Origin of the sequence: Kamptonema formosum PCC 10802 (assembly GCF_000332335.1) — a bacterium.
In the GTDB taxonomy this organism is placed as follows: Bacteria; Cyanobacteriota; Cyanobacteriia; order Cyanobacteriales; family Oscillatoriaceae; genus Oscillatoria.
In genome coordinates, this window is the sequence record NZ_KB235948.1 from 464,033 (window position 1) to 521,703 (window position 57,671).

45 protein-coding genes and 1 pseudogene (1 of these 46 cut by a window edge) are annotated in these 57,671 nt (G+C 54.7%); 24 read left to right on the top strand and 22 right to left on the bottom strand.

The window, feature by feature from the left end; genetic code table 11:
• Positions 1 to 278, top strand: a pseudogene (locus OSC10802_RS0102015) (thioredoxin domain-containing protein); the annotation flags it as partial.
• A 328-nt stretch (positions 279 to 606) separates the two neighbouring features.
• Here the strand turns inward: OSC10802_RS0102015 and OSC10802_RS0102020 are convergent.
• Both OSC10802_RS0102020 and OSC10802_RS38305 read right to left on the bottom strand, forming a co-directional pair.
• Complete coding sequence (locus OSC10802_RS0102020) at positions 607 to 2,604, bottom strand: peptidoglycan D,D-transpeptidase FtsI family protein (protein ID WP_232731601.1); 1,998 nt, start codon at positions 2,602 to 2,604, stop codon at positions 607 to 609.
• Between the two features lie 274 nt (positions 2,605 to 2,878).
• Positions 2,879 to 3,406: a hypothetical protein gene (locus OSC10802_RS38305; RefSeq protein WP_017715120.1), complete on the bottom strand. Its 528-nt coding sequence runs from the start codon at positions 3,404 to 3,406 to the stop codon at positions 2,879 to 2,881.
• 428 nt (positions 3,407 to 3,834) lie between these two features.
• On the opposite strand from OSC10802_RS38305, the gene OSC10802_RS0102030 reads away from it, so the two are divergent.
• The 3 genes from OSC10802_RS0102030 to OSC10802_RS0102040 all read left to right on the top strand — a co-directional run bounded on the left by OSC10802_RS0102030 (position 3,835) and on the right by OSC10802_RS0102040 (position 5,487).
• Positions 3,835 to 4,137 (top strand): hypothetical protein, encoded by a 303-nt coding sequence (locus tag OSC10802_RS0102030; protein ID WP_155967314.1) that lies wholly within the window; start codon positions 3,835 to 3,837, stop codon positions 4,135 to 4,137.
• A gap of 323 nt (positions 4,138 to 4,460) precedes the next feature.
• Entirely contained in the window at positions 4,461 to 5,132 is a 672-nt protein-coding gene (locus OSC10802_RS0102035; protein WP_017715122.1) for a glutathione S-transferase family protein, read from the top strand.
• 46 nt (positions 5,133 to 5,178) lie between these two features.
• Positions 5,179 to 5,487, top strand: coding sequence for a hypothetical protein (locus OSC10802_RS0102040; RefSeq protein WP_026098090.1), 309 nt, complete (start codon positions 5,179 to 5,181; stop codon positions 5,485 to 5,487).
• 2,390 nt (positions 5,488 to 7,877) lie between these two features.
• Here the strand turns inward: OSC10802_RS0102040 and ribBA are convergent.
• A complete protein-coding gene (gene ribBA, locus OSC10802_RS0102065; protein ID WP_017715127.1) occupies positions 7,878 to 9,575 on the bottom strand; it encodes a bifunctional 3,4-dihydroxy-2-butanone-4-phosphate synthase/GTP cyclohydrolase II in 1,698 nt (565 codons plus the stop codon).
• A 293-nt stretch (positions 9,576 to 9,868) separates the two neighbouring features.
• On the opposite strand from ribBA, the gene OSC10802_RS0102070 reads away from it, so the two are divergent.
• Both OSC10802_RS0102070 and argC read left to right on the top strand, forming a co-directional pair.
• Positions 9,869 to 10,714, top strand: coding sequence for a DNA-methyltransferase (locus tag OSC10802_RS0102070; protein ID WP_017715128.1), 846 nt, complete (start codon positions 9,869 to 9,871; stop codon positions 10,712 to 10,714).
• A gap of 288 nt (positions 10,715 to 11,002) precedes the next feature.
• Positions 11,003 to 12,061, top strand: coding sequence for an N-acetyl-gamma-glutamyl-phosphate reductase (argC, locus tag OSC10802_RS0102075; RefSeq protein WP_017715129.1), 1,059 nt, complete (start codon positions 11,003 to 11,005; stop codon positions 12,059 to 12,061).
• Positions 12,062 to 12,633: 572 nt separating this feature from the next.
• On the opposite strand, the gene OSC10802_RS0102080 is transcribed toward argC, so the two are convergent.
• Both OSC10802_RS0102080 and OSC10802_RS47310 read right to left on the bottom strand, forming a co-directional pair.
• A complete protein-coding gene (locus OSC10802_RS0102080; RefSeq protein WP_198525042.1) occupies positions 12,634 to 13,113 on the bottom strand; it encodes a hypothetical protein in 480 nt (159 codons plus the stop codon).
• Positions 13,114 to 13,163: 50 nt separating this feature from the next.
• Entirely contained in the window at positions 13,164 to 13,439 is a 276-nt protein-coding gene (locus tag OSC10802_RS47310) for a hypothetical protein (protein ID WP_017715131.1), read from the bottom strand.
• Between the two features lie 208 nt (positions 13,440 to 13,647).
• Between OSC10802_RS47310 and OSC10802_RS0102090 the strand changes: the two genes are divergently transcribed.
• The gene (locus OSC10802_RS0102090) at positions 13,648 to 13,827 is read left to right on the top strand and encodes a ribbon-helix-helix domain-containing protein (protein ID WP_017715132.1); all 180 of its coding nucleotides are present in this window, start codon (positions 13,648 to 13,650) and stop codon (positions 13,825 to 13,827) included.
• Between the two features lie 7 nt (positions 13,828 to 13,834).
• On the opposite strand, the gene OSC10802_RS48595 is transcribed toward OSC10802_RS0102090, so the two are convergent.
• The gene (locus OSC10802_RS48595; RefSeq protein WP_155967316.1) at positions 13,835 to 14,077 is read right to left on the bottom strand and encodes a hypothetical protein; all 243 of its coding nucleotides are present in this window, start codon (positions 14,075 to 14,077) and stop codon (positions 13,835 to 13,837) included.
• Between the two features lie 582 nt (positions 14,078 to 14,659).
• On the opposite strand from OSC10802_RS48595, the gene OSC10802_RS0102105 reads away from it, so the two are divergent.
• On the top strand, positions 14,660 to 14,881 hold the full coding sequence (locus OSC10802_RS0102105; protein ID WP_017715134.1) for a hypothetical protein: 222 nt from the start codon (positions 14,660 to 14,662) through the stop codon (positions 14,879 to 14,881).
• 199 nt (positions 14,882 to 15,080) lie between these two features.
• Here OSC10802_RS0102105 and eno read toward each other — a convergent pair whose 3' ends face one another.
• Positions 15,081 to 16,370 (bottom strand): phosphopyruvate hydratase, encoded by a 1,290-nt coding sequence (gene eno / locus OSC10802_RS0102110; protein WP_017715135.1) that lies wholly within the window; start codon positions 16,368 to 16,370, stop codon positions 15,081 to 15,083.
• Positions 16,371 to 16,797: 427 nt separating this feature from the next.
• Between eno and gloA the strand changes: the two genes are divergently transcribed.
• The 7 genes from gloA to OSC10802_RS43840 all read left to right on the top strand — a co-directional run bounded on the left by gloA (position 16,798) and on the right by OSC10802_RS43840 (position 29,523).
• Entirely contained in the window at positions 16,798 to 17,232 is a 435-nt protein-coding gene (gene gloA, locus OSC10802_RS0102115; RefSeq protein WP_017715136.1) for a lactoylglutathione lyase, read from the top strand.
• Positions 17,233 to 17,400: 168 nt separating this feature from the next.
• Positions 17,401 to 19,104 carry an iron uptake porin gene (locus tag OSC10802_RS0102120; protein WP_017715137.1) on the top strand — a complete coding sequence of 568 codons (1,704 nt, stop codon included), beginning with the start codon at positions 17,401 to 17,403 and terminating at the stop codon, positions 19,102 to 19,104.
• Positions 19,105 to 19,296: 192 nt separating this feature from the next.
• Entirely contained in the window at positions 19,297 to 22,011 is a 2,715-nt protein-coding gene (clpB, locus tag OSC10802_RS0102125; protein WP_017715138.1) for an ATP-dependent chaperone ClpB, read from the top strand.
• A 433-nt stretch (positions 22,012 to 22,444) separates the two neighbouring features.
• A complete protein-coding gene (gene htpG / locus OSC10802_RS0102130) occupies positions 22,445 to 24,424 on the top strand; it encodes a molecular chaperone HtpG (RefSeq protein WP_017715139.1) in 1,980 nt (659 codons plus the stop codon).
• 606 nt (positions 24,425 to 25,030) lie between these two features.
• A complete protein-coding gene (locus tag OSC10802_RS48600; protein ID WP_017715140.1) occupies positions 25,031 to 25,903 on the top strand; it encodes a hypothetical protein in 873 nt (290 codons plus the stop codon).
• Between the two features lie 5 nt (positions 25,904 to 25,908).
• The gene (locus tag OSC10802_RS0102140) at positions 25,909 to 26,925 is read left to right on the top strand and encodes a DUF1822 family protein (protein WP_017715141.1); all 1,017 of its coding nucleotides are present in this window, start codon (positions 25,909 to 25,911) and stop codon (positions 26,923 to 26,925) included.
• A gap of 30 nt (positions 26,926 to 26,955) precedes the next feature.
• A complete protein-coding gene (locus OSC10802_RS43840) occupies positions 26,956 to 29,523 on the top strand; it encodes a protein kinase domain-containing protein (protein ID WP_017715142.1) in 2,568 nt (855 codons plus the stop codon).
• Positions 29,524 to 29,626: 103 nt separating this feature from the next.
• On the opposite strand, the gene OSC10802_RS48605 is transcribed toward OSC10802_RS43840, so the two are convergent.
• The gene (locus tag OSC10802_RS48605; RefSeq protein ID WP_155967317.1) at positions 29,627 to 29,857 is read right to left on the bottom strand and encodes a hypothetical protein; all 231 of its coding nucleotides are present in this window, start codon (positions 29,855 to 29,857) and stop codon (positions 29,627 to 29,629) included.
• 57 nt (positions 29,858 to 29,914) lie between these two features.
• On the opposite strand from OSC10802_RS48605, the gene OSC10802_RS0102150 reads away from it, so the two are divergent.
• Complete coding sequence (locus OSC10802_RS0102150) at positions 29,915 to 30,475, top strand: Uma2 family endonuclease (protein ID WP_017715143.1); 561 nt, start codon at positions 29,915 to 29,917, stop codon at positions 30,473 to 30,475.
• On the opposite strand, the gene OSC10802_RS53950 is transcribed toward OSC10802_RS0102150, so the two are convergent.
• The 3 genes from OSC10802_RS53950 to OSC10802_RS0102165 form a co-directional block, all read right to left on the bottom strand.
• The gene (locus OSC10802_RS53950; RefSeq protein ID WP_017715144.1) at positions 30,472 to 30,900 is read right to left on the bottom strand and encodes a hypothetical protein; all 429 of its coding nucleotides are present in this window, start codon (positions 30,898 to 30,900) and stop codon (positions 30,472 to 30,474) included. The two genes, OSC10802_RS0102150 and OSC10802_RS53950, sit on opposite strands and share 4 nt — an antisense overlap.
• A gap of 109 nt (positions 30,901 to 31,009) precedes the next feature.
• Entirely contained in the window at positions 31,010 to 31,252 is a 243-nt protein-coding gene (locus tag OSC10802_RS0102160; protein ID WP_232731796.1) for a YgiT-type zinc finger protein, read from the bottom strand.
• Between the two features lie 5 nt (positions 31,253 to 31,257).
• Positions 31,258 to 31,572: a DUF4258 domain-containing protein gene (locus tag OSC10802_RS0102165; protein WP_017715146.1), complete on the bottom strand. Its 315-nt coding sequence runs from the start codon at positions 31,570 to 31,572 to the stop codon at positions 31,258 to 31,260.
• Between the two features lie 432 nt (positions 31,573 to 32,004).
• Between OSC10802_RS0102165 and rpmB the strand changes: the two genes are divergently transcribed.
• Positions 32,005 to 32,241, top strand: coding sequence for a 50S ribosomal protein L28 (rpmB, locus tag OSC10802_RS0102170; RefSeq protein ID WP_017715147.1), 237 nt, complete (start codon positions 32,005 to 32,007; stop codon positions 32,239 to 32,241).
• 82 nt (positions 32,242 to 32,323) lie between these two features.
• Here rpmB and OSC10802_RS0102175 read toward each other — a convergent pair whose 3' ends face one another.
• From OSC10802_RS0102175 to miaA, 3 genes are all read right to left on the bottom strand, one after another.
• Positions 32,324 to 36,619: a response regulator gene (locus OSC10802_RS0102175; RefSeq protein ID WP_017715148.1), complete on the bottom strand. Its 4,296-nt coding sequence runs from the start codon at positions 36,617 to 36,619 to the stop codon at positions 32,324 to 32,326.
• A 315-nt stretch (positions 36,620 to 36,934) separates the two neighbouring features.
• The gene (locus tag OSC10802_RS48615; protein ID WP_155967319.1) at positions 36,935 to 37,216 is read right to left on the bottom strand and encodes a hypothetical protein; all 282 of its coding nucleotides are present in this window, start codon (positions 37,214 to 37,216) and stop codon (positions 36,935 to 36,937) included.
• Positions 37,217 to 37,398: 182 nt separating this feature from the next.
• Positions 37,399 to 38,355 carry a tRNA (adenosine(37)-N6)-dimethylallyltransferase MiaA gene (gene miaA / locus OSC10802_RS0102185; protein WP_017715150.1) on the bottom strand — a complete coding sequence of 319 codons (957 nt, stop codon included), beginning with the start codon at positions 38,353 to 38,355 and terminating at the stop codon, positions 37,399 to 37,401.
• A gap of 127 nt (positions 38,356 to 38,482) precedes the next feature.
• Between miaA and gyrB the strand changes: the two genes are divergently transcribed.
• From gyrB to OSC10802_RS47315, 4 genes are all read left to right on the top strand, one after another.
• Positions 38,483 to 41,725: a DNA topoisomerase (ATP-hydrolyzing) subunit B gene (gene gyrB / locus OSC10802_RS0102190; RefSeq protein WP_017715151.1), complete on the top strand. Its 3,243-nt coding sequence runs from the start codon at positions 38,483 to 38,485 to the stop codon at positions 41,723 to 41,725.
• A gap of 261 nt (positions 41,726 to 41,986) precedes the next feature.
• Positions 41,987 to 42,703 (top strand): biliverdin-producing heme oxygenase, encoded by a 717-nt coding sequence (locus OSC10802_RS0102195; protein WP_017715152.1) that lies wholly within the window; start codon positions 41,987 to 41,989, stop codon positions 42,701 to 42,703.
• A 905-nt stretch (positions 42,704 to 43,608) separates the two neighbouring features.
• Positions 43,609 to 43,965, top strand: coding sequence for a two-partner secretion domain-containing protein (locus OSC10802_RS0102205; protein WP_017715154.1), 357 nt, complete (start codon positions 43,609 to 43,611; stop codon positions 43,963 to 43,965).
• A 5-nt stretch (positions 43,966 to 43,970) separates the two neighbouring features.
• Positions 43,971 to 46,619: a two-partner secretion domain-containing protein gene (locus tag OSC10802_RS47315; protein WP_017715155.1), complete on the top strand. Its 2,649-nt coding sequence runs from the start codon at positions 43,971 to 43,973 to the stop codon at positions 46,617 to 46,619.
• A gap of 60 nt (positions 46,620 to 46,679) precedes the next feature.
• On the opposite strand, the gene OSC10802_RS48620 is transcribed toward OSC10802_RS47315, so the two are convergent.
• Positions 46,680 to 47,525 carry a methyl-accepting chemotaxis protein gene (locus OSC10802_RS48620; protein WP_017715156.1) on the bottom strand — a complete coding sequence of 282 codons (846 nt, stop codon included), beginning with the start codon at positions 47,523 to 47,525 and terminating at the stop codon, positions 46,680 to 46,682.
• Positions 47,526 to 47,527: 2 nt separating this feature from the next.
• On the opposite strand from OSC10802_RS48620, the gene OSC10802_RS0102220 reads away from it, so the two are divergent.
• From OSC10802_RS0102220 to OSC10802_RS0102230, 3 genes are all read left to right on the top strand, one after another.
• Positions 47,528 to 47,917: a hypothetical protein gene (locus OSC10802_RS0102220; protein ID WP_026098095.1), complete on the top strand. Its 390-nt coding sequence runs from the start codon at positions 47,528 to 47,530 to the stop codon at positions 47,915 to 47,917.
• Positions 47,918 to 48,088: 171 nt separating this feature from the next.
• Positions 48,089 to 49,015 carry a DUF928 domain-containing protein gene (locus tag OSC10802_RS45325; protein ID WP_052334288.1) on the top strand — a complete coding sequence of 309 codons (927 nt, stop codon included), beginning with the start codon at positions 48,089 to 48,091 and terminating at the stop codon, positions 49,013 to 49,015.
• Between the two features lie 25 nt (positions 49,016 to 49,040).
• On the top strand, positions 49,041 to 50,945 hold the full coding sequence (locus OSC10802_RS0102230) for a CHASE2 domain-containing protein (protein ID WP_017715158.1): 1,905 nt from the start codon (positions 49,041 to 49,043) through the stop codon (positions 50,943 to 50,945).
• Between the two features lie 97 nt (positions 50,946 to 51,042).
• On the opposite strand, the gene OSC10802_RS0102235 is transcribed toward OSC10802_RS0102230, so the two are convergent.
• The 7 genes from OSC10802_RS0102235 to mfd all read right to left on the bottom strand — a co-directional run.
• On the bottom strand, positions 51,043 to 51,291 hold the full coding sequence (locus OSC10802_RS0102235; protein WP_017715159.1) for a hypothetical protein: 249 nt from the start codon (positions 51,289 to 51,291) through the stop codon (positions 51,043 to 51,045).
• 31 nt (positions 51,292 to 51,322) lie between these two features.
• The gene (locus OSC10802_RS0102240) at positions 51,323 to 51,613 is read right to left on the bottom strand and encodes a cupin domain-containing protein (protein ID WP_017715160.1); all 291 of its coding nucleotides are present in this window, start codon (positions 51,611 to 51,613) and stop codon (positions 51,323 to 51,325) included.
• Between the two features lie 103 nt (positions 51,614 to 51,716).
• The gene (locus tag OSC10802_RS0102245; RefSeq protein ID WP_017715161.1) at positions 51,717 to 52,358 is read right to left on the bottom strand and encodes an S-layer homology domain-containing protein; all 642 of its coding nucleotides are present in this window, start codon (positions 52,356 to 52,358) and stop codon (positions 51,717 to 51,719) included.
• 93 nt (positions 52,359 to 52,451) lie between these two features.
• Positions 52,452 to 52,616 (bottom strand): hypothetical protein, encoded by a 165-nt coding sequence (locus OSC10802_RS48625; RefSeq protein WP_155967321.1) that lies wholly within the window; start codon positions 52,614 to 52,616, stop codon positions 52,452 to 52,454.
• Positions 52,617 to 52,758: 142 nt separating this feature from the next.
• A complete protein-coding gene (locus OSC10802_RS48630) occupies positions 52,759 to 52,950 on the bottom strand; it encodes a hypothetical protein (protein ID WP_155967323.1) in 192 nt (63 codons plus the stop codon).
• Positions 52,951 to 53,029: 79 nt separating this feature from the next.
• Entirely contained in the window at positions 53,030 to 53,383 is a 354-nt protein-coding gene (locus OSC10802_RS55385; protein WP_017715163.1) for a Mo-dependent nitrogenase C-terminal domain-containing protein, read from the bottom strand.
• Positions 53,384 to 54,408: 1,025 nt separating this feature from the next.
• Positions 54,409 to 57,671 carry the 3' portion of a transcription-repair coupling factor gene (gene mfd, locus OSC10802_RS0102265; RefSeq protein ID WP_017715164.1) on the bottom strand. Its footprint extends 202 nt past the window's final position, so the window shows 3,263 of its 3,465 coding nt (coding positions 203-3,465); the start codon falls outside the window, past its right edge; the stop codon is at positions 54,409 to 54,411.

The window sequence follows — 57,671 nt, forward strand, 5'->3', positions numbered from 1 at the left end:
TGCAAGCCTTCAGCAGTATAATGAGCCGGGCACCGCAAGCGTGTCCAAGCCTGTTTGCCGGTTTAGACTGGTATCGCAACTGCACCCTGATTCGCACTGGAAGGGAGCAGGTAGCTGCGCTTATTCCGCAATACCTGCCGGCGGCTGTTTTGGCGGTGGAGCCAAATTTGCCTGCCGGTGCGGTGGGATTAGTCTGTCAGGGGCTGAGCTGCAACGAGCCGGCTGTTAGTATGGCCCAGTTGGGCGAGCAAGTGCGGCTGAGCCAGACGAGGGGGTGACAGCGATTTTGGTTTGTAGTTGGGCTTCAGCCCAAAAGTTCGTAGTTGGGCTTCAGCCCAAAAGTTCGTAGTTGGGCTTTAGCCCAAAAGTTCGCAGTTGGGCTTTAGCCCAAAAGTTCGCAGTTGGGCTTCAGCCCAAAAGTTCGCAGTTGGGCTTCAGCCCAAAAGTTCGCAGTTGGGCTTCAGCCCAAAAGTTCGTAGTTGGGCTTCAGCCCAAAAGTTCGTAGTTGGGCTTCAGCCCAAAGTTCGCAGTTGGGCTTTAGCCCAAAGTTCGTAGTTGGGCTTTAGCCCAAAGTTCGCAGTTGGGCTTTAGCCCAACTGACCCGATTTATCGCGTCTCTACATCACTCTCCTGTTCCAAATCCGCTGTTTCTTGACTGGGTGGGATGCCGGCAATCGGGATCAGGGCTTCAATGATAGATTTGACAACGGGTGCGGCGACGGCACCGCCACTGCCTCCGAGGGGTTCATCAACGACGACTAAAATTGCGTAGCGGGGAGCATCAGCGGGGACAATTCCGACAAAACTGACAATTTTGGCGTTTTCGTAATAGCCGCTGCCATTAGGGTTAGCTTTCTGAGCGGTTCCTGTTTTGCCGGCAATGCGATATCCTGGAATAGCAGCCGCCTTGCCGGTGCCATCGGTGACTACCGCTTCCATCATCGACAGCACCGCCTTAGTGGTTGTCGGGGAGAAAAGTGGCGTCGGTGGTGGCAATTCCGGCGTCCAGGAGGGTTCGCCGGCACTATTGTACAGCCCGCGCACCACATGGGGCGTAACCAGTTTACCGCCATTAGCCAGGGCGGCGTGCATCTGGATCAGCTGCAGGGGGGTGAGGGAAAACCCCTGACCGAAAGCGGTGGTGGCTGCATTAACCGGAGATGCCAGAAAATCCTGTTGGCTGGCGAGCTGGCTGGCACCCGCTCCCGGCATGTCAATGCTGAGCTGTTTGCCCAACCCCAGGCGTTCCAGCCAGCTGTAGAAAACCTTAGGCCGGATTTTTTGCTCAACTTGTACCATACCGATATTGCTGGAGTATTGCAGGATCTGGCTCAAAGTCAGAGCGCCTCTCCCACCGGCATACTCGTAGTCAGCGTTAGCAATTTGCCAGCCATCGATGTAAATCTCCCCCGAGTCATTAAAGACGCTATCTGGAGTTATAGATTGGGATTCCAAGGCAATGGCGACGACAATCGGTTTGAAGGTGGAACCGGGCTCGTAAGTAACCGTCACTGCCCAGTTATTAAAATGCTCTGAAGTAAAATTATAATATTTGTTGGGGTCGTAGGAAGGCTCTGAAACTAGGGAGAGCAAGGAACCATCCCTGACATCCATGACAATAGCAGTTCCTCGCTTGGCGCTGTACTCCTTCATCTTTTGCTGCAGGGCTGAGCGAGCCGCCTGTTGCAGCCGAGTGTCTACAGTCAGCTGCAAGCGCAGGTCATCGATGGGTAAAAACCCCATTGATTCTTGCTGGACTGTTGCTGCGATCGGGTTGCTTGGATCTGGTGTTATGGAGGGTTCCAGCAAATCCTGCTGGCTGTATTCTACGCCGGCTTGCGGTTTCTTCTCGTTGAGAAAATCAAAGTAGCCGACAATTTCTGCAGCCAGTTCTTGGTGGGGGTAGAAGCGGGAGAATTGCTCCCTCAAGTCTAAGCCATTCAGATTCAGTTGAGCGATGCGAACGCCTACTTCTTGGGGCAGTAATTCGTCAATCAAAATGCCGCTGGGAGCTGTACTGAACTTATCGATTAATTTGCCGGCAGTGAGGTTGAGATTCGCAGGCAGAATCGCCGCCAGCTCAGCCGCAATCTCTGCTGCCGGCTTTTCAAACATTTTGGGGTGGGCGTACAGGGTGTACACTGGCCGGTCAATGGCTAGGATATTCCCTTGCCGGTCAACAATCGGGCGTCGGGGAACAAGCTGCTGCTGGACATCGTGTTGCTGATCCCGGGCTTTATCTGTGAGTTCCTTGCCCTGAATGACTTGTAGCTTGTAAACATTGGCACCCAGCATAAGGGAGCCAGCCATTAAGATTAACCAAACCACTACCAGTCTCATCCTTTGCGCCAGCCCGACTGCATGGACTAGAGCGGTAGATGGCGGCTGCTTTTGGCTGCGGGCGCTTCCCTTGCGCCTTTGACTGGCTCGCCCGGCAGCGCTCCGGCTCGCTTTTCGCTCCAGTTCTGCTTTCCGCTGCGACAGGAAAACGACTCGCGACGGCTGTCGCGAGTTGACCGGCTCTGAATTGGTGCCGGTGTGGGGGCGTTTTGCTCTTCTGCGCCCGCGCCGGTTAAATGATGAGGGCGGCATTGTCGAGGCCATAGTTTTATTGCTCACTCAGGATTTTTAATTTTGGCGTTACCCCTTGACAGAAACGAGCGTCTAGGGTATAATAATCTTTCAGTAAATTGAAAGAAAATCTAAAATTTTTGTGGCTGGGGCTGCGCAGTGAAACCCGTTGTGTTTGTCCCATATGCCCCTAGCCCAAAGCCCCCGACCTGCATCAGGGGCGAAAAGCCCGCCACTCCTTCAGCCCATGCCCTGTTCCAGCACTGCGCCACCCAACCCGCAGATGCCAAAGTTCAGGCGGCGGGCACTAATACCCCAGAGGTTTGGAGGCAGCCTTCTGAGAATTGCCGGCGGGACCGCTCTGGTCGGCTGGGGCGGCCCGATGGCGGGGCGGGGCGGGGTTGAGAAAAATCATCCGGTCTGGGGTGGGGGACACCAGTCCCGACCCTGGATGTTCGGCTTGTTTGGCCAGTTGATTTTTCAGGGTTTCATTGGCAACAGCCAGTTGCCCCTCTTGGCGTCGCAGAGTTTCTAGCTTGCGCGACTGCTGGCGCATCATCTGCTGGGAACAGACCGTCCACCCGTAAACGCTCAAGCAGGCGACCACTAGCAGGAGGGTCAAGACCGAGGAAGCTCGCTGCACGCCAAGGAGCGCTCGCAACCACAGCGGTAGGGTTGCCGGTGCCGGCAGGACTTTAACCGTTTGGCTGGCGGTCCTTGGCGGCACGGCGGTCAGCGTCCTGTTGACAGGAGTCACTTGGGGGGTGCCGGCGGCTGGATCGGGAGTTTGAGACCTTTGGCGGCGCGAACCCGTGGCTCTAAGAGCAGCAGACATAGACTTCACCTATATCGAGTATGGAATTGCCCACCGGGCTGTTGTGGAGTTGATGGCAACTGTCGTATATTGAGGCGCTCGGGGGATTTGTCAGCTAGTTTTCCCCACAAGAGCGAAAAAATCAATCACATCCATAATACCACTGGGCTGTTTTTGCACCGGCCCGCCGGGTTGGGCCCAACCCAGATCCTAGATCCTACCCGGGCGAGATGAATTTCTGTGATATTTTCTGGTAACTGCAGTATCTTATTCATCTAGTGAGCGGATGCCAATTGCCGGCCCCGCGCACTGGACAATCCCACAAATACCGGTTTGGCCCAGTTCCTGGCCACTTGGCCTATAAAAACTGGGCGCAGTAAACACTTTTATTGGAGGATGCCCCTCCTCTATCCCTTACCCGGATGGGGTGTGCGGCGCATAACACTTACATGAACACAAAAATCCTTGGTTTAGCTCTAGCCCTCAGCATGAGTGCCGCTCTCGGAGCCTGCGGCGGCGGCGAAACAGCTCCCCCACAGCCACCGGAGACGAAGACAACCGCACCGACACCGGTGGAGACAGCGAAGCCGCCAGTAACCACCACTCCGACGGCACCTAAAACGGATACAAAAACGGAAGCCAAACCCGGTGAGGGCAAACCGGAAGCCAAACCCGGTGAGGGCAAACCGGAAGCCAAACCCGGTGAGGGCAAAACGGAAGCCAAACCCGGGGAAGGCACCAAGAAACCTTAATAAGTTGGCTGTCGCTCCTCACACATCCCTCGGCACAAGAAAGCCCTCCAGTTTGGCCAGGCGGGTCAAAAGCAGGCCGGTGTGGCAATGGCTGCTGGTCACTTCCCTTGGCCTGTCTCCCAAGAGGGCTAGCAGTGTTAGATCGCCGGTGCGCACGCTGCCAAATTGTTAAATAACAGTCTGTTAACTCAGCAGCTGAAACAGGCTAGTCTTGCCTTCTCCTGAAGCAGGTCTAGCTGTCCTGCCTGAGTTTTTGTGTCTTGCGCCCCATCTTTGACGTGTTGGCTTTCCTTGCTAGTAAGGCTTACTCCTTAATTTATTAAATGCTGCTGTTGCAGTTCAGTACGTCTCATTATTGCCGCAAGGCTCGACTGGCGCTCGGCTACAAGAAAATCCCTTACCGCGTTAAGAATCTAACGCCGGGAGCGCACGCGCTGAAGGTCAAACCGCTGACGGGGCTGACGGCTGTGCCGGTTCTCCTCCCGGAACTCGAAGGGCAGCCGGCAGCGATTGGGGACTCGACGCGAATTTTGCAATTTCTAGAAACGTTCCAGCCAGAACCGGCTTTGTCGCTGCCGGCACTAAGGCTGCAGGCACAAGCTTTGATGCTCGAAGACTGGCTGGATGAAAGTATCGGCACCGCCACCCGATTTGTCTACTACGATTTTCGCGCCGGGGAGGGGAAGCAGATTGACCCTTCTCTATTCAGCCTGCTGCTGATCCAAGTGGTGCGCCGGCAGTACAAGATTAATCAAGCCTCGGCACAGCTGGCGTCTGAGCGTCTCGCCACTGCGCTTGAGTTTTTGTCGTGCCGGTGGATTGACAGCCCCTACTTGGTGGGCGAGCATTTGAGCGTTGCTGATATAGCGGCGGCTGCCCTGCTCAGCCCCCTGGCGCTGATTCCGCAGTACCGGCAGGACTATCCCTGGCTGTTCGAGCGCATCGCCCAAGTCCACCACCTCTGCGGCGAGCCGGTGCCGCCAGGATTGGCGTGAGCGGCATTATACCATAGGGTAAACTTTTTGTCAAGGGAGAAAATCCGTGGGTCGAAAATGTCCCCGCAGGTTTGCAGTCGCGCCCGCCCTGATGTTGGCCTTGGTGGGTTCTGAACCGGCACTCTCGCTACCACCGGCATCTGACGTTCCGGAAGAGGTATTGCGCACAGAGATTTTCACGGCGGCGAGATCGCCGGTGGACGGCAAACCCCTCACTGCCGCCGAGTATGCCGAACTGCAAGCCGAACTCTTAAGCGCGCCAACACCGAGGCTGAACGCGGACGTGCAGCAGCTGATTTTCCTGCTGCGGGTGCGCAAGCTGATTCGCACGATTGTGCCGTTTTCCCCGATTTGAAACCCCCCCCGCTTTGTGACAGGAGTAATCTCGTATGTGAGATGGCCGGTGAGATCCATCCCCTTTATATGATATACTATACTTAAGCGCGCTACAATCTAGTATATCATACAAGCGCTGTATCCCAGCAAATCCGTTTTGTATGATATACTATACTTAAGCGCGCTACAATCTAGTATATCATACAAGCGCTGTATCCCAGCAAATCCGTTCCGTATGATATACTTGGACACAAGCAACTCCGGTTCAAATTAACATGGCTGAAGTGCTTGCCTCGCAAAAGGTTTGTGTCGAAAATCCCTCAATTTCCGCTTAAACAGTTTCGACGCACCCCCGGGCTCGGGGAAAAACGAACTCTTCTCTTTTCAAGCTGCCGGCGGGGCGAACTGAAAATCTTCACGTGGATTTATTAAATTTAACATGGCTGAAGTGCTTATAAGATAAGGGATGCAATATCAAAAATTACTCTATTTACGCTTAAACAGTTTGTATGCACCCCCGGGCTCGGGGAGAAACGGATAATTCTCTTTTCAAGCTGCCGGCGGGCCTCACTGAAAGTCTTCACGCGGATTTATTAAACTTAACACGGCTAAAGTACCTATGGGCAAAGGGTTACATAGTCAAAAATTACTCAATTTCCGCTTAAATAGTTTGGATGCACCCCGGGCTCGGGGAGAAACGAACTCTTCTCTTTTTCCCTGCCGGCGGAGCGCACTGAAAGTCTTCACGCGGATTTATTAAATTTTACACACCTGAAGTGCTTAGAGGATAAGGGATGCAATATCAAAAATTACTCAATTTCCGCTTAAACAGTTTGGATGCACCCCCGGTTTCGGGGAGAAACGAACTCTTCACTTTTCCCCCAGCCGGCGGGGCTGACTAAAAGTGTTCACGCGGATTTATTAAACTTAACACGGCTAAAGTGCTTATGTAAAAAGGGTTACATGGTCAAAAATTACTCAATTTCCGCTTAAATAGTTTGGATGCACCCCCGGGTTCGGGGAGAAACGAACTCTTCTCTTTTTAAGCAATTTCCGCTTAAACAGTTTGGATGCACCCCCGGGTTCGGGGAGAAACGAACTCTTCTCTTTTTAAGCTGCCGGCGGGCCGCACTGAAAGTTTTCACGCGGATTTATTAAACTTAACACGGCTGAAGTGCCTATGGGCAAAGGATTACATGGTCAAAACTTACTCAATTTCCGCTTAAATAGTTTGGATGCACCCCCGGGTTCGGGGAGAAACGAACTCTTCTATTTTTAAGCTGCCGGCAGGGCGCACTGAAAGTCTTCACGCGGATTTATTAAAATTTACACGGCTGAAGTGCTTATGGGGGAAAAGATGCAATATCAAAAATTACTCAATTTCCGCTTAAATAGTTTGGATGCACCCCGGGCTCGGGGATGAACGAACTCTTCTCTTTTCAAGCTGCCGGCGGGACGCACTGAAAGTTTTCACGCGGATTTATTAAACTTAACACGGTTAAAGTGCCTATGGGCAAAGGGTTACATGGTCAAAAATTACTCAATTTCCGCTTAAACAGTTTGGATGCACCCCCGGGCTCGGGGATGAACGAACTCTTCTCTTTTCAAGCTGCCGCCAGGGCGAACTGAAAGTCTTCACGCGGATTTATTAAACTTAACCCGGCTGAAGTGCTTATGGTCGAAGAGTTACATAGTCAAAACTTAATCAATTTCCGCTTAAACAGTTTCGACGCACTCCCGGGCTCGGGGAGAAACGAACTCTTCACTTTTCCCCCAGCCGGCGGGGCTGACTAAAAGTGTTCACGCGGATTTACTAAACTTTACAGAACTGAAGTGCTTATTAGCAAAGGGTTCTATAGTCAAAATTTACTCAATTTCCGCTTAAACAGTTTGGATGCACTCCGGGCTCGGGGATGAACGAACTCTTCTCTTTTCAAGCTGCCGGCGGGACGCACTGAAAGTTTTCACGCGGATTTATTAAACTTAACACGGCTAAAGTGCCTATGGGCAAAGGGTTACATAGTCAAAAAATACTCAATTTCCGCTTAAACAGTTTGGATGCACCCCCGGGTTCGGGGATGAACGAACTCTTCTCTTTTCAAGCTGCCGGCGGGGCAAACTGAAAGTCTTCACGCGGATTTATTAGAATTAATACAGCTGAAGTGCTTGTCGGACAAAGGGTACATGGTCAAAAATTACTCAATTTGCGTTTAAACAGTTTGTATGCACCCTCCCGGGTTGGGGAGAAACGGATAATTCTCTTTTCAAGCTGCCGGCGGGATTTATCGCCTGTGCTTATAGCGTCGAATGCCGGCACGACATCTAGAAACCAGGAAACTTAAAGCACCCTGGTTTCTTGCCGGCAAGCTTAATTGTGCCGGCCTCTTTACCGCAAATAGCAGCTGCATGTCAACTCAGATCCGCGATGTCTTGAGCGAAAGTGTAAATCGTTTGAGTTTCCAGGCGATCGCAGACAGAAGACGGTAACTGGCTGAGGGGGAAGCTATGCCGGCTCAGGTGCACGCCCAGATTCGTCAGGGGATCGGCACCGGCAGACACCAGGAATTCAAGTTGCCACACTTGCGGCTCCCTGGCCAGCTGGTCGAGGATTTGCCCGATCGCTTTGACGTAGGGATGGCTGGGCTGCCGGTACCAGTCAGTTGCGGCCAAGTGCGGCTGGTCGAAACCCAAGTGGACAGTCAGAGAGGGTTTGCCAAACAGGGGCAAAATCACCGGTCGCGTTTCTTCCTGCAGCAGCAGGTGGTGCTCCGCCGCCAAATTCCGCAGTTGTTCCAAGCGCTCAAAGCGATCCGCAACCGGCAGCAAATCGTCAGTCCAGTGAATGGCCACTGTTACCAGATAAGTCTGCAACAGCATGTGACCCAGCTTTTGCGCCTTAGTGGCGAGATAGCTGCAGTTGTACAAATTGGCCTCAATCAGCAGCGGCACCCTGTCCACAATCTCCAAACCGTAACCCTTCAACCCTGCAATCTTGCGGGGGTTATTAGTAATCAGGCGGATTTTGCTGACGCCCAAATCGTTCAGCATTTGCGCCCCCACACCATAGTTGCGCAAATCGGCAGGGAAACCGAGGCGCTCATTGGCCTCTACGGTATCCAGCCCCAAATCCTGCAGCGAATAGGCTTTTAGCTTATTAATCAGGCCAATTCCCCGACCTTCTTGGCGCAGGTAGACCACTACGCCGCTGCCGGCATTTTCAATCATCTTCAGCGCCGCAATTAGCTGCATGCGGCAGTCGCAGCGCAGCGATCCCAGGGCGTCGCCGGTCAGGCATTCCGAGTGAACGCGCACCATTACCGGCTTGTCGTGAAAATCCGCCGGCTCCCCTTTAACGATAGCAACATGCTCGCTACTGTCTAGCAAGTTGCGGTAAGCGTATATGTGGAACTGACCGAACTCTGTCGGCAAAAGGGCCACCGTCTCGCGGCAGACAAACCGCTCGTGTTTGAGACGGTAGCTGATTAAGTCGGCGATACTGATAATTTTCAGGCTGTGGGTGCGGGCGTACTCGACCAACTGGGGCAGTCTCGCCATCGAACCGTCGGGATTTTGGATTTCGCAGATCACACCGGCAGGATACAGACCGGCCAGTCTGGCCAAGTCCACGCCGGCTTCCGTATGGCCGGCGCGCCTCAAGACGCCCCCTTCCTTGGCCCGCAGGGGAAAGATGTGGCCCGGTCGGCGCAGGTCGCTCGGTCGCGTGCTCGGGTTGATAGCGGCTTGGATGGTGCGGGACCTGTCCTCCGCTGAGATGCCGGTGGTGACGCCCAAGTGGTGCCCCGCGTCAATGCTGACGGTAAACGCCGTCTGGTCAAGGGCGGTGCTGCTGGCCACCATTAATGGCAAGTCCAGCTCATCCAAGCGTTCGCCGGTCATGGCCAGACAAATCAGACCCCGCGCGTATACTGCCATGAAATTAATCGTGTCGGGGGTGGCAAACTGGGCGGCGCAGATGACGTCGCCTTCGTTTTCCCGGTTTTCATCATCCACCACCACGACACACCGGCCCGCCTTGAGGTCTGCCAGGGCGGCGTCAATGGAGTCAAATTCCACGGATTGAGTTGAGGGGGGGAGGGTGCTTTCCACAGAGAGTTCCAGCCGAGCGCTAATCTTAAGTTTTTTTATAGATCCTATTCAATTGTACCGCGTTTGCAGGGGCGAGAGGCTTGACCCGCCCAGCTGAGGGCGGTTGCTGGGGGCCGGTGCGCCGTTTGTAGTTGGGCTAAAGCCCTGCAGTTTGTAGTTGGGCTAAAGCCCTACAGTTTGTAGTTGGGCTAAAGCCCTACAGTTTGTAGTTGGGCTAAAGCCCTCCCGCGTTGGGTGTATATTTAATGTTCTAGCTCTAAAAACGGGTGAATACCCCGAGGGGGAAGTCTCTCATGCTGTTGACTGACATGGTTCGACTTTTGGGCCAACCCTACTTCCAAGCTCCCAACTGCCTTATTTATCACGCTGATTGCTTAGAGGCAATGGCAAAGCTGCCCGATGAGTGCGTGAATCTAACTGTTACCAGTCCGCCCTATAATATAGGGAAAGAGTATGAAAAACCCCTGCCGCTAGATGAGTATTTAAATTGGTGCGAGCGCTGGATAGCAGAGATTTACCGGCTCACTCTTCCCAGGGGAGCTTTCTGGCTCAATTTGGGCTATCTGTCAGTGCCCAGTCGGGCGAAGGCGATTCCGATTCCCTACCTCCTTTGGGACAGAGTTCCTTTTTACCTGATTCAGGAGATTGTCTGGAACTATGGGGCTGGCGTTGCCGGCAGCAAGTTCTTCTCGCCGCGCAATGAAAAGTTTCTATGGTATGTTAAAAATTATGAAGATTATACATTTAACCTTGACGAAGTTCGCGACCCTAATGTAAAATATCCCAAGCAGAAGAAAAATGGCAAAATAAAGGTCAACCCGAAAGGCAAAAACCCAACAGATGTCTGGGAGTTTCCCAAGGTGACTTCTGGCAAAAACCGCTCATCACAAGAGCGCACGTCTCATCCGGCTCAATTTCCTGTTGCGGTCATCGAACGCATCGTCAAGGCTTCATCCAACCCCAATGAGGTGGTTCTCGATCCCTTTCTCGGTTCGGGAACGGTTGCGGCTGTCGCTTTAAGTTTGCAGCGCTCTGTCATTGGATTTGAGATTCGCCAGGACTACTGCGATATTGCGGCTAGCCGAATTGAGGATTCGTTGAACCAACAGCAATACAGGGCGGAATTCAGCAGATTGTAGAGCCGGCTGCACAGAGGCGAGATCCTTTGGCTAGCAGTCAGCAACTAATTACAGCCAACCCCAGACAGCTCTCTTCTTGTCCTCCCTCTGCGCCCTCTGTGCCCTCTGCGGTTTATAAAATCAATACTTCTGACCCCCTCAGCGATCATTTGTATACGGGGATACACTTTACGGCGGGGCAGGTGTCCTCGGGTGTGCGAGAGAGAAAGTAGCTCTCTACAGGACAACCTGGGATAAAATGCTTCCCGAGCTAAACTATCAAAGAAAACGCTATACGGGAAAAGCATTATGGATGATTTAGGGCAGGTGCCGGTTGGGATAGTTGGGGCGTCTGGGTATGGCGGGGTGCAGCTGGTGCGGCTGCTGATGGATCACCCAAAGCTGAAACTGGCTTATCTGGGGGGCGAAAGCAGTGCCGGCAAGCCTTTCTCGGATCTTTACCCCCACTTGGGACACGCGGTTAGCCTGCCGGTGGAGCCCATAGACCTAGAAACCATTGCTGGGCGCTGTCAAGTGGTGTTCCTGTCGCTACCGAACGGTTTGGCCTGGAAAATGGCACCGGCACTGCTGGAAAAAGGGTGCAAGGTTCTCGATCTCTCCGCTGACTACCGATTTGCCAACTTAGACACCTATAAGGCGTGGTACGGCGGCGAGCGCACCGATAAAGAAACAGCAGCTACAGCTGTTTACGGTTTGCCGGAACTTTACCGCGACCGGATTAGGGAAGCCCAGCTAATCGGCTGTCCCGGCTGCTATCCTACCGCCAGCCTCCTGGCGCTGTCGCCCCTGCTCAAACAGGGTTTAATTTTGACGGAAACTGCCATTATTGACGCTAAATCTGGCACCTCTGGCGGCGGGCGGCAAGCCAAAACCAATATGCTGCTCGCGGAAGCGGACAACTCCCTGGGCGCGTACAGTGTTGCCCGCCACCGGCACACTCCAGAAATTGAGCAAATTTGCAGCGATTTGGCCGGTCACGAAGTTTTGGTGCAGTTTACCCCGCACCTGATTCCGATGGTGCGCGGGATTTTAGCCACGGTTTACGCCACCCTGCGCGATCCGGGGCTGGTGCGGGAAGATTTAATTACGATTTTCTCCGCTTTCTACCGCTCCTGTCCTTGGGTGAAGGTTTTGCCCGCCGGCGTCTACCCCCAAACCAAGTGGGCTGCCGGCACCAATCTCTGCTATATCAGCGTGGAAGTTGACCCGCGCACTGACCGCGTTATCGTTATGTCAGCAATTGATAACTTGATTAAGGGTCAAGCCGGTCAAGCTATCCAGTGTGTTAATTTGATCATGGGCTGGAATGAAACTCTGGGATTGCCCCAGATGTGTTTCTATCCCTAATCCGTCGGGGCGCGTTAGAGGGCGGGTTTGGGGGCGGGTTTATTCATGCCCGTCCCGCCCGTCAAAAACATTTCAGGTTCGCCCCGCCCTTATCGCTGATTTATAAAGAAACAGTGAAGCCACAAGGAACACCATTCTTACTTAACAGTGACTTTATAAATCAGCTTTCAGAATCGCGCTCCCCACAGATATAAAAATAGACAGATCGGGAATGGACAAGGCATCTCACTTGCCAGTCGGGTGAGGCACAGGCGAGACGCTGGTCCTACGTCCTAACCCAAGGTACAGGAATCGGCGAGACGCAGGTCCTGCGTCCTAACCAAAGTGGCTACTGATATAGCAGTATGCACTTAGGTTAGAACATTAGACCTTCAGGGGGGGCGGGACGCCTGCCCTACGTCTATATCCCAGTAGTAATATGGGTTAGGACAATAGGAGCAGGACTGGGGGGGTGCAAAAGAGGCCGAAATGTACGAACCTAAGTGCCTAGTGCTATATATCTACACTCAATCCGCCCTTGGGGGATTATTTGGGATTCCCCAGTTCCGCCAGCGCTCCTTAGAGTGGCCACCCTACAGGGAGACTCTCACACCGGCATGTCGGGCCAAAAATCGAATGGCGTCAGCTGTGGTTTCAAATTCTCGACTCGTGAATGCGCGAGGCGTGAACGCTTCGATGCCGGTCACATCCCGAGCTTCCCTGAGGCGACCGAGCGAGCGAACTTTTGGCCCACCGCCGCTCTGCTGTTTGGTGAAAAGCTCGCGCTCGCTTATATCCGAGGGATCGGTTGCCTTCAGCCAAAATCCTTTCGGGCACTGTTTCTCATCTATATAAATGCGCCCTACCGCTCCTGGGAGAGCGCCCGCTTGGGCTGGCTCATCCGCCTTGTCGAGCTCAACGGCAAATGGGGGCAGCGCTTTGATGTGCTCGCAAGCCGGCTTTTTCCCCGATTCATCTAGCTGCGAAGCGGCGAACGCTGCGCAACTGCAAGCATCGAAGTTGAGTTTGTACTGCTTGCCGGTTGCCAGATCCGTGCAGATGGCGGTAGCCAAACTTGAAGTGAAAGCCTTGGGAGCATCCCGGTTGTGCAAAGAAGCCCATATCAATGCGACAATGATTTCAACAGGGGGCAGGAGGAGAGGATTTTTGGCCAGCTGAATCCCGGAAACGGGATTGAAAGAAAGCCTTGGAACTTGGCGCGAGCGATAAATGTGGCCCAGCGCCGCCCTGTCCCTTTACACACAAACTTGGCCCACGGGCACTTGTTGCGCAGCATCATGCGGACTTCCAGGACTTCCGAGGCGATGTCCTCCAGGACGCAGGACATGACGTGGATCAGGCTTTCCCAAGATTCGAGGTTGAGGATGCAGTCAATCATTGCTATAATCCTTGGTAATCTATAATCCTTAATAGATGTTCGGGCCGGGCCATCAACCCGGCGCTTTTTTTCACATTCACATTGTAGAGCGTATACATTTGCCTGTCAAATTAGATAAAGCAATGGGGTAGCTCTGAACAATAAGAAAAACTTATGAAAACAGGGCGAATGATGAGTTAGGATAGAAAAGAAGAGAAGAGGGAACTGTATGGACACACATAAATTTCAATCTTTAGGTGTGGGCTTGCGTTACAAGCAAAAGCCCGTGTCGGTGATGCTTCCTCCTGAGCTTGATAACAGAATTAGAGCTTTGCCCAACCGTTCGGAGTTTATTAGACAGGCTATTGCTGAGAAGTTTGCCAGAGAGGATCAGGAGCAATTATCTTAATGTAGGTTCATCTCCATGAACTTAATCCACTCAAGCCTTTCGCCATCTCACCTGTGGAATTGGGGGATGTTCCTGTACAGAGGTAGAAAATTAACTGTTTTTGCGGGGCTTTGAACCGGCAGCGGGCGACCGATGTGGCCAAAGGTCGCCCCGCCGCCGGCACGAACACAGCCCACCGGCACCTGATGCGCAGCATCATGTGGACTTCCAGGACTTGAGGAATGATGTCCTGCAGCACGCAGGACATCACGCGGAGAGGACTGTCCCAAGATTCGAGGTTGAGAGAGAAAATTTAATCTCGGATTTTCAGGGCCAAGCCGGAGAGCGTGATATACTACACACAGAGATTTGAGGACAGCCCTATTGGCCAGATAGTGGCTCTTTGAATTTTCCACTGTCCCAATTGCGGGTTTATGCTATCGCAGGACTGGAATGGCGCTTTTAGGATGTTCCTGAAAGCTTTGCGGGATACCGCCTCTATCATCTTTGACGGGGATAGTGCTATCGCTGCATTGTCCGGTAATATCCGGAACAATGTCGCGTAAATGTATCAGCGCACGAGCGTGATTGCGATAATTCTCCTTGTGTGTTTTGTTCCGTTCCGGGTTTGCGGCCCGGTGTTTTTTTTGGGGGGGGAACGGCCAGCTTTCGCGCCCAGCAGGCCATCCAATCGGTTGCCCGCTTCCTGTGCCGGTGTCCCAGCACTCTTCTATTAAATTACATATCGCGACCCTGCACACCCCTTAAAAAACTCTAACTTTTAGCCCTTTTGCCTTGGAATAACTTCTAAACTTAACGGATTACCTCTAAAAGACAAATATATAAAGTAAAGATGCCAAGGAAAAAGCCTCCAGTTCTTAGCCAGCATGACTTTCAGCCTATTGGCGAACAAGCGATGGCTGACAGGCCAGTAGTGGTTCGCGTACCGATTGCTATTCGCGAACAGGTTGACCAGTTGCCTAAAAACAGGCGCTCAGAACTGTTAAGACAGTGGATAGAACAAGGGTTGAAGCAGTGGAATGAGATGGGGGGCGGTGGGGAAGAAGAGCAGTGAGCGCTCTGGCTCTTGCTGGGCCTTTATGTGCGTGGCCGGACCGGCCCCTTTCCAGAGCCATCTCGCTGGGAGCAAGTGGGTGCGCCAGTGGCAGCATCGAAAGCAACAGGGCACTCCGATGGATTTTCAAAGCAACACCGGCGCAAAGCGCGGAAGGGGGAGGGGCGCTGCAGCGCCGCACCCCCAGAAGACTCACCGATTACTTAGATCCCTTTGGCCCAAGACCGGCAGCACCGGCATAAACAGCGCGGTCGCCCAATTCATCCTCAATGCGCAGCAGGCGGTTGTATTTGGCCACGCGCTCGCTGCGGCACAGAGAGCCGGTTTTAATCTGACCGGCACGAGTCGCCACAGCCAAATCCGCAATCGTCGTATCTTCCGTCTCGCCCGAACGGTGACTGATAATCGAGCGGAAACCGCTGCGGGTTGCCAGCTCAATAGCTTCCAGCGTTTCAGTCAAAGACCCGATTTGATTGAGCTTAATCAAAATCGCGTTGCCGGCACCGGTGTCGATGCCCTTTTTCAACCGGCTGGGGTTAGTGACAAACAAATCATCCCCCACCAGCTGCACGCTAGCGCCCAGCTTTTGCGTCAGCAGCTGCCAGTTGCTCCAGTCCTCCTCGTGCAGCCCATCCTCAATCGAAACAATCGGGTACTGGCTGGTGAGCTTAGCCAGATAGTCTATCATCTCCGCCGGCTCGTGAGCGCTGCCCTCATAGACATACTTCCCATCCTTGTAGAACTCGCTCGCCGCCACATCCAGGGCCAAAGCCACTTGCTCGCCCGGTTTGTAGCCAGCTTTTTCAATCGCCGCCACCAGCAATTCCAGCGCCGCCTGATTGGACTCCAGATTGGGGGCGAAACCGCCCTCATCGCCGACGCCGGTGAGCAATCCCTTCTCATCGAGCACCTTGCTGAGAGAGGCGAACACCTCCGCACCCCAGCGCAGCGCTTCCCGGAACGAAGACGCCCCCACCGGCACAACCATAAACTCCTGAAAATCCACATTATTCGCTGCGTGGGCACCGCCGTTAATCACATTCATCAAAGGCACCGGCAGCAGATTGGACAGCGGAGAGCCCAGATAGCGGTAAAGCGGGATTCCCAGGACATCAGCGGCGGCTTTCGCAGTTGCCAGAGAAACCGCCAGAATAGCATTAGCTCCCAGATTAGACTTATTAGCAGACCCATCCAACTCAATCATGGTGCGGTCTACCAGCGCTTGCTCGAGGGCGTCGAGTTCCTGCAACTTAGGGGCGATTTTGTCCCTGACATTTTCCACAGCCTTGAGGACACCCTTGCCTCCGTAGCGGTTCTTGTCCCCATCCCGCAACTCGTGAGCTTCAAACGTGCCGGTGGAAGCGCCGCTGGGAACCTGGGCCAGTCCCCCGTAACCGCCCGCTAAGTACACTTCCGCTTCTATCGTGGGGCGTCCCCGCGAGTCAAGAATTTCTCGTGCCTTAATCGATTCAATCGCGGTGTCTTGCATGTCGATCCTTCCCTATTACAACCTCTGACAGCAGGATTGCCGGCGGGACACACCCCGGGTGTGCCGTGCGGCGGGCAAGCCTGAAGAGGAAATCGTCCGATTGTTAGGATAAGGGGCTTTCAGCGGGGGAGCCGGTGAAATTAACAATCTTTGCGGATCTGCCGGTGTGGGGCACCCCGGTCCTACGGAGCCGCTTCGCGTGCCGCATGGGGCATAAGGCATAGGGCATAGGGCATGGGGCATGGGGCATAGGGCATAGGGGCTGCACCAATCTGGGGGAACCCGGCACCCCAACCCCCTCCTCGTGCAGCGTCCTCTTTTTTCTCCGTTCTTGGAGTCCCTTCACGGGGGCGGTTCACTCCCCCTTTGCTGATTCTTTCAAAATGCGAGCCACAATGAAGAAAAGTAAAGCAATCAGGAGCTGTCTATGCGTCTGCTGCACACGATGTTGCGAGTTGGCAACTTAGAAAAGTCGTTGGACTTCTACTGCGGCATCCTGGGGATGAAGCTGCTGCGCCAGAAAGACTATCCGGGCGGTCAATTCACCCTGGCATTTGTGGGCTACGGCGATGAAGCTGACCACACCGTCTTAGAGCTGACCTACAACTGGGGCGTCGAGAAGTACAATTTAGGCGACGCCTACGGCCACATTGCCATTGGCGTAGAAGATATCTACGCCACCTGCGAGGAAATCAAAACTCGCGGCGGCAAGGTGACGCGGGAGCCTGGCCCAATGAAGCACGGCACCACCATTATTGCCTTCGTCGAAGATCCGGACGGGTACAGAGTCGAGCTGATCCAGCAGAGCACCCTGATCTCACCGGCAGACCAGCAGGAAGCGGCACCGGCAATGGCCACCTGATGCCGCCTTCTTTACCTTCCCCGCTTCCCACAAAGAAAGCGGGGAAAGCGCTCTCCCTGCTGTGCGAGCGGTGCCCGGTTTGGGGGATTGACGCAAGAGACACAAACGTGGTAAGAACAATACATAAGGATAGCTAAAAGCCAAAACCAGCTTTCCCACAAAAGAATCTTGGCAACGGGACTGAACGAAAAGGTGAGGCGAGCGGCTGGGCTTGCACTGGGGTGGAGCGCCGCCGGCATTTTAACCCAGGCTGTGCCGGCACTGGCAGAGCCGGCGGCTGGTTTCAGCCCCGCCGGCACACTTGACCGATCCGAGCACTGGCAAAAGAAACTGTGGCGAATAAACAATCACCCCCCGATTGCCGGCGCAGGACAGATATCTCCCCCTTCCCTGCCAGAACAGCAGTCTGAAATTGCGAACCCAGATCCCGCAGAAAAATCCCCAAATCCCCCAATCCCGGCTCCGGCAGACCCTCTCGAAACGGCTGAGCCAGACTCGGCGATGGCTCAGATAACTTCTGTCGATGAGCTGTCCGACGTGCAGCCGGCAGACTGGGCGTACCAAGCGCTAAAATCCTTAGTAGAGCGCTACGGCTTGCGGCCCGGCTATCCCGACGGGACCTTTCGCGGCAACCAACCGCTGACGCGATACGAATTTGCCGCTGTTTTGGCGGAAGCGATCGAGAAAATCCCGCCCCTGATGGCCGGCGATCGAGAGAGATTCGCCGAAGACATCGCGACGCTGCGGCGACTGGAAAGAGACTTTTCCAAAGCTTTAGAGGATCTGCGCAACCGGCTCGACAGCATTGAGGTTGCGGCGACTAAACTGGAAGAGAATCGGTTTTCTGCTACCACTAAAATGACCGGTCAGCTGATTTTAACTCCCTCCACCGGCACCGCAGCTCCAATTGTGGCTCGCCAGCGGCTGAACCTGCTCACGAGCTGGCAGTCTGACCAGTTGCTGGTGACTCAGCTGGAAATGGGAAATGGGGGTTACGATCCCGTGAGCCGCGCCCAAAATGAGGGGGAGAATTTGCTGGGAAGCGCCGGAAAACTTGCCGGTGCCGGTGGGCTGGATTATGCGGAAGTGGGTGAGACGGTGCGGTTGAGCAAGCTGCAATATACATTTCGCCCCCTGTCTGGCTTGGCGGTGACTGTTGGGGCGAAAATGTCTCCCAGAGATTTTATCGACCGCAACCGATTTGCCAGTGACGAAGCCGTGGATTTCAATTCTAGCTTTTTTGTAAACAATCCGCTAATTGTGCAGAATCAGATTGACCGGTTTGGCGGTGCCGGTGTGGCGGTGAATTGGGATATTAAGGGCGCGCCGGTGAGCCTGAGCGCCCTGTATATTGCGGCGGATGCGGAAGATTCGGTGAGTGGCGGCTTCTTTCGCGACCGCAATCAGGGCAGCTTGGAGTTTAAATTCTCGCCTGACCCCAGCTGGGCGCTGCGGCTGCAATACACTAAGGCTATTATTAATGATAGCAATATTAGTGCGGTTGGCATTAATGCCGAGTGGGCGAAAAGTCGCACGATCGGCTTTTTTGGTCGCTTCGGGTTTGGCAGCTACGATGGGTTCAGCACTGTTTTGGGCAGAGAGTTGGACGCGCATCCGTGGACTTGGGCGGTGGGGGTGACGCTGCGGAACTGGACTGTTCCGGGAACGCTTGCCGGTGTGGCTGTGGGCCAGCCGTTTGTTACGGGAGATGTGGGGGATGCGACGCAAACCAATTTTGAGGCGTTCTACAGTTTTTTAGTGAGCGACAATTTGAGCATTACTCCGTCAGTGATTGCGGTGACGAATGCTGATAATGACAGCAAGAATGGGACAGCTTGGCACTTTGCAGTGCGCAGTGTGTTTTCGTTTTAGGAAGACTGGGTATGGGGCATGGGGCATGGGGCATGGGGCATGGGGCATGGGGCATCGGGCATGGGGCATGGGGCATCGGGCACCGGGCAGGCTGGCCCACGCCCCACAACTTGTGTGCCGGCTCGCACTCCTTATGCCGCTGAGAGCTAAGATCGAAACGGAAATCTCACAGCTGAAAGCCCTCGCCAATAGATGCAGCCAACCGACTCTACCAAATTTACCGAAAAAGCCTGGGACGCTATCGTTAAGTCGCAAGATGTCGCCCGCCGCTTCCAAAACCAGCAGCTGGAAGTGGAGCATGTGGCGCTCGCGCTGCTGGAACAGCCGGAAGGGCTGGCGCTGCGGATTTTGGGTCGCGCCGGCGTGAGTGGGGAGCAGCTGGCGCAGCAGTTAAAAGCGTTCACCCAGCGCCAGCCTAAAGTGGCGCGCGTGGATCAGCTCTACCTGGGGCGCGGCTTGGATATCCTGCTCGACAAGTCGGAAGAGTCCAGACAAGCTCTGCAAGACCAGTATATCGCCATCGAACACCTGCTGCTGAGTTTAGCAGAAGATGACCGAGTTGGCCGCCGGCTCCTCAAACCCTTCAATTGCGACCGGCAGCAGATGGAAGCGGCTGTTAAAGCTGTCCGGGGGAGCGCGAAAGTCCAAGACCAAAACCCGGAAAACCAGTACGAAGCTCTGGAAAAATACGGGCGGGACTTGACAGAACAGGCAAAAGCTGGTAAAATAGATCCGGTTATCGGTCGGGATGAGGAAATCCGCCGGGTTATCCAGGTGCTGTCGCGCCGCATGAAGAACAATCCGGTGCTGATTGGAGAGCCGGGGGTGGGGAAGACGGCGATCGCAGAGGCGCTGGCTCAGCGGATTGTGAATGGGGATGTGCCGGAATCTCTGAAAAATCGCCGGCTGATCGCTCTGGATATGGGGAGTTTGATTGCCGGTGCGAAGTACCGGGGGGAGTTTGAGGAGCGCTTGCGCTCGGTGCTGCGGGAAGTGACCGGCTCGGAGGGGCAGATTGTCCTGTTTATTGACGAGCTGCACACGGTTGTGGGCACCGGCGCGAGCACGCAAGGTTCTATGGATGCGGGGAATTTGCTGAAACCGATGCTGGCGAGAGGGGAGCTGCGCTGCATCGGGGCGACGACTATCGACGAGTACCGCAAGCATATCGAAAAAGATGCGGCTCTGGAGCGCCGGTTCCAGCAAGTGTTTGTCGATCAGCCTAGCGTGGACGATACGATTTCTATCCTGCGGGGGCTGAAGGAGCGCTATGAAGTGCACCACGGGGTGAAGATTCTCGACTCGGCGCTGGTGGCGGCGGCGACGCTATCGAGCCGGTACATCTCAGACCGGTTTTTGCCAGATAAGGCGATTGACTTGGTGGATGAGGCGGCGGCGAAGCTGAAGATGGAGATAACTTCTAAGCCGGCTGAGCTGGAAGCGGTTGACCGGCGGTTGATGCAGTTGGAAATGGAAAAGCTTTCTCTGGAGGCGGAAAACCAGCGTCCGGCTGTTGGTGTCAATCGGGCTTCCCTGGAGCGTTTGGAGCGGATTGAGGTGGAAATTGCCAGTTTGCGGGTGCGCCAGCAGGGGCTGAGCGGGCAGTGGCAAGATGAGAAGCAGTTGCTGCAAGCGATTAATGTGCTTAAGGAAGAAGAAGACAGTTTGCGGGTGCAAATTGAGCGGGCGGAGCGCAATTACGATTTGAATACGGCGGCGAAGTTGAAGTATGGGCGTCTGGAAGGGGTGCAGCGCGATCGGGAAGCGAAGGAAGCTGAGTTGCTGAAGCTGCAATCCCAGGGTTCGGCGCTGCTGCGCGAGCAGGTTACGGAAGCGGATATTGCGGAAATTGTGGCGAAGTGGACGGGGATACCGGTGAACCGGCTGCTGGAATCGGAACGCCAAAAATTGCTGCAGTTGGAGCAACAGCTGCACCGGCGCGTGATTGGGCAGCAGGAAGCGGTGACTGCGGTGGCGGCGGCGATTCGCCGCGCTCGCGCGGGGATGAAAGATCCGGGGCGTCCGATCGGCTCGTTCCTGTTTATGGGTCCGACGGGGGTGGGGAAAACTGAGCTGGCGCGTGCTCTGGCGCAGTGCTTGTTTGACAGCGATGACGCTCTGGTGCGCATTGACATGTCGGAGTATATGGAGAAACACTCTGTGTCGCGACTGGTGGGTGCGCCGCCGGGATATGTGGGCTATGAGGAGGGGGGGCAACTTTCGGAGGCGATTCGCCGGCACCCCTATTCGGTGCTGCTGCTGGATGAGGTGGAAAAGGCGCACCCGGATGTGTTTAATATTTTGCTGCAGGTGCTCGACGACGGGCGGATTACTGACTCCCAGGGGAGGATGGTGGATTTCCGCAATGCGGTGATTGTGATGACGAGCAATATCGGCAGCGATCACATTTTGGATGTGGCGGGGGATGACTCGCAGTATGAGGAGATGCGCAAGCGGGTGATGGGTGCGCTGCGATCGCATTTCCGCCCGGAGTTTCTCAACCGGGTCGATGATATTATTTTGTTCCACCCGCTGAGCCGGTTGGAGTTGCGGCAAATTGTGGGGATTCAAATCCAGCGCATTGAGAAGTTGCTGGCGGATCAGAAAATTTCCCTCGAATTGATGCCGGCGGCTCTTGACTATATCGCTGAGGTGGGGTACGATCCCGTCTATGGGGCGCGCCCCCTGAAGCGGGCGATTCAGCGGGAAATTGAAAATCCGCTGGCGACGATGCTGCTGGAACAAACGTTCGTTGCTGGGGATAAAGTTGCGATCGACCGGGCGGAGAAGGGGCTGAGTTTCCGGAATAAGCTGTTGCCGGTTTCTGAGACGGTTGCGCCGGTTGGTGTTGCGGGGGTGCCGGCTTCTTCGCAGGTGGTGGAAGTCAGGAGTGAGGAAGTTCGCTAGGCACTCAAATATAGCGTTTCTCATCCTTTGTGAGGGACTGAGAAACCCGGTTTCTCAAAGAAACCGGGTTTCTGCGTTCCCCCAAGAGGGAACGCACCCTACTGGTTTTTTGGGATGTAGGGATATCCGAATCACCGGCGGTGGGCAATTCCTTACCTCGAATTTGGCGGGATGGCAGAAAATCAATAATAATCGATGTTGAGGGTAATATCATGTCCGGTGGCACTGTTGTGGTATGGCAGATGGGAGCGGGCTCGTTCATATCCTTCCCTGTGTGGGGGCGGGTTTAGAAATATTCTGGACTTTCCCGATACATTGCTAGTGAACCCGCCCCTACAAGCCTTTCTATACAAAACAGATGCGAGCGGACATGATATCATACTCTCAAGTCCAAACAGCTATCATTTCTTAACCGGCAATCAGGAATATAACTATGACCGTACTGGAACAGGGCACGATCACTATTCATACCGAGAATATTTTCCCGATTATCAAGAAGTCGCTCTACTCGGATCACGAAATCTTCTTGCGGGAATTGGTGTCTAATGCTGTTGACGCTATCCAGAAGATGAAAATGGTGTCTCTGGCGGGCGAGTTCAGCGGGGAAACCGGGGAGCCGGAAATTGTCATCAGCGTTGATAAGGAGAAGAAGACGCTTTCGGTGTCGGACAATGGCATTGGGATGACTGGTGAGGAGGTGAAGAAATACATCAACCAAGTTGCTTTCTCCAGTGCTGAGGAGTTTATCGAGAAATACAAGGCGGCGGACGACCAGCAAATTATCGGTCACTTCGGGTTGGGTTTCTACTCTTCCTTTATGGTGGCGACAAAGGTGGAGATTGACACGCTTTCTTATAAGGAGGGGGCGCAAGCGGTACACTGGTCTTGTGACGGTTCGCCGGTGTTTACGCTGGAGGATTCGCCTCGCACGAGTCGCGGGACTACGGTGACGCTGTTTTTGCAAGAGGAAGAGGCGGAATATCTGGAACCGTCTCGCATCCGCCAGCTGGTGAATACCTATTGCGATTTTATGCCGGTGGCGATTAAGCTGGATGGGGAGCAGATTAACCGGCAAAAGGCTATCTGGCGTCAGTCTCCCAGCAGTTTGACTAAAGAGGAGTATTTGGAGTTCTATCGCTATCTCTACCCGTTCCAAGATGAGCCTCTGCTGTGGGTGCATTTGAATACGGACTATCCGTTTTTGGTGAATGGGATTATGTATTTCCCGAAGCTGCGCCCGGATGTGGATGTGACGAAGGGGCAGATTAAGCTATTCTGCAATCAGGTGTTTGTCAGTGAGCACTGTGAGGAGATTGTTCCTAAGTTCTTGCTCCCGATGCGGGGGGTGATTGACAGTCCGGATATTCCGCTGAATGTGTCGCGCAGTGCGCTGCAGATGGATCGCACGGTGCGGAAGATTGCGGACTTTATTGCCAAGAAGGTGGGCGACCGGCTGAAGGAGCTGTATCGGGAAGACCGCAACTATTATATCAGCATTTGGAAGGATTTGGGAACTTTCGTCAAGTTCGGATCGCTGAATGATGAGAAGTTCAAGAAGCAGGTGGAGGATATTATTATCTACCGCACGACGGCTGAGCTGAATGCTAAGGCTGATACGCCGGCGGTTCAGGTGCAGTCGGAGGAGGGTGATGTGTGGAAAGAGGTGACTCCTAGCGGGGATGCCGGTGGGCCATCTTATACGACGCTGAAGGAATATTTGGAGCGCAATAAGGAGCGCCACGAGAATCGGGTGTTCTACTGCACTGATGAGGTGTCGCAGGCGACTTATATTGACCTGCACAAGAGTCAGGGGTTGGAAGTGCTGTTTATGGATTCGTTTATTGACCCGCACTTTATCAGCTTCTTGGAGCGGGAATATAAGGATGTGAAGTTCTCGCGGGTGGATTCGGAGTTGGATGAGAAGCTGATTGAGAAGAATAAGGAGGCGGAGATTGTCGATCCGAAGACGAATAAGACGCGCAGTGAGCTGATTAAGGAGCTGTTTGAGAAGGCGCTGAATAAGCCGAAGCTGACGGTGCGCACGGAGGCGCTGAAGTCGGACGATCCAGCGGGTACGCCGCCGGCAATGGTGCTTTTGCCTGAGTTTCTGCGCCGGTTGCGGGATATGAATGCGCTGCTGCAGCAGCAGGAGTTGGCGCAATTCCCGGATGAGCACATTTTGGTGGTGAATACGGCGCACCCGATGATTCAGAATTTGGTGAATATTAGTGCCGGTGCGATTATTCAGGAGGGTAAGTCGCCTTCTGCTGAGCTGGCGGATTTGATTTGTCACCATGTTTATGATTTGGCGCTGATGGCTCAGAAGGGGTTTGATGCTGAGGGGATGAAGGCGTTTGTTGAGCGCTCGAATAAGGTGCTGACTCAGCTGACTCAGCGGGCTGCCGGTGGGTGATGAAGGCGAGAAACCGGGTTTCGGCGAGAAACCGGGTTTCTGCGATCACCTTTGCATTTCTAGCGAAGACTTTGTTCAGAAACCCGGTTTCTGAGTTTTCTTGGTTTCTGGAGCATTAGCCGGCAGGTTGAAACCTGCCGCTATACAGACAAAGCCCGCCTACGCGGGCTAGTTGTTGGTGGAGACGCGACTGTAGCCGGTGGGAGCCGGCAGGTTTGAGCCGGCAGGTTGAAACCTGCCGCTATACAGACAAAGCCCGCCTGCGCGGGCTAGTTGTTGGTGGAGACGCGAGATGTCGCGTCTCTTTTGGTTTTTGAGGGCCAATGTCCGTAGGGGTCGGAGGGAACACCTGTCCTACCAAGTATAGGCGTAGGGCAGGCGTCTCGCCTGCCCTCAAAGTCTCTGGGACAGGCGAGACGCCTGTCCCGCGTCCTAACCTAACCTGTCCCAATGTCCGTGGGCGTCGGAGGGAACACCGGCTCTACGGGTCCTTGCCTGTCCCAAGCTTGTTGTTAAATTTTGTAACTTACCGGCTCGCCGCTGCATAAAGGTCGGGCGCTGAGGCGATAGCCCTAATGAAAGGTCAGAGATAAAGGTGAAACCGCTATGGACTGTGATTTTTCCCAGCGCTCTGCCGGTGCGGGCGGTAGGGGCGTTGCGGGTGAGTGTGCTGCTTGCATGACAAAGAATCGGAGCGAGTGCAGGATTGAGGGATGTTTCCTGCTGCATAATAGGAACATTCCCTTTTCTCTGCTCAATATGCCTGTGGACAATCAAGATGAACAGCTTCGCCAGCTTATTAAGGACGTGCTGCATTACCCGACCGGCAGTCGAGAGCGCGACCGTGCTGTGGGGAGTCTGGTGAAGCTGATTCCCCATTTGCCCAGTGTCTCGAAACGCCAATACCCCCGCATCGATTACCAGGAAGCCCTGTTCCGAGCTTATGAGGGTGTCTGCCAAAATCTCGGAAGGTTTTTGCAGGGAGTTAACCTGGACATAGAAACGGCGGATGCGCAAGCTGTCCGAGAAGCCTTTGTGAAGCGGTTCAATCGCATTCTCAATAATAAAGTCGCCGATTTGTATCGCGAGTTGGGAGATTATATAAGTTTAGATGCCCCCATTAATCGAGAGGAGGGTGGCGCTACTTTTGCGGACAACCTGTCGGCTCCCACTCTCAGTGGACTTGACAGCATTATCGAAGCAGAGCGAAAGGAAGAAGTTCAGCTGGTCGATGGAAAGCTGCGGGTTTATATTGAGACAGACCCGGAAGGAAGGCTGCGAAACTGTCATCCGCGCCCGCGCCCGCAGTTCAACTGTCAGGAACTGGCCAAAAGGCGTCTGCTGAAAGACCCACCTGATGGATGGAAAGAGATCGCCAAAGAGCTGGACGTTCCTTATGGAAATGTAACACACTGGCAGAGGAGATGTCTCCCGCTGTTACAAAGAATTGCCGAGGAGCTTGGATATCAACCGGAGTGAGAATTATGAGTGTGACAGAAACTTCTTTCTTTATCCCGCTTCGTCTTAGTGATGAGGCGCATTCCTATGCGAAAAAGTTTGCTGCTGAACAAGCTACGCCTGAGAAGGCTAAACTGGTTTACCTGAATACTTTAGCTGTCTGCGCTGTCAGCAGTTATTTGCAATGGATGGAGTTTGAAACGGATATCAGTCAGGGTGATTGCTGGAATCCGGTTGTGCGCCGGTTCCATGATGTGGCTGATTTGGTTCTCCCCAATCTGGGCAAATTGGAGTGCCGTCCTGTTTTGCCGGGGGAAACGGTTATTTCTCTGCCGGTGGAGGTTAGGGAAGACCGGCTTGGCTATGTGGCGGTTGGGTTTGAGGAGCAATTGGATAGGGTGAAGCTGCTGGGTTTCGCCCCGCTTGCCGGTGCTGATAATCCGCCAGAGACTATCCCGCTGGCACGGCTGGAGTCTTTTGATTCTCTGATAGAATGTCTGGAGCAATTGGCGGCTAATCCGGCTGTTGCGCTACAGGAGGAAGTCGAGGTGGGGAGTGAGCCGGCTCCTGTGCCGGCACCTGTGCCGGTGGATTTGAGCCGGTGGCTGCAGAATGTCATTGATGAAACGTGGCAAACCGTACAAGAAGTTTTGGGTGCAGAAAGAGCTGAACTGGTTTTAGCTGCCAGAAGCGCTCCTGATCCCGATACCATTCCTGATCCCGATCCCATTATACGGGCAGAGCGCCTTACCTTGGGAATCCCACCGACGGGTGCCCATCTGGCCTTGGTGGTTGCTGTCAGGCCAAAAGCTGGCGCGGAAAGGGACATCCGCCTGCAAGTCCATCCCACCACCAGCGATACCCTGCCAGCCGGCCTGAAAATTGCTATCTTTGATACAATATCAGGAACAATTTTCCGGGAAACCCAAGCGGGAAAGGCCAGTAACTGGATTCTATTTCCTATTTATGGCAAACCAGGAGAACAGTTTAGTGTCAGAATTGAGCAGGGGGGTGCTAGTGCGACACGGAATTTTGTGATATGATTGTCTAAATGTGGTTAGCAAGGGGCAGCAATGGGCAAGTTGGTGATTCTCAATGTAGTCGATGGAGATTTCGAGGGCGGTTTTACCGTCACCCTCCGGATTGAGACAGAAGGAGAACGTCGCTGGCTTGGCCATGCCAGGGGCAAGCTGCCCCCGCGTCCAGAAATACGAGAACACTATGCTAAATGGCAGCAACCCTATGTTGCTCTGGTGGACAGCATACGGTCTTCTGCCCGAATCAGTGTAGGAGGACCTTGTGAGGCTGATATCGCTGAAGTCAGAAGAGCCAGCAAGCAGTTAAGCGCCAGCGTCGATCAATGGCTTAACTCTCAGCTGATGTTCGAGATCACAAAGCAACTGTTATGCCACTTGACGGACAAATCGGAGGAAATTCGGTTCATCTTTCAAACTGAAAACCTTGAGCTGCAACAGTTGCCTTGGCATAGCTGGCATATTTTTAAGCAGCCCTACTACATTAAGGCTGAGACGGGTTTATACCTGCCGGTGGAGAAGCAGCCACCAGCAACTCCCAGAGAGAAAGTAAAAGTATTAGCAGTTTTTGGAAATAACACCGGCATTGACACAGAAAAAGACTGGCAAGCGCTAAAAAATCATTTAGCAGAGGAAAGCAACGCTGAACTCATCCGTTTAGACCAGCCGGACTTAGAGACGTTATGCGAACAGCTAGAGGAGCTAAGCCCACAGATATTCTTTTTTGCCGGTCACAGCTGCAGTGAAGAAGATAGGGAAAATGGCCAGATTGAACTGAATGCAAGCCAGAGCATAACGATTGAGGATTTAGAGTATGAGTTGACAGAAGCGGTAGAGCGGGGTTTGCTGCTAGCAATTTTCAATTCCTGCGATGGGCTGGGAATAGCGCGGCAGCTGGCGAAGCTACACATCCCAAATATTATCGTCATGCGAGAGTCTGTGCCGGATAAGGTGGCTCAGAAGTTTTTGCAGCGTTGTCTAGAGGCATTCGCGGCTGGAAAGCCTTTACATATTGCAGTGCGGAGAGCGCGGGAAAAGATGAGGCATCTGGAAAGTCGTTTTCCCAGCGCAACTTGGCTGCCGGTGCTTTTCCAGAACCCCGCCGAACCACCTCTGACTTGGCGAGGGCTTGGCGGTATCGAAATTCAGAAGCCGTCCAATCAGGCGGCTCAAGCCGGGGAAGAATCGGAAATCGGCAACCAAGGTTCTATCCTGTGGCTGCCAACTGTGGCTGGCAAGCCATTCCCAGCTCAGCAACAGCCTCTACCAACAGTGGTCACAGTGCCGGTGTACATTTACTGTCCCAATTGCGGTGCCCAATGTCTATCTCAGGAGATGTTTTGCTCTCAATGTGGGTTCACTTTGTCAGCTCAGCAACAGTCGTCATCAATGGGTCAGGGTTCCACTTTGCTTCAACAGCAGCCGTCAACGGGGGTTGGCAACGTCAACCAGAGCCAGCCACAGCAGCCCCCAGCGGGAGTTGGCAAACAATCTCAGCCGGTTGCTCCCATGAAAGTGGCCAACACCTTGGCAAGCGGGAGTGCCGGTGTGGGCCAAATCCTTGGCGGTCGCTACCGCATTATCCGAGTGTTGGGAAGCGGGGCGTTTGGCCGGACCTATCTTGCTGAAGATATGCAGCTACCTGGCCAGCCTCCGTGCGTTGTCAAGCAACTCAAGCCCGCTAGTTCAGATCCGTCGGTCTTAGCGATAGCAAAGCGGTTATTCAATACAGAAGCCGAAATTCTGTATAAGCTAGGGACCCACGACCAGATTCCGCGACTGCTCGCTCACTTTGAGGAAAATCAAAAATTATATTTAGTTCAGGAGTTTATTGACGGTAATGACCTGATCCAAGAACTCATACCAGGCAAGCCGTTGAGTGAGCCTGCAGTCATTGCCATTTTGCAGGATGTCCTCAAGATATTAGAGTTTGTCTACCAGCAAGATATGATTCACCGCGATATTAAGCCCTCTAACTTAATCAGACGCGCCAGGGACGGCAAATTAGTCTTGATTGACTTTGGAGCAGTTAAAGAAATCAGCAGCCAGGGAATAAGCGCGGAGTCCTCTATTATTATTGGCACTCCCGGCTACATGCCACCCGAACAAGCTGCAGGCCGTCCGTTCCCTAACAGTGATATCTATGCGTTGGGCCAAACCGCCATCCAAGCCTTAACTGGCCATTCCCCACGCCAATTGCCGGAAGACCCGCAAACTGGCGAAGTTATCTGGCGCGACAGGGCGCAGGTCAGCCCTCCGCTAGCGGACATTATTGACAAAATGGTGCGTAACCACCCCAGGGAAAGATACCAGTCAGCTACAGAGGTTCTACAGGATTTGGAACGCTTGACATCTCCGCCTCCAGTTCAGAGGATATCTCCCCCTGTAGGTGCGATGACATCTCCCCCTCCAGTTCAGAGGATATCTCACCCTGTAGGTGCGATGACATCTTCCCCAACAGTTCCGCAGAAGCAGACCGTCTGGCTTGCTTGGATTGCAGCCTTCATCGCTGTGGTTCTTGTTCTGGCTGGACTGTCACGTATAGCCTTTGGGCCAAAAACACCTATCCCTGAGAATCCATTACCGGCACCAGAACATAAAAGGTGAGAATCTGGAAGCGCTACCGCCCCTCAATCCTAACTCGCTATCCCCAATCCTAAATTTAATTAGGGGCGAGAGCGCACCCTTGCAAAAATTTCCCTCAACAGCATTAATCACCGGCAACCCATGACGATTCAACCGGCTGCCGGTGTTGTGCCATCATAATTAAAACTCTTTGCCCCAAAGAACCCCACCCCCCAACCCCCTCCCTGCTAGCGGGGAGGGGGCGAAAAGAAAGGCGTTCATCCCCCCAATGCGCCACCGGCACACACGCCTCAAGTGCCGGCGCAACCGCCGGCATATCACTGTCGGAAAAACAATCCCAACCAACAAAAGTCAATTCCCAGAGCCATCGCCTACAATTATACTATCAGCTCCCTCCCAATAGAACTGACCTATGACAGCAGTCATTCAACCCACCCCCACCTTAGAGGAGTTCCTAAAACTTCCAGAAACCAAGCCCGCCTCGGAATTTATCGATGGACAAATCATTCAGAAGCCCATGCCACAAGGTCAGCATAGCAGATTGCAAGGTAAACTTTGCGCTGCCATTAACCAAATAGCCGAACCCGCAAAGATTGCTTATGCCTTTCCAGAGTTAAGCTGCACTTTCGGCGGCGAGTCAATCGTCCCAGATATAGCCGTATTCCGGTGGGAAAGAATTCCCCTCCAGCCATCGGGGAGAATCGCCAACCGCTTTGAAATTCATCCAGACTGGGCGATTGAAATTCTTTCTCCCGAACAGAACCAAACCAAAGTCCTGGGTAAATTACTGCACTGTTCGCGGCATGGCACTGAGTTAGGGTGGTTCATCGACCCAGAAGAAGAAAGCATTCTGGCAGTATTCCCAGGGCAAAGAGTAGAATTATACCAAGGTGCGACCCCCCTTCCCATCCTAAATGGAATCGAGTTACAATTAACAGTTGAAACCGTTTTAGGCTGGTTGAGTTTTAGTTAACTATTGGGCATGGGGCATGGGGCATTGAGCATGGGGCATGGGGCATGGGGCATGGGGCATTGGGCATTGGGCATTGAACCTTCCGCCGAAAGGCCCACACCGGCTCCCAAAACATGCCGGTGGACACCGGCACGCCCGTAAGACAGGCGTCTCGCCGGTCCCAAAAACGGGGAAACCCCCAGTCGCATCTCTACAAGTCGAGCTCCGAACTCCATCGTTCGAGCTCCGAACTCCATCGTTCGAGTTCCGAACTCCATCATCCGAGCTCCGAGCTCCATCAGTCGAGCTCCGAACTCCATCATCCGAGCTCCGAGCTCCATCGTTCGAGCTCCGAACTCCATCATCCGAGCTCTGAACTCCATCATCCGAGCTCCGAACTCCATCATCCGAGCTCCGAACTCCATCATCCGAGCTCCGAACTCCATCAGTCGAGCTCCCTTGGCGCAGCAAAGGCGTCCGCAAAAAAGTCACACAGGAACCAACCACCCCCCCACCGGCACGGGAGCCGGTGGAACTGGCGGAGAGCGCCCCTACCTATCCCACCACCTCAAACGATTGTCCCAAGGGTTGAAACTCAGCCGTTTCCCCACGCTCCAGCTTGGATCTGATTTCAGCAAATCGCCTAACTGTATCTTGAGAGTACAAGCGCTCCCCACAATTGAGGCAGACTTCAGCCCTAACTCTCAGCGAAGCCGTGTGAATTCCCCCCCGCAAGAGTTTAGTTACTTCTTTCTCAACTAACTCGCCGCTGCAAACCGGGCACTTCTCAAATGGCATCACACTCACTGTCTCCTCCTCTCTCGCCAATTAATCCACCTGTTGGGGTCAGGACGATACACTGTGATTAGCACCGCCCACTGATTTTCTTTATTGTATGCCCAAACGCTATGAACCGGCTCCCCACTGAAGGTTTGCCCGTATATCAAGCATCGGGGATACGGCTTTTCCTTAGGGTAGCTCTCAACAATCTCGCCCAGAAAAACTGAAAAGTAGATTTCATCGAAGGTCAGCCGGTCGTCCGCTGCCTCCTCATCGGCATGCTCTGTAATTCGCACCCGGTTGGCTTGAATTGCTTCTACAATATCATTGATGTCCATCTCATTCAAGTTGTAACACTAGCCTCAAACGCCAAACGCTGGTGGCCTATCCATTATTTTTGCCCAACTACTTTCTTTGGGCTGAAGCCCAACTACAAACATAATGAAAATTGTCCCCGAGTCGGGGCGTGTCGGTAGGGCTAAAGCCCAACTACAAACCTTTTCAAGTTAGAGATTCCAGAAGCTTGTTCCCAGGCAGTAGTGCCGGTGGCACCTTGCCCGCCCCGGAACGAGGTAAACTCCCTTCAATACCCGCCCCGGAACGAAGGAATAATCCCCTCCAGCTCCCCCTCCCCGTGTGCGGGGAGGGGGGTTGGGGGGTGGGGTTCTTCATCCGGCGCTTTCGGCATTTACGCCACCCCCCACGCGCAACGCCCGGCAGATTAGCTACAATGGTAAATCGCACACGCGCAAGACAACCAGGAGATTGCCATGTCCCGCATCTGTCAGCTCACCGGCAAAAAAGCCAACAACGGCTTTGCCGTTTCCCACTCCCACCGGCGCACCCACAAGCTGCAAGAAGCCAACCTGCAGTGGAAGCGGGTTTGGTGGCCACAAGGCAAGCGCTGGGTGAGATTGCGCCTTTCCACCAAAGCCATCAAAACCCTAGAACAAAAAGGCTTGCAGGCAATGGCCAAAGAAGCCGGCATTGATTTGAACAAATTTTAAACGGCGCTGGGAATGGGGCATGATGCCCCATCGCCCAATGCCCCATCGCCCACTGCCCCAATGCCCCGATTGCCCAAACCCCTCACCCCTCACACAGCTGGCGCTCAATTTCCAAAGCCGCCCTTACCCGCTCAAACTCCCCCTCAATCTGGGAAACCAGCGCCGGCGCTTCTGCAGTGGTGCCGGCACGCCCCATAGCTTCCAGCTGCTTGCACAGCTCAAACATCCCAGAAGCGCCCAGAGTGCCGCTAGTTGACTTCATCGAGTGCGCCGCCGAGCGCAGCGCCACAGCATCCTCACTGCTGACAGCCGCATTAATAGATTGCAGCAGGTGGGGAAAATTTTCCAAATAGAGATCGATCACCTCAGCGAGCGCGTCTATTTCACGCAAAGATTGCAGCATTTTGGCGTCAAGCACCGGCAGCTCTGCCGGTTCTGCCGGTCCTGACTCCGCCTCGCCTCCTGCCGGCAAGCTAGACTTTTCTGCCACAGCCGGTGGGCCCAATGCGCCGGCACTGCCATTCTCCAGGTAAACCGCCCCGTCGCGGGAAACCGAATCTGAACCTCTCGCAACCGGCTTGCACTCGCCTAGAGCTCGAACCAGCTCATCCACCCGTATGGGTTTGCTGATGTAGTCATCCATCCCCGCCCTGATGCACTCTTCGCGATCGCCCTGCATAGCATTTGCCGTCATCGCTACAATCCTAGGACGCTTGTCCGCCGGCCACTCCTGGCAAATCTGGCTCGCCGCTGCCAAGCCATCCATTTCTGGCATCTGCACGTCCATTAGAACCACATCATAGGGCTGCCTATGCAAAGCGTCAAGCACCTCCAACCCATTACCCGCCACATCCGCTCGATACCCCATGCGCTGCAAAGTCAGCAGAGCCACCTTTTGGTTAACCGGATGGTCTTCCGCTAGCAGAATCCGCAGGGGCAACAGTTCCCCCATAGTCCCATCCAGCTTCCCCATCTGGAGCGACGGGTATCTTTCCTGACGCTGCCCGCCAAATATGTCAACCAGCACATTGTAGAAGTGGGACTGCTTCACCGGCTTGCTGAGCACCCCCGCCAACTCCCCACCGGCAGCCGTCTCCCGAGCTTCTTGGGTGCCAATCGAAGTCAGCATCACCACCGGCAGCCGCCCACCCGAGGGCAAAGCGTGAATTTTCCCCGCCAGAGCCACACCATCCCAGTCCGGCAGGTGCCTGTCCACAATTGCCAAATCAAACCCCTCCCCAGCTTCCAGCCACTTTAACGCTTCCTTACCATATTTTGCCACTTTTGTCAACATCCCCCAAGACTGGGCTTGCAGAGTCAAAACCTGGCCGGTGGCACCCCTGTCACCCACAATCAGCAGGCGCTTGCCGGCGAGCATGGGGTGAGAGCCGGCTCGATCGATCGGGGATGAATGATTAACCGCAAAAGCCAGCACCGTAAAGTAAAAAGTAGAGCCAGGGGAGTGTGAGTTTTGAATTGGAGATGTTAGATTATTAAACTCATCCGGAGATGCAGCAGTTGCGGTTCCCTCAACCGCCTCGCCCAATCCGAAATCTAACATCGAAAATCTAAACTCCTGAGGAGGATTGCCACCCAGCCGGTCCCGGCTTTCCACCCACATCCGCCCCCCCATCATTTCGCTCAAGCGCTGGCTAATCGCCAAACCCAGCCCCGTGCCCCCATACTGGCGAGTGGTAGAAGAATCAATCTGGCTGAACGACTTGAACAGGCGGTCCATGCGCTCAGAAGGAATCCCAATGCCGGTATCTCTGACCGCGAATTGGATTTCCCAAACAGGGCGTGGGGTGTTGAGCGCGGGGTCAAGATTTCCTGCCCCACTTTCCATCAAACCACCCCCAGTCCGAGTCCCCTCTCCGAGCTGGCGTGCCGTCACCGACACCACCACCTCACCCTCCAGCGTGAATTTCACCGCATTGCTGAGCAAATTCACCAAGATTTGGCGCAACCTGGTGACATCGCCCACAATCTCAGCCGGGGTTTGCCGGTCAATCAAGTAAGCAATTTCCAGACCTTTTTCCGCCGCCTTAGAAGCGACCAGATCCAGAGATTCCTCAACGCAAGAGCGCAGGTTGAACGGTTGCTCCTCCAGATCCAGCTTGCCCGACTCAATTTTAGAGAAGTCCAGGATATCATTAATAATAGCCAGCAGGGCGTCCCCGCTGCTGCGCACCGTTTCTACAAAGTCTCGCTGCTGCTGCGTCAAGCCGGTGTCCAGCAGCAAGCCGGTCATGCCAATCACCGCATTCATCGGCGTCCTGATCTCGTGGCTCATGGTGGCCAGGAACTCACTTTTCGCCCGCGTCGCTTCCAGCGCCCCGTCGCGGGCGCTCGCCAAAGCTTCCGCATCTTGCTGGCGCTCCAGCTCCCGCCCAATCCACTGAGCCATCAGCTTTAACAGCTCGTTGTCCACCGCTCGGAAAGGCCGGTGGAGCGGAGTCGGGCTCCAAAAGCTGAGGGTGCCGTAAACTTTATCGCTGGCGACCACCGGCGTGCCAATATAAGCCTGTTGGGGAAACGGCGATCCTGCAGGAAGGCGGGGGCAGCTCGACACCATCAGCGACTCAAAATAAAGAGGCTCCCTGCGCCGCACCGTCTCCCGGCAGTACATTTGGCGCAAGTCAAACACCTCCCCTTTTTTAATCGCGTGGTGTGGGGATTGAGCGGCTATCACCTGATAGGAATCGCCCTCGATGCGAGACAAAATACCGTATTTCAAACCGAAGCGGCGGCGTCCCATTGCCAGAAGACCTTGGAGGCGCTTTTCAAAACTGAGTTTGCCGGCGGAAGTAATTTTATACAGCCCCCGAATTGAAGCCTCACTGTCTCGCAGTTCGTTCTCGGCAAGGACGCGGTGGGTGATGTCGCGGGAAACCGTTACCACTTCTTGGACTTTCTTTGAAATCGGGTCGCGGACAGTGCGGCTGGTGGTTTCAAACCAAATGTACTCGCCATCTTTGCGGCGGATGCGATAGCTGATGGTGTAAGTTGCCGGCGCGTCGATCAGGGCGGCGCGGGTTTTTTTCAGCTCTGCCAAATCTTGCGGGTGGAACAGCTTGCAGCAGAAACATCCGGTAAGTTCTTCTGGCTCATATCCCAGCAGCGCCCGACAGGCCGGCGAGACGTACAGAAAAATCCCATCCGGGCTCTGTCGGGCAATCATATCCGTAGAGTTCTCCGCCATCAGCCGGTAGCGCTGTTCGCTAGCTTGGCGCTCTTGCTGGGATTTTTCCAGAGCTTCCAGCATAGCGTTAATCGTGTCCGCCAGACTGGAGAGTTCATCCTTGCCGGCGAGCGACACCCGCAGCGAGAGATCCAGGCGGTCGGCAATGCTGCCCACACTGGCACTCAGGCGAGTTAGCCTGGAGAGCACCAATTTTTCCACCAGCAGCAGGGTGATAGCGCTAAACGCCAGACCCACAGACAGCAGTGACAGGGTAAAATAGCGCAGGCTGGCTTTACCTTGCTGGTAGATAACCCTCGGCAAGTCCACTCGCAACAGCAGCGCCGGCAAGCCGTAGATATCTCTCAGCAGTGCGTAGCCGGCGATTCGCTCCTCCCCACCGGCTGAGTTGGGCTCCCTGAGTAAAGGCTGGATGACAGTACCCCCAGCAGACAGCCCTGGATTGGGGTGAGAGAGCCGGTGCTGCGACTGGGGAGGCGCGACAGGTTGCCCGGCAGCGCCAAAGGCATCCAGCACCGCTTGCAGTTTGGGGCTTTGCGGGCCGGCTCCCAGGGGGTAGAGGGAGACAGACAAATCGGTCAATTGCTTCAAGCGCTCAATTTCGTCAGCGTCCAGATAGCGCCCCACAATCATCGTCCCCCGAATCGGGCCGGTGCCCTGACTGGTGAGTACGGGCCGCGAGACAGCCAGCATCGGGCCTTCAGGCAGTAGAATAATTCCCGATACGCTACTCTCTGGGTTGGCGTGAGCCACCAGAGGGCTGCCAGATCCCAGGTATTGCTGCAAGCGGTCGGGAATGGCGGTTTCGGTTCGCTGCGCCCAATCGAAGCTTTTACTGAAGACTGTCTGACCGGCATTGTCAATCAGCAGCACCAGGTTAAGTCTCAATTGAGCGAAGGTGGCGTCGCCGAAATTTGACTTAATATAGTCAGACCCCGCGCTGTCGAGCGAAGCGTAGGAGTTGAGCCACTTGGCTTGCTCTTGAGCGATAGTGTCCAAATTGGAGAGGTCATCCCTGAGGGAGTCGAGGGCGCGTGCCATATCCTTGCGGACACTCTGCTCCTCTAATTTTCGGAAGTCCCTCAGCAAGATACTCGAGGCTGTGGCGGACACAACCACATTTAGGGTGACGAGCGCTGCGCCAACGATAAACAGTGTCTTGTTACGAAGTTTCATGGAGTCGCTCCTTCCTGGTGCGCTTCAGACACTGGCTGTAACATTTCTATTCTCCGATTGCGCCCGGGAATGGGACGCCCGGAGACTGAGATGGGATGTTCCCAGAGCGCGAGGTGCTGAAAAGGGCCAATAGTGCATCTTGTCTGAGAATGGGGATGAGGGGGGATTTCGTTTCCAGCGCCACACCGCAAGGGAGAAGTGGTAGATGTCGCACCCTCAGCTCAGCAAACCCCCGGTGGCGGTGTCTTGTGGTGCGAAAAGCAGATTTCTCGTGTTTTCGCCCCCACTTCACCCGCCTTGGAGGTGTTTTTCTGATCATTCCCCTGCTGCCGGCGCTTTCCCTGTGCCTGTCCGATTCCAATATAGCTCCCACAGCTGGCAAGTCGCGAAACGTCCCCTCCCGACTGCCGGCACTCGCTGCGGCGTCCAGCCGTTCGAGCGTTCCTCACCCCCTGCTGGGGCACTCCGAGGGCCCGAGCCTGCCGGTGGCGGGCCGGCTGTGACGATTAGACACTGCAATCGCAGAAACCAGTTTTCTGTGGGGGTTCGCAACGCTCTTCTCGCCTTATTTTCCAAATCCCCACAGTTGATTCCCATTTATTAACAAAACCCCAAACAGGGGTGTGTGAAACAAACCATTCCTTCGCTTTACATAGGGAGGAATAAAGTGTAAAATCCTCTCTCTTTCTTTTCTTGGCGATCTTGGCGTCTTGGCGGTTTCTTTAAAAAATAATTTCCCCAGAGCAAAACCGAACCGCTATAAACCAAACGAACCGGGTTTATTCCCGCTTCTCAAAAAGACAGCACCGGCTCTCTAGAAATTCCCGCACGCGCTGCCACACCCGCTCCAACAAATCCGGCATTTCGGCATCAAACCACTCAATGTCAGGATAGGCTCTAAACCAAGTGCGCTGCCGTTTTGCAAACTGGCGGGTGTGCAGAACGGTGAGCTTTTTCGCTTCATCGAGGGAAACCTCACCGGCAAGATATTGGCGCATCTCCCGATATCCGAGGGTGTCCAGCAAAGGCAAAGAAGACCCGTATTTCTGGCAGAGATATCCCACCTCACCTAGCCAGCCGGCATCCAGCATTTCCGAGGTGCGCCGCGCAATCCGCTTGTCGAGAACCGCCGGCGAACAATCCAAGCCAATCTGCAAAATCGGATAGTGCGGTGGGTGCTCTCCCTGCTGCTGCGAAATCGGACGCCCGGTAGCGTAGAATACTTCTAATGCCCGCAATGTGCGCACAGAGTCATTCGGGTGAATCTTGCCACCGGCATCTGGATCGACCTGTTGCAGCATAGCGTAACATTGAGATTGGCCCAAGGAGGCCAGTTGCGCTCGCAACACCGGCTGCGGTGCCACCCGGGGGATCTTCATGCCCCGCACCACTGCTTTAATATATAAGCCGGTGCCCCCGACTAACAGGGGGGGCTTGGGAGTGCCAGATTGATGGCACTGGGCCACCGCGACTTGGGCCAGCTGCTGGTAATCCGCAACCGTTAGGGTGTCCGCAGGATGGCAGATATCAATTAAATAGTGGGGGGCGCGCTGCCGGTCAGCGGCAGAGGGCTTAGCGGTGCCAATGTCAAACTCGCAGTACACTTGCCGGGAGTCAGCGCTGAGGATAGCCGTGGCCAAGCGCTCCGCGATGGCCAGCGCCAATCCCGACTTGCCGGTGGCCGTGGCCCCGCAAATCGCAATCAGTGCCGGTGAGTGAGAGGTGGCTGGGTGCATCCCCTATAAAAAATTTACTGGAGAAAGGTTTATTTTCGCCTGCAACCCTTTTGTGCTATACTCGGATTGTGATTTTTCATTGAGAAGTCCTCAAGGCTTCAAATCCAGCTATAGGAGCTATTTTGGTATGACGGGCAGTTATAGCGCCGATCAGATTCAGGTTTTAGAAGGGTTGGAAGCGGTCCGCAAACGACCGGGGATGTACATTGGCACAACAGGCCCGCGAGGACTGCACCATCTAGTGTACGAGGTCGTGGACAACTCGATCGACGAGGCGCTGGCGGGCTACTGCACCCACATCGAAGTCGAGCTGAATGCGGACGGTTCAGTGAGCGTCACCGACGACGGGCGGGGGATTCCCACAGACACCCACTCGAAAACCGGCAAATCGGCACTGGAAACCGTGATGACCGTCCTGCATGCCGGCGGGAAATTTGGCGGTGGCGGCTACAAAGTGTCCGGGGGGCTGCACGGAGTGGGGATTTCAGTGGTCAACGCCCTGTCGGAGTGGGTGGAAGTCACCGTCTGGCGGGACAAGAAAGTCCACAGCCAGCGCTACGAGCGGGGCGTGCCGGTCAGCGAGCTAAAATCCAAGTCTAGCAAAGAAAACCGCACCGGCACCTCGGTCAGCTTCCAACCGGACGCCCAGATATTCACCACCGGCACAGAATTTGACTACACCACCCTGGCCGGTCGCCTGCGGGAGCTGGCTTACCTGAATGCCGGTGTGAAAATTACCTTCACCGACAGCCGGCTCGAACTGCTCAAAAGCAGCGAACCGCGAGTCGAAACCTACTGCTATCAAGGCGGCATCCGCGAGTACATCGCCTACATGAACGCCGACAAGCAGCCCCTGCACGAAGAAATCATCTACATCCAGGGAGAGCGCAACAGCATACAGATAGAAGTGGCGCTGCAGTGGTGCGTTGACGCCTATACGGATAACTTGCTCGGCTTTGCCAACAACATCCGCACCATCGACGGCGGCACCCACATGGAAGGGCTGAAAGCCGTGCTGACGCGCACCCTGAACGCCACCGCCCGCAAGCGCAACAAACTCAAAGACAACGAAGCCAACCTGGCCGGTGAAAACATCCGGGAAGGCTTGACCGGCGTGATTTCCGTAAAAGTGCCAGACCCGGAATTTGAAGGGCAAACCAAAACCAAACTCGGCAACACCGAAGTGCGGGGAATTGTGGACTCCCTCGTGGGCGAAGCGCTCAGCGAGTATCTGGAATTCCGGCCCAACATAGCGGACGCCATTTTGGAAAAAGCCATCCAGGCATTCAAAGCCGCAGAAGCCGCGCGTCACGCCCGGGAATTAGTGCGGCGCAAATCCGTGCTGGAATCCTCACCTTTGCCCGGTAAATTAGCAGATTGCAGCTCAAGAGATCCGGCTGAATCCGAGATTTATATCGTGGAAGGCGATAGCGCATCCGGCTGTTTCTCCGGAGACACACTTGTTGCTTTGGCTGACGGGCGCTCGCTCAGCTTTAAAGAAATTGTAGCTGAACAAGCGCAGGGCAAAGAGCATTTTTGTTACACCATTCGCCAGGACGGAAACATTGGTATAGAGCGCATCATCCATCCCCGGATGACTAAGGCCAGTGCTGAAGTCATCAAGGTGACATTAGATAGCGGCTCAACGCTTGTCTGCACGCCCGATCACCTTTTCATGTTGCGGGATGGCAGTTATAAGCCAGCGGGATTGCTAACCCCTGATGATTCGCTGATGCCGCTGTACCGGAAGCTGTCTGACAAGAGCGAACCGGGGATAACCATTGACGGTTACGAGATGGTTTGGAACCCGCGTTCAGATTCTTGGCTGTTCACCCACCTTGTAGCGGACTGGTACAACCGCTGGCAAGGTGTTTATACACTCGCAGACGGCGACCACTGCCACCATATTGATTTCAACAAACTCAATAACAGCCCTGCGAATCTTCGGCGGTTGCCTGCTGACGAGCATTTGGCGCTGCATCGCGCCCATGCTGGACAAACCTTGCACCGGCCAGAGGTGATTGATAAATGCCGCCAACTTCGCCGCCGCTCAGAATTTCGCGCCATGATGAGCGAACGGATGCGGCAACCACAGACGCGGCAGCTTCTCTCGGAAAACTCTAAAGCGCTTTGGAAAGATGACGCCTTCAAAGCCTACATGGCTAGCAAGTGGCGCGAATTTTATGACAGCAATGAAAACTATCGCCTGTCCAATCGCGAACAGTTGAACCGAGCGCAGCAAGAATATTGGAGTGACGCCGCGAACTGTCAAGCGCAGGCTGAGCGTGTTCGCAATCATTTTTCCAATCATCCTGAAGCGCGGGAGACGCTTTCGCACCGCGCCAAAGAGCAATGGCAAAATGAGAATTTGTTAGAGTGGCGGCGAGAAAAGACTCAAGAACAGTGGACGCCGGAATTCCGCGCCAAGCGCTCTGCGGCGCTGCACCAAACCTACTATCGCAAAACTCTTGCCGCTCTCAAGCAAATTGAAGTTGAGCTAGGCACACTAGACCTGGATGCCTATCGGGCCTACCGCATCACAACAAAAGACAAGTCCATCTTGCGCTTTGATACCTTTTGCCGGCGGTACTTTGAAGGGGACGAATCGCGAGCCCGTGAAGCCGTTGGCAACTACAACCACCGCGTTGTGTCTGTCGAACGCCTGGAGGAACGGATCGATGTTTACGATATAGAAGTTCCAAATACCCATAACTTTGCGCTGGCCAGTGGCGTGTTCGTCCATAACAGCGCCAAGCAAGGACGAGATCGCCGCTTCCAAGCCATCCTGCCCCTGCGCGGTAAAATCCTGAACATCGAGAAAACCGATGACGCCAAAATCTACAAAAACACAGAAATTCAAGCGCTGATTACAGCACTGGGTTTAGGCGTTAAAGGTGAAGAGTTCGACTCCTCTCAATTGCGATATCACCGCATAGTGATCATGACTGACGCTGATGTTGATGGGGCCCACATCCGCACGCTGCTGCTGACGTTCTTCTACCGCTACCAGCGCTCGCTCGTAGATCAGGGCTACATCTATATTGCCTGCCCTCCCCTCTATAAAGTCGAGCGGGGGCGCAGCCATCACTACTGCTACAGCGATCGCGAACTGCAAGAGTATATCAGCCAGCTGCCGGCGAATGCCAACTACACTATCCAGCGGTTCAAAGGTTTGGGGGAAATGATGCCAACTCAGCTGTGGGAAACCACCATGAACCCGGAAACCCGCACCTTCAAGCGGGTGGAAATTGAGGATGCGGCTGAAGCCGACCGGATCTTTACCATCCTGATGGGCGACCGGGTTGGCCCTCGCCGCGAGTTCATCGAAACCTACGGGCCCAAACTCAACCTCACCGACTTGGATATCTAGCGTTCCCGACAGAGAAACCCGGTTTCTTCCAGAAACCGGGTTTCTGACTTTATGCGGGAGGATGAGCAATGCCCCATGCCCGGTGCCCCATGCCCTGCGCCCTGCGCCCTGCGCCCCACCCCTAGCCGTGCTGGCCGGCTGCTTAAGAATTCTTAACATAATTTCTCATCAAATAGCCTTAATCTAAAACTCTTGGGTGGATTTTTGGGCTCTGGCCGCCTTAACACTCCAGCCGTCGATTTTAGTGTTGAGAAATTTAGCATGACCTCCAATCTAGCGACCAAATTGCGTGAGGGCACCAAAAAGTCCCACACGATGGCAGAAAATGTCGGTTTTATCAAGTGCTTCTTAAAAGGCGTCGTCGAGAAGACCTCTTACCGCAAGCTGGTGGCCAACCTTTATTTCGTGTACTCCGCGATGGAAGAAGAGATGGAGCGTCACCGCGATCACCCCATCCTCTCGAAAGTGTACTTCCCGCAGCTGAACCGCAAGAGCAGCTTGGAGCAAGACTTGCAGTTCTACTTCGGTGCGAGCTGGCGCGATCACGTGGCTCCCTCACCGGCAGGTCAAGCTTATGTGCAGCGGATTCGGGACATCTCCAACACCGCGCCGGAACTGCTGGTGGCTCACTGCTACACCCGCTACCTGGGCGACCTGTCCGGTGGCCAAATTCTCAAGAAAATTGCCCAGCAGGCGATGAACTTGACCGATGGAGAGGGCACAGCCTTCTACGAATTCCAGGACATCCCCGACGAGAAAGTGTTCAAAGCCACCTACCGGCAGGCGATGGACGACTTGCCGGTGGATGAGGCCAAAGCTGACGAAATTGTAGATGAGGCCAATGCTGCCTTTGGCATGAACATGAAGATGTTCAACGAATTGGAAGGCAACTTAATCCTAGCGATTGGCCAGATGCTGTTTAACACCCTGACTCGCCGGCGCACGCGCGGCAGCACGGAATTGGCCACAGCAGATTAATCCGTGAAACAGCCTTTGGGACAGCCTTGACGGCGGTCCTGGAAGGTGTGTGACAGTGGACAGCTCAGTAATGGACAGGGGGCAGGCGAGACGCCTGCCCTACGCCTAGACTTCGTAGGAATTGCGTTTCCTCCGACGAGCGTGTCCCTTACTGAGCTGTCTATTGCTATAAGCAATTTGGCTAGTGATCTAAAATCTAAAATGGCTCGGCCTTCTACCTGACGAGCGGTGAAATAAAATCATAATTCCTACTATCTCTGATTCAGGAAAAATATTGGGTGTCCGCGCCGCACTCATCAACGAAATAGCAGAAGCAACTAGAGGGTTGCGAATCTCCACTCTGACGAGCCACTGACGCACGGAGCGCAGTATAAGAAAGAACAGTAGACGCATAAGTTCACCAGCCGGTGAGTGTCCGAACGGTTAATAGTGTTAACGGTTCATATTTATAACGATACAAAAAGCTAAAAAAAATTGTGTAAAGATCCAAATAAAATTTCCGCACTTATCATGAAGTTTCGATAAATTAAATTTTCCCGTCAGGCAGCCGCTTTCAGTATTTTTGCTGGCGGCTTTGTGCTATCCTGAGATTGTTACCGGAAGATGCGTAAAATTTTGGCTGGCAGACGGGCGAGCGCAAAATTACATCTGTAAAAACACGATACACGCCGGCGTGGGGCAATCATAGAAACGCGACATTCGGCGTTCGCACCTACTCCCGGATTCAAAAGTGGGAGGCTCCCGGAAGCGAGAACGACTGTCTTTTAGGAAGTACAAATGCTCAGGATGACTCAAAAAAGGCAAAAAACGCTCTCCCCAACCCGCAAGGCATTCCCTGGGGAAGCCTGGGAGCGTGGCGGAGCGGGCTTTCGGCAAAAAAAGATTTAACTTTAGCCGGTTTAGCCTTGACGTCCGCACTGTTATGTGGTAATAGCGCGGCAGCCCAGATTGCGCCCGATGCCACCTTGGGCGCAGAAAGTTCCGCTGTCAAACCGATTGACGGGCAAATAGACCGCATTGATGGGGGGGCGATTTGGGGCGCGAACCTGTTCCACAGCTTTCGGGAATTCAACATTGGGGAAGGGCGGGGAGTCTATTTCAGCAATCCCGCACAGATACAGAATATTCTGACTCGCGTCACCGGCAGCAACCCCTCCAATATATTCGGCACCCTGGGCGTGTTGGGCAATGGCAACCTATTTTTGATCCAAAATCCGGGCATCCAAAATCCTAAATTGATATTAGGCAGTCTTCCGCGTTAGCAACCATGCAAAAAAAATCTTTAATACTCACCGGCTTGACCTTGACATTTGCCGGAATTTGTGATACAATAACATTCGCCCAAATTGCGCCCGATGCCACCTTAGGCGGAGAACGCTCCACCGTCACCCCCATCACCGAACTGCGCGACCGTATCGATGGCGGGGCGATACGGGGAGCGAACCTGTTCCACAGCTTTCAGGAATTCAACATAGGAGCTGGGCGAGCCGTCTATTTCAGCAATCCCTCACAGATACAGAACATTCTGACTCGCGTCACCGGCAGCAACCCCTCCAACATTTTCGGCACCCTGGGAGTCAGCGGCAGTGCCAACCTATTTTTTATCAACCCCAACGGCATAATTTTCGGGCGGGAGGCTCAGCTGGACTTGCGGGGGTCATTGATCGCCAGTGCGGCGAGGAGTGTCAAATTTGCCGGCGGTGCCGACTTCAGCGCCACCAACCCCCAATCCCCACCGTTGCTCGCCGTCAGCGTGCCGGTTGGCTTGCAATTCGGACCGAATCCGGGAAACATTCGAGTGCTCGGACCAGGTTTGAGCCTGCCGGCGGGAGAGGATCTGTCAACACCTGAACAGCAAAAGCAATTTCAGCAAAACTTTTTAGAAAGTCCCACCGGCTTGCGTGCCGCGCAAGGGAAAACCCTATCCCTAACCGGCGGCGATATTTCCCTCCAAGGCGGTTTCCTGAAAGCACCGGCAGGGCGGATTGAACTGGGCAGCGTTCGCGGGGAGGGTTTGGTGAGCCTGACGCCAGCAGATAAAGGATTCGCTCTCGGTTATGCTGGCGTGCCGAACTTTGGGGACATCCAGCTTGCCGGTGCGGCTGGAGTCAGTGCCAGTGGGGAAGGGGGCGGAGATATCCAGGTGCGAGCCCGGCGCTTGACGCTCAGAGATGGCTCCCTGATGGTTGCTGACACCTTCGGATCAAAGCCCGGAGGCACCTTAGCCGTAACAGCTTCCGAGTTGGTGGAACTTTTCGGCAGCTCACCCGACCGGCACTTTTTCAGCGGATCTGGCGCTTCGACTTACAGCACAGGAAATGCCGGCACCGTGACGGTTCAAACCGGGCGGCTGACTGTCCGAGATGGGGCATTCCTCGCTGCTCTCAGTTACAGCTCGGGCAATGCCGGAACGGTGCGCGTTACAGCTTCTAACTCCGTGGAAGTGACCGGCACCTCACCCGACGAGCAACTCTTCAGCGTTTTGGGGGCTGGCACCTTCGGTACAGGAAATGCCGGCAGCCTCAGCATTCAAACCGGGCGGCTGACTGTCCGGGATGGGGCACGGATAGGTGCTGCCACTAACAGCGGCGGCAATGCGGGAACTGTGAGTGTTACCGCTGTTGAGTCAGTAGAAGTGAGCGGCACCTCCGCCAGTGGGAAGAATCCCAGCAGTTTGGGGGCAGGCACCTTCAGCACAGGAAATGCTGGCAGCCTGACGGTTCAGACAAGGCAGCTGACGGTTCGGGATGGGGGGCTAGTGACGGCTATAACCCTTAGCGCCGGCGATGCCGGTTCTGTGAGTGTTACCGCCTCCGAGTTTGTAGAAGTGAGCGGCACCTCACCCGAGAGTAACCCCAGCGCTCTGGGCGCTGGGACTCTCAGTACAGGAAATGCCGGCAACCTGACAGTTCAAACCGGACGGGTGACTGTCCGGGGTGGGGCATTGATGGGATCTGGCACTCTCAGCTTGGGCAATGGGGGAATTGTGGAAGTGCGCGCCTCCGACTCCGTGGAAGTGACCGGCACCTCAGCCGACGGGCGCTCTCCGAGTCTGCTGACGGCTGGAACTGCCGCTACAGAAAATGCCGGCAGTGCTGGAGATGTCACAATTACCACTCCTGTGCTGGCGGTGCGGGATGGGGCTGAAGTCAGCGTCAGGGGCTTGGGCTCAGGAACTCCAGGCAACCTCAAAGTTACAGCCGGCGACCTCCGCCTCGATCTCCGGGGAACTCTCACCGCTGCCTCCGAAACAGGTAAAGGCGGAAATATAACCCTGGACGCGCAGAACATACAGCTGCGGCGCGCCAGTGAAATCTCCGCCGCCGGCAGCAAAACCGGCAATATCACTTTCGACGGCAATATCGCCATTAACGCCCGGACCCTCGTCCTGCTGGAAGGCAGCCGCCTGGTCACCAGCGCATCCGATCCTAGAGGCGGCAGCAATATCACCATAAAACCCCTGGGTGAGTCAGATGTAGCCATCTTCCAGTCCCCAGACAGCACCATCAACGCCGTTGGGCAACTGAAAGTAGAGGGGTATGCCAGCTTCACTCCGGCTGACGTTCCCGCAGTCCAATTCACCGATGCCACCGGCTTGATTGACCGCCGGTGCTCCGCTGAAACGCTCCAGGGGAGCCGGTTCACCGTCACCGGCAAAGGCGGATTGCCACCCGCCCCCACCGCCCTGCTCGGCGGTGGCACCGTTTTGGTCGAGTGGGGCGCACCGCAGGAACCCGAGGAACACAACCGCTGGCGATTGCAAACAGAAATCCCCAAATCCCCAAATCCCGGCGCTTCCCTCGTCGAAGCGCAAGGGTGGGCTGTCAGCCCCACCGGCGAGGTGACTCTCACCGCCGAACCAGGAGCCGGCACCCCCGGCGCGCCGGTGCTCCCCCCTGCTGCTGGCTGCCGGTAAACTTCAGCAATTTTTCACAAGTCTTCATAATGTATAGCCGTATGCACTTAGGTTAGAACATTAGACCTTCAGGGGGGGCGGGACGCCTGCCCTACGTCTATATAGCAGTAAGCATTTAGGAAACGTACATTCCGGCCTCCCTTGCTCCTCCGCTCCCGAAGCTTCTATGGTTCTAATCAATATGACTGCTGCTATACCGCGCTCGTGAGGAGCGCCAAGAAGGAAGAAAAAAAGACGAGCGGCACCCTGTGCGACGGAGCCGGCAGTCAGTACGACTGAGCCGGCAGTCAGTACGACTGAGCCGGCAATCTGTACGACGGAGCCGGCAGTCAGTACGACGGAGCCGGCACTGTGTGCGACGGAGCCGGCAATCTGTGCGACTGAGCCGGCAATCTGTGCGACTGAGCCGGCAATCTGTGCGACGGAGCCGGCAATCTGTACGACTGAGCCGGCAATCTGTACGACGGAGCCGGCAATCTGTACGACGGAGCCGGCAATCTGTGCGACGGTGCCGGCAATCTGTGCGACGGTGCCGGCACTGTGTGCGACGGTGCCGGCAATCTGTGCGACGGTGCCGGCAATCTGTGCGACGGTGCCGGCAATCTGTGCGACGGTGCCGGCAATCTGTGCGACGGTGCCGGCACTGTGTGCGACGGAGCCGGCAGTCAGTACGGTTGAGCCGGCAGTCAGTACGGTTGAGCCGGCAGTCAGTACGGTTGAGCCGGCAGTCAGTACGACTGAGCCGGCAGTCAGTACGAGGGAAGCCTTCCGATTTTGTATGGCGCGAGGGGGCTTTTCGCAACTGCCGGCTGTCTTGGGGCAAATCAAACAAATCTCCGCGCTGGTGTCCGGAAAGACACTCTTGAAGCTGGACTGGTGCCAGCTGCAGCTTGCATTCGCCTTCATCAGTGCAGCTTCCTTTCCCGCCACCCACCAGGCAGCAGGCGCTCAGTGAGAGTGCCAATGCAGATCGGACGTTTATTCTCACCTGGGATGATAGAATCAAAGTCAAGTCGTTTGAAAGCTTGGTGCGATCCAGTGACCAAAATCAGCCCGCAAACTTGGAATTAATGGCTCTGAGCACTTGCCAGAAAGCAGCCGGTGACAGCCCTTGCGGCTTTGGGACTGGCGCGCGTGGCGGTGCGTTCTGGCGCGCGCAGCACAGTTGCAACGCTGCGGCGGCAGTCAGCGACGCCGCCACCGGCTCCCAGATGGCTCAGTTTTGCCGCGAACTCGCCCAACCCGGAGTGAGCAAAGCCGAGGCTCTCCCACCTGACTCTGTGAAAGGGAAGATATAAGAATCCTATTTCTGGGCACCCTTAATAGGGGTGGGGAATTGGCTGCAGGGTGCGGCACTTTCAAAAACCGGGGTGATTTTGGCCAGATAAAAAATGGTTTTTTTCAGGGAAAGAAACCCGGTTTCTTAACGTGAGGCTGGGTTGCTCATTTCACCAGGAGGCAAATCTATCATGGCAGGGATGAAGTTCGCCCAAAACAGGGGGGTATTATATATTAGCATCTGTGCGGATATGGCGCTAGTTTTCGGGTTGGCAGCACCGGCACTCTCACAGTCCGAGATCAGCAGCCAGCCAGTTGCAGTGTCTGGAAATAAAGAAATCCACCGGCAGCCTGTGACAGGGAAAATCGACAGGAGCCAAGAAATAGCGAACGCCAGCTTTAATAAACTCTCGGATTCTTATGCTTCTGACTCTCTGCCGAAAGTGGGGCGGGCGGTTGAGAGCATCACTCCCCACCCCCCGAAAATAAGCGCGAGCTTCGAGCCGCCCCCACAGGAAGGAGCCCCTACAGGAACAGCAGGAGGGGCAACGCGAGGGGGATGCGAAAAGGACGCACAAGAAAAATCTGTTTTAACCGCTTTGGTTCCGGCGAGAGTGAAAATTGTTATGACAGTAGCAGAACGTCCGACGCTGCTGTTTTATATTCCTGAGACTTATGCAAGTAAGGTGGGGTTTAGCCTGCAAGACGAAAAGGAGAGTGAGATTTACCAAACGGAGATGGAAATTTCTGGACAGCCAGGGATTGTTAGCGTCAGCATTCCCCCTAGCGCCCCGGCTTTAGAGATAGGAAAAAATTATACTTGGCAGTTTTCACTTATTTGTGATAGCGCAGATTATAGTGGGAACTTGGTGTTAAATGGCTTCCTGCAGCGAACCGAAATTAGCTCAACCTTGGCAAAAGCAGAAGCGTTAACAAGCCCGCTGGAACGCGCCGCCTTTTACGAAAAAAATGGCCTTTGGCTGGAAGCGGTGGCAAATCTGGCTGAAGCTCGCCGCCAGGAGCCTGACAGCAGGAAAGTCGCAGAGCAGTGGGCAGAATTGCTGAAGTCAGCCGGTTTGGAAACTGTGGCGGAAACGCCTTTACTTGAGGCAAAATAGCCGCAGATATCCAGTAAGCTGATATATGCGGGCAAAACTCAGACAGGGAATTTGGGAGTGGCGCGGGATTTTAATTGCGGCTCCGGCTGCGGCGGGATTGACGATCGCCCTGCGCTTGGCTGGATTGCTGCAGTTACTGGAGTGGGCGGCTCTGGATCAATTTTTTCGGCTGCGCCCTCCTGAACCGGCTGACGCGCGGATTGTGATTGTCGCCATTGACGAGCCCGATATCACAAAGGCAGGGCAGTGGCCAATTCCGGATGCTGTCCTGGCTCAATTGCTCGAAAAATTGAAACAGCAGCAGCCCCGGGCGATTGGTTTAGATGTTTATCGAGATTTGCCGGTGCCGCCCGGACATCAGGAATTAGTTAAAGTTTTTCAATCCTCACCTAATATAATTGGAATTGAGAAAGTTGTTGGGGATATTTACGGAGCTGCTGTTAGCCCGCCCCCGGAACTTTTGCGCCGCAATCAAGTCAGCGCCGCCGATCTGGTGCTGGATGCGGATGGCAAAGTTCGCCGGGGTTTGCTGTCTGTGAGGGCTAAGAATGGCAAAACTGTATTGGGTTTGGGGGCGCAGCTGGCTTTGATGTATCTGGAGGCGGAAGGCATTAAGCCGGCGCAGACGCCGGATAAGTCTGTGAAGTTGGGAAAGGCGGTATTTGTGCGGTTTAAAGGGGAGGATGGCGGCTATGTCCGCGCTGATGCCGGCGGCTACCAGCTCTTGCTAAATTTTAGGGGGCGGCGAAAGAGTTTCCCCACGGTTTCGATGACGGATGTGTTAGAAAATCGAATCCCGCCTGATTTGATGCGCGATCGCATTGTTTTGATTGGCTCAACCGCACCGAGTCTCAACGATCTGTTTTTAACTCCCTACAGCAGCAGTCTGCTGGCTGTGCCGGTGCGAATGCCTGGGGTGGAAATTCACGCCCATATCGCCAGCCAGATTTTGAGTGCGGCGCTCGACAGCCGCCCCCTGTTAAATGTCTGGGATGAGCCTGCGGAGTGGCTGTGGATTTTTTTCTGGTCTTGTGCCGGTGCGACTTTGGGGTGGGTGTCAAAAGTCTCGCTCAGGACTGTTTATATTTTACTGCTGGCTTGTAGCAGTATGATTTCGGCAGCCTACTTTCTTTTCCTAAATGGCTGGTGGGTGCCGGTGGTTCCGCCGGCACTGGCGCTGGCGGGGGCTGCGATCGCTATCGTCAGTTACATTGCCCAGCAAGAACACCAAGACCGGCAAACTGTGATGAATCTTTTTGGCCGGCACGTCACCCCCAAAATTGCTGACCAAATTTGGCGCGAACGCAACCAGTTTCTGCAGCAAGGTAAGCTCGTGGGGCAAAAAATGACGGCCACGGTGCTGTTTACGGATTTGCAAGGCTTCAGCACTATCGCTGAAAACACCGACCCCGCCACCCTAATGTCCTTGCTTAATGAATACATGAGCGCAATGGCGGTTGCTGTTCTCGACTGCGATGGGGTGATTGACAAATTTATTGGAGATGCTATCATGGCTGTGTTTGGCGTTCCTATCCCCCGCATGACAGAAGAAGAAATTTCGGCGGATGCGATTGCAGCGGTGTGTTGCGCGGTGGCAATGGGGAAAAAACTGCGCTCGCTCAACGATCAGTGGCGGCTGCAGGGACGTCCGAAACTGACAATGCGGGTGGGAATTGCCACCGGCACTGTCGTCGCCGGCAGCTTGGGCTGCACCCAAAGGGTGGACTACACAATCATCGGAGATACGGTGAATATCGCCTCTCGCCTAGAAAGTTATGATAAGTCTCTTGAGGGCGGCATTTGCCGGATTTTAATCAGTGAGGGAACTTGCCAGTATCTCGGAGGCAAATTCCCCAGAAAATTTATCGGCAGCCTCCAGCTCAAAGGCCGCGAAAATCCAGAAAACGTTTACCTGGTTCCGCTGGATTGATTTTGCTCTGACGCCGCTGCGATCTTGATCTAACCCAAAATCCTCGCATCCATGCCTCCAAAATTGCTATAGAAACCGAATTTATCCGGTCTACCCCTCAAGTAGAGACGGAATTTATCGCCTCTCGAACACTTAGAGTAATCCCCAAATCCCCAAATCCCGGCTCTTCCCCTGTAGAGGCCCAAGGGTGGGTTATTGGCCCCACCGGCGAGGTGACTCTCACCGCCGAACCCCCCACCGGCACCCCCGGCGCGCCGGTGTTCGCCCCACCCGGGTGCAATTGATAATTTTGTAGGGTGAGATAGAAACCCGGTTTTTTTAAGAAACCGGGTTTCTGGTGCTTCATCAAACAAATGAGCCACTATACTCTGAACAGATTACTCCAGATAATAGTGCTTTCTCACAGGGCTGAGAACCTTCCAAGTGCAGGACATGCCGGCGGAAAACGTCACCAAATCCCCTTTGCGGATCTCCACCGGCTCCCCACCTTCCGGAGTCACAAGCACCTCTCCTTCCAGGAGATAGCAGATTTCCTGGCTGTCATAAGTCCAGGGAAATTCCGAGACTTCCTTTTCCCAAATTGGCCAGCTAGAGACGCGCAGTTCCTCAAGGGTTTTCCCTACCGGCTCCCGCTCTACTTTTATTTCCGCCGTTTGTGCAATTTCCACTGTCTGTTTCCTCCCGTGCGGGGTGCGCTCCCTCTCTCCCGGCACACCGCATGAAAGCCCAAAGCGGGGAGCGCACCCTAAATCTACTGTTTCAGGCTAGCATTTATTGAATTGGATTGGAAATGTCAGCCGGTTTTTGCTGCCGCTCCAAATACTTGCTCAAGGAGTAAACCATATCCTGCCGCCTCATCGGTTCTAAAGGATTAATCAGATTCTTGTTCGTCTCGACGTTCACAAACCCCTCAGACAGGGCTGTGGCCATAGGTTTTTGCGCCCAGTCCGGTATTTCATCTGAATCTCGATACTTGGCTAGAATTGAAGCAATAGTTTCCTCAGGCAATTGGAACACGCCATAAGCCTGAGCGAAGATAGCGAAAGCTTCTGCCCGAGTTATTTTTCGATCTGGGAAAAACAGACCATCCCTATAGCTGTTCATCACTCCTGTTTTGAGAACCACCTGAATGTCATTATAGGCCCAGTGAGAGTTACTGACATCAGAAACCAGAATAAGGCTCTGTTCTTGGGCCGTCTTTCGCTTATCGAGCTTAAAAGTTTTCACTAAAACAGCTGCCAGTTCTGCGCGAGTCAGGACTCTTTCTGGATGAAATTGTCCATCTGGAAAGTAGCTCATCAACCCAGCCCCAACAACCCGGTCGATGGAAGCAATAGGTTGTTGAGCTTGAACGGCAACAGGAAAGAAGTGCACAAAAGCGGTCAGACAAACAATGCTTGCAACCTGTCGCATGACTTTAAAAACTCCGACACCCTTCAACGAGATCGTGGCTTAGCGCCCAACACTAGCAAACCCCCGATGGGGGAGTTGACAGGCATTACCCATCTAAACTATAATAAAAATTGGATGGGGGACGCTAGGCTTTTTGCTTAAGCCTTCAATCACATACTGTAGCTGCTCACCGGCAGTTGCGCACCGCCCGCATGCGGGCGGTGGGAGTTGCTGCGTGCCGGCAAAACTGCAGTGCGGGCTGGCCGGCTGCTTGGCCATATCCGCGAGAGGGGGCGGGGTTGCGACAGCGATCTGGGGGGGGAACAGAGAATATTGATAAACCCGACCCTGCGGACAGTTTATTTTACTGCAGGGTGCGCCGGCCCACCACTGTCAGGGGTGAGGGGTGAGGGGTGAGGGGTTAGGATTGAGACGTGAGGGGTGAGGATTTAGGGGTGAGGGGTGAGGGGTGAGAGTTGAGGGGTGAGGGGTGAGGGGTGAGAGTTGAGAGTTGAGGGGTGAGAGTTGAGAGTTGAGGGTTGAGGGTTGAGAGTTGAGGGTTGAGGGTTGAGGGTTGAGTTTTTATAGGTTCCCCAATCCAAAATCCTTGCATCCAAAATCCTTACATCCAAAATCCTTGCATCCGAAATTGGTATAAAAGGTTTTAACGAGTTTGTATCAGCAGGCGGGAACTAGAGTTCCATTCCGCACTGATCGACTAAATAGCAGAGGGCGCGAAAACGCAGACCGACCAGCTGGTCATACAGCGGGTTGAGCTTGCACAGTGGTGGGATCTGGGCTATCTTCCGCCCGAAAAGCTTGATATCCCTGGCAAACGGACACTGATCTGGAATCGCCTTGTAGATAAACTTAGCCACGTTAGGATTGCGAATTTCAATGCGGTCAAGCTGCTGGCGCACTGGACGCAATGGGTCGATCTGGAACTTGGGAAATTGAGCGCCCCTAGTTTTTGCCTGAGTCCTGTCAGGAGTTTGCGCCTGACAGGGGAGAGTCTGACTTACACGATCTGCCAATATCACACTCATAAGTTCTCCTGCTTGATTGTGCGAGGGAGGGACTGGTTTCGAGCACCTCTATTTATAAGATACCCGAGCCAAGGGATTGTTCCTTCAGGGAACCGATAAAAATCCTAAATATCAGGATAAAGTTTAGCTGACTTCAGAAACCGGCCATGAGAAAAAGCACTCAGCCCTGATGCCGGTGTATAATCTGCGGTTTTTCTGAGTGTTAGCTTTTCTTATGAGACTCTGACGCCTGGGAAGCCGAATCACGAGCGCGAGGCACTCCGTGAAAACCTGTAAACAAAGCGTAAAGGAATCTCTGTCAAACTGAGTTTTCCCTGAGGGAGCCTGCAGGGTTGCTCTACATCTAATCTAAAAACTCCTGCAATCAAATGAGAAGTACCCTGAGAAGTATTTTCACTCCGGACACTCAGCACCTGAGGGTACGACCCCAGATTGATAGGGATTGAGACAGCTGAGTTGCACCGGCTCCTAGCTCGAACCAGCAATTTAAACTGTGAGCGATATCACCGCAGTGCCGTGTTCTGAATCGCCTAAAATCTGTATAAAACCTGTAAATGTTATTGATAAACCTCTATGGCACACTGTCAATTCTCAATACAAATTGATAGTTGGCTTTATTTTTGGCGAGGCCATCCTGGAGGCTCTGCCTTGAAAAGGTTCGTAGTTGGGCTTTAGCCCTACCGTCGGGTTCTGGCCCACACATTTTCATTGGTGGGGGTGTGAGCAGATCGTCGCGACTGCCTCCTTTGGGCAGACAGGCAGCATTATTAGCCGAACAGCTGACCATCCCGCCATTGTGGCCGGGCGGAAGTGCGGTAGGGGCAGTTCGTTTAATTACTTCTCATTAATCTTTCCGGTTTGCGACTGTTGCAGTGACGCATTTGGTAGTTATCCCACAACCAACCGCGCCGTTTTAAGAAAACTATTTAACCGCAACTTGTGAAATTTTACAGCACGGAGCCAGATGCTGAGAAACCCGGTTTCTTCCAGAAACCGGGTTTCTGATGCGTAAAATCCCAACCAACTCAGACGAGAGCCGGTTCTGGGAGAGCGCCGTGCATTTTGCCCAGCCAGTCGATCAGGCACTCCAGCTGCTTGTCAGCGCCGAGCACCCCCATTCCCCGGACAGTCACCTTCCCCGGAGTGCAGACAAACTTCTCGTGCAAGTGTTCGGGGAGCTTAGCTTTCAGCAAATTCCAAGCTGGCTCCTCCATAGGCGTCTCCAGAACAACGTGCTGCTTGCCCTCAGGCTTAATGCGAGAGAAGCCCAGCCTCCGGGCCAGCTGCTTCAATTCCACCAGGCGAAACAGGTGCTGTGCGGCTGCAGGAACGGGCCCATAGCGGTCGCGCCAGTCCGCCTCAATCTGGCTGAGCTCTTCGCGAGAGCCGGCAGACGCCACAGTGCGGTAAGCGCTCATCTTCTGATCCAAATCCAGGATATAGTCCGCTGGAATAAAAGCCGTAACGTGCAAATCGATCTGAGTCTCCTCCACCTGAGGGATTTCCTGCCCGCGAATCTCGCGAATCGCCTCTTCGAGCATTTCCATATACAGATCGAACCCAATAGCATCCATCTGGCCAGACTGCTCAGCGCCCAGCAGATTCCCCACCCCCCGGATTTCCATATCGCGCACTGCAAGCTGGTAGCCCGAACCGAGCTGAGTGAACTCCTGAATCGCGCGCAACCGGGCTTTTGCCGCATCAGTCAGCTGGCTCTGCCGGCGGTAAAAAATCCAGGCGTGAGCTTGAATGCCGGCACGCCCCACGCGCCCCCGCAGCTGGTAAAGCTGAGCCAGACCGAAGCGGTGGCCATCCTCAATCAAAATCGTATTCACCCTGGGGATATCCAGCCCCGACTCAATAATCGTCGTGCAAACCAGGATATCCGCCTCACCGGCACTGAACGCCAGCATCGTCGCTTCCAGCTCCGACTCATCCATCTGCCCGTGTCCCAGAGCAATCCGCGCCCCAGGGATCATCTCCCGCAGCTGACCGGCAATCTCCTCAATCCCCTCAATCCGAGGCACCACATAGAAAACCTGCCCCCCTCGGTCCAGTTCCTGGCGAATCGCACTGCGCACCGTTTCCGGGTCATAAGGCGACAGGTGCGTCTGAATCGGACGCCTGGACGCCGGCGGCGTCGCAATCACACTCATCTCCCGAATCCCCGACAGCGCCATATAAAGCGTGCGGGGAATCGGCGTGGCGCTGAGCGTCAGCACGTCCAGCTGAGTTTTCAGAGTCTTAATCTTCTCCTTCTGCGCCACCCCAAACCGCTGCTCCTCATCCACCACCAGCAGCCCCAAATCCCGGAACGCCACCCCCTTGCTCAAAATCGCCTGAGTTCCCACCACCACATCCAGCTCCCCTGTCACCAGCCGGCGCTGGAGGTCCCGGCGCTCCTCAGGAGTGCGGAAGCGGTTGAGCAGCCCAACCTGAATTGGGTAGGGAGCGAAGCGCTCCTTCAGCGTGTGGTAGTGCTGCTGCGTCAGGATCGTCGTCGGCGCGAGCAGCGCCACCTGCTTTCCTCCAGTCACCGCCTTAAAAATCGCCCGAATCGCCACCTCAGTTTTGCCAAACCCCACATCCCCGCAAACCAGCCGGTCCATCGGGCGCTCGCTCTCCATATCCCGCTTCACGTCCTGAGTCGCCTTCAGCTGGTCAGGCGTGGGCTGGTAAGGAAAAGAATCCTCCAATTCCTGCTGCCAGGGCGAATCAGGCGGGTAGGCCAACCCCTGCTGCTGGGCTCGCTTGGCGTAGAGCTTCAGCAAATCCACCGCCAGCTTCTTAACCGCCTTGCGCACCTTATTCTTAGTGGTTTCCCACGCCTTGCCGGTCAGCTTGTTGAGTTCCGGAGCCTTCCCCTCAGCCGTGCGGTAGCGCGACAGCACCCCGAGCGAGTCCGCCGCCACCCGCAGAGTGCCGTCCGCGTACTTCACCACCAAATAGTCTCGCGTTTCTTTATTGATGGTGAGACTTTCCAGCTTGACAAACTTGCCCACCCCGTGCTGCCGGTGAACCACATAATCTCCCGGACGCAGCTTGTTGGGATCTACCTGCTTCGACGCCGCCCGCCGGCGCTTGCGCACATAGCTGGGCGTCGCCAGGGCGTGCTGGCCAAAAAACTCCCGGTCAGTAACCACCGCCAGACGGAACGTCGGCAAAATAAACCCTTCCAGTTCCGCCAGCCCAGAATACTTCAGCGCCACCGGCGTGTGAGAGACAGCCAGCTTGTCAATCATCGGGAAATCCCGGGGATTCGGAACAAACTGCGCCGGACAGTCGTGCTCTTGCAGCAGGGACACCGAGCGCGAAGGCTGCGCCGAAACCAGGAACACAGAAAACCCCTTACTGGTCTCCCCGCGAACAATTTCCGCAATTTTGGCAAACTGGTGAGGCGTCACCGGCACGGGGCGGCTGGCCAAATTCAGCGAATTCGAGCCGGCACCCGCCGATTTGCTGCCAACCTCCTCCACCAGTTCCGACAGTTCCACCCTGAGGAAACCCGCCACCGCCGCCATCGAATCCGCAAAAGAGCGGTGGATTTTCGGCAGGGATGCCGGCGATCCAACCGCCAGCCAGTGCTGCTCCACCTCTTCAAACCACCGGTCCCCGTGAGCGCGGCACTGCTCCGGCTCGTCTACCGCCACCAGCGCGGCTTCCGGCAAATAATCCAGCAGGGAGGCCGGTTGCTCAAAAGCCAAACCCAGCAGCCGGCGCACACCCCTCTCTTCTTCCCCTTCCTCCTTGGCGTCTTTGGCGTCAATGCGGTTCATCCCCAAAGCCGCTATCACCACCGGCGCAAAATCCGTCGGCGTTAGCACAACCCGGTCTATTTTGTCAAGCGAGCGCTGCGTTGCCGGGTCAAATTCGCGCAAATCCTCCAGCTCGTCGCCAAACCAGTCCAAGCGCACCGGCAGTTCAGCCGCCACCGGAAACACATCAATAATGTCGCCGCGCCGGCTCCACTGACCTTCGGTTTCCACCTGAGGGGCGCGCTCGTAACCCAGCTGGGCCAGCTTCTCGCTGAAAGTCGCCAAGTCCCACAGCATCCCCCGGTTGAGGGTGAGGCAGTGGGGGCGGAAGGCGTCTGGGGGCGGCAGGTGGGGTTGCAGGGCGCGCTCTGTGGCCACAATGGCCATGTTTTTTTCCCCCTGCACCAAATCGGCGAGGACTTGCATTTGGCCCCAAGTGGTTTCGGATTCGGGGTCAAAGGGTTCGTAGGGCGACGCCTCAGAGGTGGGGTAAAAATGAACGGTTTCCCAGCCCATAGCTTCTAGCTGGGCTG

What these genes read in the sequence shown, in the direction of transcription:
- OSC10802_RS0102020 (WP_232731601.1), bottom strand. Translation starts at nt 2,604, where the DNA reads ATGGCCTCGACAATGCCGCCCTCATCATTTAACCGGCGCGGGCGCAGA.
- OSC10802_RS38305 (WP_017715120.1), bottom strand. Translation starts at nt 3,406, where the DNA reads ATGTCTGCTGCTCTTAGAGCCACGGGTTCGCGCCGCCAAAGGTCTCAA.
- OSC10802_RS0102030 (WP_155967314.1), top strand. Translation starts at nt 3,835, where the DNA reads ATGAACACAAAAATCCTTGGTTTAGCTCTAGCCCTCAGCATGAGTGCC.
- OSC10802_RS0102035 (WP_017715122.1), top strand. Translation starts at nt 4,461, where the DNA reads ATGCTGCTGTTGCAGTTCAGTACGTCTCATTATTGCCGCAAGGCTCGA.
- OSC10802_RS0102070 (WP_017715128.1), top strand. Translation starts at nt 9,869, where the DNA reads ATGCTGTTGACTGACATGGTTCGACTTTTGGGCCAACCCTACTTCCAA.
- argC (WP_017715129.1), top strand. Translation starts at nt 11,003, where the DNA reads ATGGATGATTTAGGGCAGGTGCCGGTTGGGATAGTTGGGGCGTCTGGG.
- OSC10802_RS47310 (WP_017715131.1), bottom strand. Translation starts at nt 13,439, where the DNA reads ATGATTGACTGCATCCTCAACCTCGAATCTTGGGAAAGCCTGATCCAC.
- OSC10802_RS0102090 (WP_017715132.1), top strand. Translation starts at nt 13,648, where the DNA reads ATGGACACACATAAATTTCAATCTTTAGGTGTGGGCTTGCGTTACAAG.
- OSC10802_RS0102105 (WP_017715134.1), top strand. Translation starts at nt 14,660, where the DNA reads ATGCCAAGGAAAAAGCCTCCAGTTCTTAGCCAGCATGACTTTCAGCCT.
- eno (WP_017715135.1), bottom strand. Translation starts at nt 16,370, where the DNA reads ATGCAAGACACCGCGATTGAATCGATTAAGGCACGAGAAATTCTTGAC.
- gloA (WP_017715136.1), top strand. Translation starts at nt 16,798, where the DNA reads ATGCGTCTGCTGCACACGATGTTGCGAGTTGGCAACTTAGAAAAGTCG.
- clpB (WP_017715138.1), top strand. Translation starts at nt 19,297, where the DNA reads ATGCAGCCAACCGACTCTACCAAATTTACCGAAAAAGCCTGGGACGCT.
- htpG (WP_017715139.1), top strand. Translation starts at nt 22,445, where the DNA reads ATGACCGTACTGGAACAGGGCACGATCACTATTCATACCGAGAATATT.
- OSC10802_RS48600 (WP_017715140.1), top strand. Translation starts at nt 25,031, where the DNA reads ATGGACTGTGATTTTTCCCAGCGCTCTGCCGGTGCGGGCGGTAGGGGC.
- OSC10802_RS0102140 (WP_017715141.1), top strand. Translation starts at nt 25,909, where the DNA reads ATGAGTGTGACAGAAACTTCTTTCTTTATCCCGCTTCGTCTTAGTGAT.
- OSC10802_RS43840 (WP_017715142.1), top strand. Translation starts at nt 26,956, where the DNA reads ATGGGCAAGTTGGTGATTCTCAATGTAGTCGATGGAGATTTCGAGGGC.
- OSC10802_RS0102150 (WP_017715143.1), top strand. Translation starts at nt 29,915, where the DNA reads ATGACAGCAGTCATTCAACCCACCCCCACCTTAGAGGAGTTCCTAAAA.
- OSC10802_RS53950 (WP_017715144.1), bottom strand. Translation starts at nt 30,900, where the DNA reads ATGGAGTTCGGAGCTCGGATGATGGAGTTCGGAGCTCGGATGATGGAG.
- OSC10802_RS0102160 (WP_232731796.1), bottom strand. Translation starts at nt 31,252, where the DNA reads ATGCCATTTGAGAAGTGCCCGGTTTGCAGCGGCGAGTTAGTTGAGAAA.
- OSC10802_RS0102165 (WP_017715146.1), bottom strand. Translation starts at nt 31,572, where the DNA reads ATGGACATCAATGATATTGTAGAAGCAATTCAAGCCAACCGGGTGCGA.
- rpmB (WP_017715147.1), top strand. Translation starts at nt 32,005, where the DNA reads ATGTCCCGCATCTGTCAGCTCACCGGCAAAAAAGCCAACAACGGCTTT.
- OSC10802_RS0102175 (WP_017715148.1), bottom strand. Translation starts at nt 36,619, where the DNA reads ATGAAACTTCGTAACAAGACACTGTTTATCGTTGGCGCAGCGCTCGTC.
- OSC10802_RS48615 (WP_155967319.1), bottom strand. Translation starts at nt 37,216, where the DNA reads ATGGGAATCAACTGTGGGGATTTGGAAAATAAGGCGAGAAGAGCGTTG.
- miaA (WP_017715150.1), bottom strand. Translation starts at nt 38,355, where the DNA reads ATGCACCCAGCCACCTCTCACTCACCGGCACTGATTGCGATTTGCGGG.
- gyrB (WP_017715151.1), top strand. Translation starts at nt 38,483, where the DNA reads ATGACGGGCAGTTATAGCGCCGATCAGATTCAGGTTTTAGAAGGGTTG.
- OSC10802_RS0102195 (WP_017715152.1), top strand. Translation starts at nt 41,987, where the DNA reads ATGACCTCCAATCTAGCGACCAAATTGCGTGAGGGCACCAAAAAGTCC.
- OSC10802_RS47315 (WP_017715155.1), top strand. Translation starts at nt 43,971, where the DNA reads ATGCAAAAAAAATCTTTAATACTCACCGGCTTGACCTTGACATTTGCC.
- OSC10802_RS48620 (WP_017715156.1), bottom strand. Translation starts at nt 47,525, where the DNA reads ATGAAGGCGAATGCAAGCTGCAGCTGGCACCAGTCCAGCTTCAAGAGT.
- OSC10802_RS45325 (WP_052334288.1), top strand. Translation starts at nt 48,089, where the DNA reads ATGGCAGGGATGAAGTTCGCCCAAAACAGGGGGGTATTATATATTAGC.
- OSC10802_RS0102230 (WP_017715158.1), top strand. Translation starts at nt 49,041, where the DNA reads ATGCGGGCAAAACTCAGACAGGGAATTTGGGAGTGGCGCGGGATTTTA.
- OSC10802_RS0102235 (WP_017715159.1), bottom strand. Translation starts at nt 51,291, where the DNA reads ATGAAGCACCAGAAACCCGGTTTCTTAAAAAAACCGGGTTTCTATCTC.
- OSC10802_RS0102245 (WP_017715161.1), bottom strand. Translation starts at nt 52,358, where the DNA reads ATGCGACAGGTTGCAAGCATTGTTTGTCTGACCGCTTTTGTGCACTTC.
- OSC10802_RS48625 (WP_155967321.1), bottom strand. Translation starts at nt 52,616, where the DNA reads ATGGCCAAGCAGCCGGCCAGCCCGCACTGCAGTTTTGCCGGCACGCAG.
- OSC10802_RS48630 (WP_155967323.1), bottom strand. Translation starts at nt 52,950, where the DNA reads ATGCAAGGATTTTGGATTGGGGAACCTATAAAAACTCAACCCTCAACC.
- OSC10802_RS55385 (WP_017715163.1), bottom strand. Translation starts at nt 53,383, where the DNA reads ATGAGTGTGATATTGGCAGATCGTGTAAGTCAGACTCTCCCCTGTCAG.